The sequence below is a fragment of the Actinokineospora spheciospongiae genome (assembly GCF_000564855.1).
In the GTDB taxonomy this organism is placed as follows: domain Bacteria; phylum Actinomycetota; class Actinomycetes; order Mycobacteriales; family Pseudonocardiaceae; genus Actinokineospora; species Actinokineospora spheciospongiae.
Genome location: NZ_AYXG01000039.1, coordinates 1 through 57,671, shown reverse-complemented (window position 1 = coordinate 57,671; position 57,671 = coordinate 1). Strand labels below are relative to the sequence as shown.

36 protein-coding genes and 1 pseudogene (1 of these 37 running past the window's edge) are annotated in these 57,671 nt (G+C 75.2%); 18 read left to right on the top strand and 19 right to left on the bottom strand.

Features of this window, described 5'->3' with window-relative positions; translation table 11 throughout:
- The 3 genes in view from UO65_RS33045 to UO65_RS04805 are tightly spaced (each overlapping or abutting the next) and all read right to left on the bottom strand, a layout consistent with a single transcriptional unit that may run on beyond the window.
- Window positions 1-1,078 carry the 5' portion of a hypothetical protein gene (locus UO65_RS33045; protein ID WP_052020741.1) on the bottom strand. It extends 785 nt beyond the left edge of the window, so only the first 1,078 of its 1,863 coding nucleotides appear in the window; it begins with the start codon at window positions 1,076-1,078; the stop codon falls past the left edge of the window.
- Window positions 1,075-1,506, bottom strand: coding sequence for a hypothetical protein (locus UO65_RS04810; RefSeq protein WP_035279110.1), 432 nt, complete (start codon window positions 1,504-1,506; stop codon window positions 1,075-1,077). Before UO65_RS04810 ends, UO65_RS33045 begins: the two co-directional genes overlap by 4 nt.
- Window positions 1,503-3,083: a hypothetical protein gene (locus UO65_RS04805; RefSeq protein ID WP_200873308.1), complete on the bottom strand. Its 1,581-nt coding sequence runs from the start codon at window positions 3,081-3,083 to the stop codon at window positions 1,503-1,505. Before UO65_RS04805 ends, UO65_RS04810 begins: the two co-directional genes overlap by 4 nt.
- 178 nt (window positions 3,084-3,261) lie before the next feature.
- Between UO65_RS04805 and UO65_RS04800 the strand changes: the two genes are divergently transcribed.
- A complete protein-coding gene (locus tag UO65_RS04800) occupies window positions 3,262-4,074 on the top strand; it encodes a serine/threonine-protein kinase (RefSeq protein ID WP_052020738.1) in 813 nt (270 codons plus the stop codon).
- 7 nt (window positions 4,075-4,081) lie between these two features.
- On the opposite strand, the gene UO65_RS04795 is transcribed toward UO65_RS04800, so the two are convergent.
- The 10 genes from UO65_RS04795 to UO65_RS04750 all read right to left on the bottom strand — a co-directional run bounded on the left by UO65_RS04795 (window position 4,082) and on the right by UO65_RS04750 (window position 29,231).
- On the bottom strand, window positions 4,082-5,410 hold the full coding sequence (locus tag UO65_RS04795; RefSeq protein WP_063935884.1) for an MFS transporter: 1,329 nt from the start codon (window positions 5,408-5,410) through the stop codon (window positions 4,082-4,084).
- 83 nt (window positions 5,411-5,493) lie between these two features.
- Window positions 5,494-5,721: an MbtH family protein gene (locus tag UO65_RS04790; protein WP_052020736.1), complete on the bottom strand. Its 228-nt coding sequence runs from the start codon at window positions 5,719-5,721 to the stop codon at window positions 5,494-5,496.
- Window positions 5,722-5,746: 25 nt separating this feature from the next.
- On the bottom strand, window positions 5,747-6,901 hold the full coding sequence (locus tag UO65_RS04785; protein WP_052020734.1) for an FG-GAP repeat domain-containing protein: 1,155 nt from the start codon (window positions 6,899-6,901) through the stop codon (window positions 5,747-5,749).
- Window positions 6,898-7,608 carry a DUF6875 domain-containing protein gene (locus tag UO65_RS04780; RefSeq protein ID WP_152551982.1) on the bottom strand — a complete coding sequence of 237 codons (711 nt, stop codon included), beginning with the start codon at window positions 7,606-7,608 and terminating at the stop codon, window positions 6,898-6,900. The genes UO65_RS04785 and UO65_RS04780 overlap by 4 nt, the downstream gene beginning before the upstream one ends.
- 24 nt (window positions 7,609-7,632) lie before the next feature.
- The gene (locus tag UO65_RS04775; protein ID WP_035279107.1) at window positions 7,633-8,934 is read right to left on the bottom strand and encodes a cytochrome P450; all 1,302 of its coding nucleotides are present in this window, start codon (window positions 8,932-8,934) and stop codon (window positions 7,633-7,635) included.
- Window positions 8,931-9,962: a methyltransferase gene (locus UO65_RS04770; RefSeq protein ID WP_052020730.1), complete on the bottom strand. Its 1,032-nt coding sequence runs from the start codon at window positions 9,960-9,962 to the stop codon at window positions 8,931-8,933. The genes UO65_RS04775 and UO65_RS04770 overlap by 4 nt, the downstream gene beginning before the upstream one ends.
- Window positions 9,959-17,011: a hybrid non-ribosomal peptide synthetase/type I polyketide synthase gene (locus tag UO65_RS36575; RefSeq protein ID WP_052020728.1), complete on the bottom strand. Its 7,053-nt coding sequence runs from the start codon at window positions 17,009-17,011 to the stop codon at window positions 9,959-9,961. Before UO65_RS36575 ends, UO65_RS04770 begins: the two co-directional genes overlap by 4 nt.
- Window positions 17,008-26,328, bottom strand: coding sequence for a non-ribosomal peptide synthetase (locus UO65_RS04760; protein WP_035279105.1), 9,321 nt, complete (start codon window positions 26,326-26,328; stop codon window positions 17,008-17,010). The genes UO65_RS36575 and UO65_RS04760 overlap by 4 nt, the downstream gene beginning before the upstream one ends.
- Entirely contained in the window at window positions 26,325-27,995 is a 1,671-nt protein-coding gene (locus UO65_RS04755) for a fatty acyl-AMP ligase (RefSeq protein ID WP_084175319.1), read from the bottom strand. Before UO65_RS04755 ends, UO65_RS04760 begins: the two co-directional genes overlap by 4 nt.
- Window positions 27,996-28,010: 15 nt before the next feature.
- Window positions 28,011-29,231 carry a phytanoyl-CoA dioxygenase family protein gene (locus UO65_RS04750; protein WP_035279102.1) on the bottom strand — a complete coding sequence of 407 codons (1,221 nt, stop codon included), beginning with the start codon at window positions 29,229-29,231 and terminating at the stop codon, window positions 28,011-28,013.
- Between the two features lie 346 nt (window positions 29,232-29,577).
- Here UO65_RS04750 and UO65_RS04745 point away from each other — a divergent pair, with 346 nt between their 5' ends.
- From UO65_RS04745 to UO65_RS04735, 3 genes are read left to right on the top strand one after another with little or no spacing between them, the layout of a single operon-like run.
- On the top strand, window positions 29,578-32,589 hold the full coding sequence (locus tag UO65_RS04745; protein ID WP_084175318.1) for a helix-turn-helix transcriptional regulator: 3,012 nt from the start codon (window positions 29,578-29,580) through the stop codon (window positions 32,587-32,589).
- Window positions 32,590-32,641: 52 nt separating this feature from the next.
- Window positions 32,642-33,892, top strand: coding sequence for a cation:proton antiporter (locus UO65_RS04740; RefSeq protein WP_052020724.1), 1,251 nt, complete (start codon window positions 32,642-32,644; stop codon window positions 33,890-33,892).
- Entirely contained in the window at window positions 33,889-35,379 is a 1,491-nt protein-coding gene (locus UO65_RS04735) for a DUF885 domain-containing protein (protein ID WP_035279098.1), read from the top strand. The genes UO65_RS04740 and UO65_RS04735 overlap by 4 nt, the downstream gene beginning before the upstream one ends.
- Here UO65_RS04735 and UO65_RS04730 read toward each other — a convergent pair.
- Window positions 35,362-36,384 carry a DUF5937 family protein gene (locus UO65_RS04730; protein WP_052020722.1) on the bottom strand — a complete coding sequence of 341 codons (1,023 nt, stop codon included), beginning with the start codon at window positions 36,382-36,384 and terminating at the stop codon, window positions 35,362-35,364. The two genes, UO65_RS04735 and UO65_RS04730, sit on opposite strands and share 18 nt — an antisense overlap.
- A 66-nt stretch (window positions 36,385-36,450) precedes the next feature.
- Here UO65_RS04730 and UO65_RS04725 point away from each other — a divergent pair, with 66 nt between their 5' ends.
- Both UO65_RS04725 and UO65_RS04720 read left to right on the top strand, forming a co-directional pair.
- Window positions 36,451-37,656 (top strand): MFS transporter, encoded by a 1,206-nt coding sequence (locus UO65_RS04725; RefSeq protein ID WP_052020720.1) that lies wholly within the window; start codon window positions 36,451-36,453, stop codon window positions 37,654-37,656.
- A gap of 59 nt (window positions 37,657-37,715) precedes the next feature.
- Window positions 37,716-38,204: a DUF456 domain-containing protein gene (locus tag UO65_RS04720; RefSeq protein WP_035279096.1), complete on the top strand. Its 489-nt coding sequence runs from the start codon at window positions 37,716-37,718 to the stop codon at window positions 38,202-38,204.
- Window positions 38,205-38,209: 5 nt separating this feature from the next.
- On the opposite strand, the gene UO65_RS04715 is transcribed toward UO65_RS04720, so the two are convergent.
- On the bottom strand, window positions 38,210-38,458 hold the full coding sequence (locus UO65_RS04715) for a hypothetical protein (protein WP_035279094.1): 249 nt from the start codon (window positions 38,456-38,458) through the stop codon (window positions 38,210-38,212).
- 183 nt (window positions 38,459-38,641) lie between these two features.
- On the opposite strand from UO65_RS04715, the gene UO65_RS04710 reads away from it, so the two are divergent.
- Window positions 38,642-43,162 carry a cation-translocating P-type ATPase gene (locus tag UO65_RS04710; RefSeq protein WP_035279092.1) on the top strand — a complete coding sequence of 1,507 codons (4,521 nt, stop codon included), beginning with the start codon at window positions 38,642-38,644 and terminating at the stop codon, window positions 43,160-43,162.
- Window positions 43,163-43,212: 50 nt separating this feature from the next.
- On the opposite strand, the gene UO65_RS04705 is transcribed toward UO65_RS04710, so the two are convergent.
- Window positions 43,213-44,001, bottom strand: coding sequence for an AraC family transcriptional regulator (locus UO65_RS04705; protein ID WP_035279091.1), 789 nt, complete (start codon window positions 43,999-44,001; stop codon window positions 43,213-43,215).
- 49 nt (window positions 44,002-44,050) lie between these two features.
- Between UO65_RS04705 and UO65_RS04700 the strand changes: the two genes are divergently transcribed.
- Entirely contained in the window at window positions 44,051-44,482 is a 432-nt protein-coding gene (locus UO65_RS04700; protein WP_035279089.1) for a DUF2000 domain-containing protein, read from the top strand.
- 218 nt (window positions 44,483-44,700) lie between these two features.
- On the top strand, window positions 44,701-45,087 hold the full coding sequence (locus tag UO65_RS35510) for a bacteriophage spanin2 family protein (protein ID WP_035279088.1): 387 nt from the start codon (window positions 44,701-44,703) through the stop codon (window positions 45,085-45,087).
- 57 nt (window positions 45,088-45,144) lie between these two features.
- Here the strand turns inward: UO65_RS35510 and UO65_RS38920 are convergent.
- Window positions 45,145-45,399: pseudogene (locus UO65_RS38920) on the bottom strand (DUF6518 family protein); the annotation flags it as partial.
- A gap of 48 nt (window positions 45,400-45,447) precedes the next feature.
- Window positions 45,448-46,227 carry a GNAT family N-acetyltransferase gene (locus UO65_RS04690; protein WP_233427442.1) on the bottom strand — a complete coding sequence of 260 codons (780 nt, stop codon included), beginning with the start codon at window positions 46,225-46,227 and terminating at the stop codon, window positions 45,448-45,450.
- Between the two features lie 195 nt (window positions 46,228-46,422).
- Between UO65_RS04690 and shbA the strand changes: the two genes are divergently transcribed.
- The 4 genes from shbA to UO65_RS04670 all read left to right on the top strand — a co-directional run bounded on the left by shbA (window position 46,423) and on the right by UO65_RS04670 (window position 52,164).
- Window positions 46,423-47,025 (top strand): RNA polymerase sigma factor ShbA, encoded by a 603-nt coding sequence (gene shbA, locus UO65_RS04685; RefSeq protein WP_084175315.1) that lies wholly within the window; start codon window positions 46,423-46,425, stop codon window positions 47,023-47,025.
- Between the two features lie 51 nt (window positions 47,026-47,076).
- Window positions 47,077-48,354, top strand: coding sequence for a carboxylesterase family protein (locus tag UO65_RS04680; protein ID WP_035279086.1), 1,278 nt, complete (start codon window positions 47,077-47,079; stop codon window positions 48,352-48,354).
- Between the two features lie 33 nt (window positions 48,355-48,387).
- A complete protein-coding gene (locus UO65_RS04675) occupies window positions 48,388-51,537 on the top strand; it encodes an acetyl-CoA carboxylase family protein (RefSeq protein ID WP_035279085.1) in 3,150 nt (1,049 codons plus the stop codon).
- Window positions 51,538-51,648: 111 nt separating this feature from the next.
- Complete coding sequence (locus UO65_RS04670) at window positions 51,649-52,164, top strand: OsmC family protein (RefSeq protein ID WP_035279084.1); 516 nt, start codon at window positions 51,649-51,651, stop codon at window positions 52,162-52,164.
- Window positions 52,165-52,176: 12 nt separating this feature from the next.
- On the opposite strand, the gene UO65_RS04665 is transcribed toward UO65_RS04670, so the two are convergent.
- On the bottom strand, window positions 52,177-53,100 hold the full coding sequence (locus UO65_RS04665; protein ID WP_035279081.1) for an SDR family oxidoreductase: 924 nt from the start codon (window positions 53,098-53,100) through the stop codon (window positions 52,177-52,179).
- A 96-nt stretch (window positions 53,101-53,196) separates the two neighbouring features.
- Between UO65_RS04665 and UO65_RS04660 the strand changes: the two genes are divergently transcribed.
- From UO65_RS04660 to mhpA, 5 genes are all read left to right on the top strand, one after another.
- Complete coding sequence (locus UO65_RS04660; RefSeq protein ID WP_035279078.1) at window positions 53,197-53,868, top strand: TetR/AcrR family transcriptional regulator; 672 nt, start codon at window positions 53,197-53,199, stop codon at window positions 53,866-53,868.
- A gap of 231 nt (window positions 53,869-54,099) precedes the next feature.
- A complete protein-coding gene (locus UO65_RS04655; protein ID WP_052020719.1) occupies window positions 54,100-54,780 on the top strand; it encodes a hemerythrin domain-containing protein in 681 nt (226 codons plus the stop codon).
- Window positions 54,781-54,884: 104 nt separating this feature from the next.
- Entirely contained in the window at window positions 54,885-55,361 is a 477-nt protein-coding gene (locus UO65_RS04650; RefSeq protein WP_035279076.1) for a hypothetical protein, read from the top strand.
- A complete protein-coding gene (locus UO65_RS04645) occupies window positions 55,358-55,894 on the top strand; it encodes a hypothetical protein (protein WP_052020717.1) in 537 nt (178 codons plus the stop codon). Before UO65_RS04650 ends, UO65_RS04645 begins: the two co-directional genes overlap by 4 nt.
- A gap of 79 nt (window positions 55,895-55,973) precedes the next feature.
- Window positions 55,974-57,479: a bifunctional 3-(3-hydroxy-phenyl)propionate/3-hydroxycinnamic acid hydroxylase MhpA gene (gene mhpA / locus UO65_RS04640; protein ID WP_052020753.1), complete on the top strand. Its 1,506-nt coding sequence runs from the start codon at window positions 55,974-55,976 to the stop codon at window positions 57,477-57,479.
- Window positions 57,480-57,671 lie beyond the last annotated feature (192 nt).

The following is a 57,671-nucleotide window of genomic DNA, read 5'->3' as shown; positions in this document are numbered from 1 at the left end:
TGGCCGAGCGCCTGCGCTGGAGGGTGTCGAAGATGAAGTCCCACACCACCGCGCCGAGCACGAACAGCAGGCCCAACCCGATGAAGGTGGACAGGTAGACGTCCTCCAGCGGGGCGAAGCCGACCGGCAGCACGAACCCGAGCAGCAGGGTGGCCAGGCCGCCGACGATCGCGGTGCTGATCAGCCGGGCGCCGATCCGCGAACCGTAGGAGGGGGTGGGTGCGCCGGTGGCGGCCTCGGTGTCGGACCGGTTGCCCTGGTCGAGCCAGTCGGGGGTGCCGCCGGACCGCGTGGGCTGCGGCCGGGCGCCGGAGGTCGGGAACACCGGCGGTCCGCCGGTGAACGACGGTGCGGCGGTGTGGACCTGCCCGGTGGGCGGGGACTGCACCGGCGTCGGCCGGGTCATGGGCTGCGACATCCGGTGCGACACGGGCTGGGGAGCGGGCTGCGACCCCGACTGCGACATCGGTTGCGACATGGGTTGCGACGCCGGGGGAGCGGGCGGTGCGGCGGTCATGGTGCCGGTGCCGCCGTTGCCGCTCGCCTGGGCGTCGTGCTCGGCAGCCATCGGGGCCATCTCGGTGGGCCGGGCGGGGGGCTCGGCGCCGTCGCGGTGCAGCACCAGGCCGCCGCCGGAGACCAGGCCGTTGCGCAGCGACAGCGAGGCCGTGTCGGTGCTGATCTGCTCGCCCACCCCGCGGATCGACAGCGAGCCGATGCCGTCCGGGGCGTCGTAGCGGCGCAGGCCGCCGCCCGGCTGACCCCACACCCGCAGCTCCGCGGTCGGGCTGTCGGCGGAGACCTCCAGCGGGCCGTGCAGGTAGACGTGCACCCGCTCCCCGGTCTCCACCACGGCGGCGAACACCGAGGCGGACTCGGTCGGGCCCGGGGCGGCGAACATCGCCTCCAGCCGGGGGCCCAGCTCGGCGCCGTCGCTGAACAGGCCGATCAGCTTGTCGTGGGCGTTGGCGCCCGCGTCGGGCCGGTCGTCCCCGGCCAGCAGCAGGACCGAGGTGGGGAACCGGCCCACCAGCCCCGGGCCCGGCCGCACGGCCACCTTGAAGTCGTCGAGTTTCACAGCAGTCTCCCAGCACGGAATCGCCAGCGGACCGACACCACGCGCAACGGCCCGTGCAGGCAGAGGAACACCACGAGCCAGGTCGTGCCGAAGTGGATGAGGAACGGGGTGGCGCGCACGTCGAAACCGAGGACGTCGCGCAGCAGGAAGAAGACGACCACACCCTCCGGGATGCCCTCCAGCAGGGTGAACATCGCGGGCCAGTCCTTCTCCCAGCGGAACTGCTGCAGGAACTGGTAGAGCGGTTCCCACAGCACCAGGCCCACCGCCGCCGTCACCCCGATGGCGGCGAAGGTGCCCGCGTAGGTCTCCCGCGTGGTCGCGAACCCGACCGGCAGCAGCGGGGTGAGCAGCAGTGTCCACAGCAGACCGGCGGTGGCCAGGACGAACAGCCGCGACTGCCAGCGGCCCAGCAGCGTCGGGGTCACGGGGTCACCCCCCGCATGAAGCGCCACCACTGCGCGATCGAGCGGCCGGAGCCGATGCGCTTGCCGAAGCCCATTTCCGCGAGCTGGTCGGCGGTGCGCAGCGAGGCGTACTGCACGCCGAGCAGCGAGTCGGCCGGGGCGTAGTAGGCGCCCTCGGTGATCGCGCCCGCGGCGAACATCCGGCCCGAGCCGCTGCGCGCCGAGCGCACCTCGAAGCCCGGGCTCACGTCGAGCCTGCCCAGCACGTTGCGGTCCACCCCGGTGACCTCCACCAGGTCGTTGAGCAGCCGGTGCGAGCGCAGGTCGCCGATCAGCCCGGTCGCGTCGACCAGGAAGTCGGCGTCGAGCGAGCGCAGGCCGCCGCCCTTGGTGTCGCGGTAGACCACGCCGAGCCGCCCGTCCCCGACCCGGTCGACCCGGTCGATGACCCCGGCGACGGTGGTGTAGACGCCGTCGCGGCGGGCGGCGGCGAGCTGCTTCTGCCAGCCCTTGCGGTAGGGGGTGGTGGTGCCCTCCAGGGTCTCCCAGAGCCGCTTGCGCTCCTCGCCCTCCAGCCGCTCCATGCGCATCTTGAGCTGACCGCCCCAGGAGGCCTTCGGCCAGTTGAAGCCCTGGTGCGCCCAGCCGTTCTTGCCGCGGCGGCGCATGAACCGCGACGGGCCGTGCGGGCCCTCCACGTAGGTGCGCAGCACGTGCACGATCCTGGTCTGCGCGCCCAGCTTCTCGCGGTCGTTGAGCAGCCGGTGGATGATCGCCGAGGCCGCGATGCCGCCGCCGCGCAGCACCACCGTGCCCGGGCGGGCCACCAGGTCGTCGTAGACCTGCTCGTGCGGCTCGTAGGCGTTGACGAAGCGGTACCCGTTGCCGTGCTGGGAGCGGAACTGCTGCATGTCCGGCAGGAACCGGATGCTCGGCCAGCCGACCGCCAGGTGCACGTACGCGCTGCGGTAGATGATCCGCTGCTTGCGCGCGCCCTGGGTGGTGAACACGGTGAAGTAGCCGCCCGCCGCGCGCTTGCGGACCATCCTGGCCTGCCCGTGCGCCACGCAGTCCCAGTAGCCGATCCGGTCGGCCTCGCGGCGCATCCCCTCGAAGACCTCACCGGCCAGCGGCGTCCAGTAGTCGGTCAGCACGTTCTCGGTCAGCACGTTCCACAGTGGAGCGATGAAGCCGCTGACGCTGCGCGAGTGGAAGGCCCGCCGCGCGGCGTAGCTCGGGAAGCCCCAGAGGTTGTCCGGCATCGAGGACGCGTCCGAGCGGATGCGGTAGTGCGGCGGGAGCTGGGAGACGCCGGTGAGGTAGGCGTAGTTCTCCCAGGGGTGGCGCAGGTTCGTGAGCACCTTCACCTGGTTGGTCGGCACCCCGGCGATGCGCAGCACGTCGACCATGGTGAACGAGCCCATGCCGCCGCCGACGGTCACGAACGGCACGTCCACCACGGGGATGCCCGAGGCCGCGACGAGTTCGTCGGTCCACACCGGAGTGCGCTGGAGCTGGTCTGGCAGGTCGGGGGTCCGGTCGTCCCAAACCGGTCGCGCCGGGGGCGCGGACACCCGGGTTTCGTCTGTTGTGGACACGGTCTCACACCTTCGGCGAAGTGGTCGGCCGCCGCGCCCTTCTCGGGTCCTGCGTCGACCGGGTGGTTGTGACTGTCCCGCTCGGAATCGAGCTAACCACGGGCCCCGGATTCGGTACAGGGGCCGGGTTTCCGATGTAGGGTAGGGTGTTCTGTCAGTCGTGCGGGAGGGAGGCGCGGTGGACACGCCCCACGTTCCCGGGTACCGCGTGCACGGCGAGATCGGCGGCTCCGGCATCAGCGTGGTGTACCTGGCCGAGGACCTGCTGCTCGCCCGCCGGGTCGCGATCAAGCTGCTGCGCCCGGCCGTCGCGCACGAGGACAGGCTGCGCGCCCGCTTCCTCGGTGAGGCGCGGATGGCGGCCGGGCTGGACCACCCGCACATCACCCGGGTGCTCTCGGCCGGGGAGGCGGGCGGGTCGCTCTACGTCGTCCTGGCCTACGTGCACGGCTCGGACCTGCAGAGCCTGCTCGACGAGGAGGGGCCGTGCACCCCGGCGCGGACGGCGGAGGTGGTGGGCCAGGTCGCCTCGGCCCTCGACCACGTGCACGCCTGGGGGCTGGTGCACCGCGACGTCAAGCCGCGCAACGTCCTGGTGGCCACCCGGGCGGGCGGGCACTGCTTCCTGAGCGACTTCGGCATCGCCACCCCGGCGCGCACCCCGGGCACCGCCGCGCAGGCCCGCCCGGAGCGCTCCGCCGGGTCACCCGGCTACGGTGCCCCCGAGCAGCTCGCGGGGCTGCCCGCCGACCACCGCGCCGACGTGTACTCCCTCGGCGCGCTGGTGCTGGCCTGCGCCACCGGGGTGGAGCCGTGGCGGCTGGAGGAGGAGCCCGGGTTGCGCGAACGGGTGCACGCCGCGCTGCCCGGGGACGGCGCGGCCCTGTCGGCGGTCATCCGGCGGGCCATGGCCCCGCGCCCGGAGGACCGCTTCGCCACCTGCGGCGAACTGGCCACCGCGGTGCGCCGGTGGGCCGACGCACCGCGGTAGCCGACGATCAGCCCCTGGCCTGCTTGTCCGCCAGGGTCTCGTCGGCGGACATCGCGTCGTGCGCGACCTCGTCCGGCGCGGGGTCCTCTGGCGTCTCCGGGGCCGTGTGGCGCTTGAGCGCCCTGGGCAGCGTGACCGCCACCAGCAGGGTGAACACCACGCCGCCGCCGCCCGCGATCATCAGCGTGGTCGGGGCGTCCGTGGCGTCGAGCAGCAGACCGCCGCCGACGTAGGAGATCGCCGCCGCCACCCCGATGGCGCCGTAGAGGTTGCCGAAGACCCGGCCGAGCAGGTTCGGCGGCACCATCCGCTGCAACATCGTCGAGGACGCCACGTCCATGCCCGCGATGCCCAGGCCGCGCACCGCCTGCACGGTGAACGCCGCGGCCACCGACCAGGCCAGGCCGGTCAGGAAGTTGCCCGCGCTGCTCACCAGGAAACCGGCGACCAGCAGGGTCGGCATCGCCATGGACGAGCTGTAGCGGGTCAGCAGCGCGTACCCGACCAGCAGGCCGATGCCGACCGCGCCCAGCAGCAGGCCCACCGAGGAGTCCCCGGACATCAGGTCCTCCTTGGCCAGCAGCACCAGCGCCACGTCGTCGACGCCGTTGAACGCCACCACCGCGCAGAAGCCCAGCGAGATGATCCGGATCGCCGGGGTCCGCAGGATGTAGCCCAACCCCACCTTGGCCTGGGTCAGCAGCGTGCCCTGGTCGGCGTCGGGGTCCGGCACCGGCGGCATCGGCTTGGTGGCCAGCAGCACCACCGCCGAGAGCAGGAACGACGCCGCGTCGACCAGCAGCACGCCGCGGATGCCCAGGAACGGCAGCATCGCCGCGGCCAGCAGCGGTCCGAACGCCTCGGCGCAGTTCGAGCCGAAGCCCACCGCCGAGTTGGCCGTCTCCAGGTCGCGCTCGCCCACCATGGACGGGATGGCCGCGCGGGAGGCGGGCTGGAAGATCTGCGAGGCGATCGCCCGCAGGCCGACCAGGGTCAGCAGCAGCGGCAGCGGCGGCAGGGCCAACGCGATCATCAGCACCAGCACGCCCTGGGCGATCTCGCACATGATCATCACGCGGCGCAGGTCGAACCGGTCGCTGATCGCCCCGGTGAGCGGGCTGATCAGCGACGGCACGAAGTCGCCCACCAGCAGCAGCAGCGCCACCGCCAGGCCCTGGCCGGTCGTGTTGGCCACGTGCAGCATCAGGGCGACGAGGCTGAGCGAGTCACCGCCGTAGGACACCACCCGCGCGGTGAACAACGCGCGCAGCGGCCTGTTGGTCCGCAGCAGGCGGGTGGCGCTCGGCGTCCCCGCCTCGGTGTCGGCTGTTGGCATGTCCTAGTTCTCCCGCGCGTCTGGTTCGACCGGCTCACCGAAAGTACCGGCCCGGTTCCGGTGGGTGCACCCCTGGGGTCCGATCACGGCGCTGCCACCCGTTCGGCCCCCATCGCCCGTCGCAGGCTGAGCGGGCGCAGGTCGGTCCAGTGCGCCTCGATCCAGTCCAGGCACTCCTCCTCGGGACCGGCCACGCCCACCGGGGTCCAGCCCGCGGGCGGTTCCCGGTCGGCGGGCCAGATCGAGTACTGCTCCTCGTGGTTGACCACCACCTGCACGCGCGGCCCGGCGGTGTGTTCTCGCGTGCTCACGGCCGTTCCCCTCCCGGTGCGCGGCTCACTTGCCCGCGCGCTTGGTCTTGCCGCCGCCGCCGTTGTTGAGCAGCACCGACATGTCGCTGGAGTTGTGGTTCACCGTGACCAGGTCGGTGGCGCCGTCGCCGTCGACGTCCAGGGCGGCGATGCCCCCGCGCGGGTCGTCGCCCACGTCGGCGAGCGCGCCCTCGCTGAACCGGCCCGCGCCGTCGCCGCGCAGCACGCTCACGTCGTCGGTGGTGGAGTTGTTCGTCGCCAGGTCCAGGTACCCGTCGCCGTTGAGGTCCACCGCCAGCAGGCCCGCCGGGGCGCCGCCGTTGACCGGGTAGCGGCGGGGGTCGGCGAACTCGCCCTCGCCCTCGCCGAGGAACACCGACACGTCGTTGGAGCCGTAGTTGGCGACCGCCAGGTCCACGTGCCCGTCGTCGTCGAGGTCGGCCACCGCCAGGCCCGCCGGGTCGTCGGCGGTGGTGATCACCTCGGGGGCGCGGAAGGCGCCCTTGCCGGTCCCGTAGAGGATCGACACGTCGTGCGAACCGAAGTGCCCGATGATCAGGTCCAGCACGCCGTCCTCGTCGAGGTCGGCGGCCAGCAGCCGGATCGGGGCCGCCGGGGTGGGGGTGTTGACCGGCTCGGCGAAGGCGCCCTTGCCGTCGCCCATCAGCACCGAGATGTCACCGCCCTTGTAGTTGCTGGTGACCAGGTCCAGCGACCCGTCGTCGTCGAGGTCGACGGCCAGGATGCGGTTGGGGTCCTCACCGGTCGGGAACTGCGTCGGGTTGGCGAACTTGCCCGACCCGTCGCCGAAGACCACGGTGACCATGCCCTTGCCGTAGTTGGGGACCGTGGCGTCGAGGTTGCCGTCGCCGTCGAAGTCGCCCACGCCCACGTCGGCCGGGTTGATGCCCACCTCGGAGTTGATCGGCTCGGCGAAGCCGCCCTTGCCGTCGCCCAGCAGCACCGACACGGTCGTGCTGAGGAAGTCGCCGGTGATCACGTCGGTGATCCCGTCGTCGTTGATGTCGGCGGTGGCCGTGGAGGCCGGGCCGCCGCCGATGTCGAGGGTGGACGCCGCGGCGAAGTCCACCTCCTCGGGCAGGGCGCAGCCGACGGCGGTCAGGCCCGCGGCGCACGCGACGGCGGCCAAGCGCAGCTTGCGGCGCACGGTGGTGTTCATCGCTTCTCCAGTTCTTCTTCGGTGTTGTCTTCCCCGGCGAGGTCGGCGGTGTCGATGTCAGCGGAGGCCTCTTCGAACAGCCGGACCATCAGGGGGTCGTTGACCTTGCCCGCCGCGTACTCGGCGGCGAAGCGGCGGTGGTACTCGGCGAACCAGTCGGCCCGCTCGTGCAGGAACAGCACGTCGTGCGGGGCCATGTGCCGGATGACGAAGCAGGGCACCGGCCCGGTGGACACCTCGAACCCGGGGTTGCGCACGGCGGTCTCCGGGCAGCCCTCGTAGAACTGCCCGAGCATCGCCCCGCCCAGGACCATGTCGGTCTTCACGTCGCGGTGCACCTGGTCGAGCAGGGGGTAGTGCTCGTCGTCGATCGAGGGGAGCACGATCACCAGGCTGCGCTGCCGCCGCGCCGCCGCGGAGGCGGGCGTGGTGGCGATGAACTCGGCCAGGTAGTCGCGCAGCAGCGCGGCGATCGCGTCGGTGTCGGAGCCGTCGATCTCGTCGTGCAGCACGATCCGCACCTGGTCGGTGCGCAGCGACTGCGGGACGAACGGGCACACCGGTCCGCTGCGGCCCAGCCGGGGGTGCGGCATGGAGATGTAGTCGCGCAGCCAGTCGAGGATCGTGCTCGCGTGCCGCAGGTCGGTCAGCGACACCGGGCTCTTGGGGGCGGGTTGCGCTCCCGGTCGGGGGGCGTCGGCTCTCATCGTGGGTACCTGGTCCTTGTCGGGTCAGACGGGCATCAGCAGCGGGGTCGGCGCTGGGACGGGGGTCAGCGCGATGGCGGGCTTGGTCCCGGTCGGCTGGTTGGGCAGCGGGTCGAGGCGGAAGCGCTGGGCGACCCTGGTCAGCACCAGGTCGCCCTCCAGTTGGGCGAAGGTGTTGCCGACGCACTGGTGCGCGCCCGCGCCGAACGGGAAGTAGGCGAAGCGGTGCCGCTCCTCGCCGGAGAGCCAGCGCTCGGGGAGGAACGCGTCGGGGGTCGACCACACGTCGGGGTGGCGGTGGGTCACGTACGAGGACACGATCGTCCGCGCCCCGGCGGGCAGCACGTGCCCGCCGACGTCCAGCGGCTCGTCGAGCACCCGGCGCAGCGCCCACGCGGGCGGGTAGAGCCGCAGCGACTCGCGGACGGCGGCGCGCGGCACCCGCAGCTTCCGCAGCAGGTCCCCGGTCGGGTCCTGCTGCCCCACCACGTCGTCCACCTCGGCGCGCAGTTGCTCGGCCACCTCGCCGTTGAGGCTGAGCAGGTGCAGCGCCCAAACCAGCGCGGTGCCGGTGGTCTCGGTGCCCGCGATGAAGATGGACAGCACCTCGTCCACCAGTTCCTCGTCGGAGAACCCGGCCCGGTGCTCCAGCAGCCCGTCGAGGAACGTCGGCTCGGTGCCCGGCCGCCGGGTGCGGGCCACCAGGGCGTCGCCGATGATCCGGCGCAGCGCGGCGATGTCGGTGCGGTAGCGCCGGTTCGCGGGTGTCGGCCAGGAGCGGGGGGCGGTGGCGAAGGTGAAGAGCTGGTGGTCGACGTAGCCGAGCAGGAAGTCCAGCGCGGCCCGGGCGGCGGTGCGGTCGACGTCGGCGCCGGTGCCGAAGGTGGCCTCGACCATCATCGCCACGGTGATCCGCTTCATCTCGGTGGCCAGGTCGATCCGCTCGCCGGTGCGCCACCGGGTGTCCAGCGCCTCGTCCAGCGGACCGAGCAGCAGCGGGGTCATCGCGGCCAGTCGCTCGGCGCGGAACAGCGGGGTCAGCAGCCTGCGCCTGCGCCCCCAGTCGTCGCCGCTGGGGCTGGTGAACAGGCCCTTGCCGAGCAGTTCGCGCAGGAGCTGCCGGTGCGTGCGGCGGCCGTTCATCAGCACCCGCTTGACGCCCTCGGGGTGGAAGACCGCGTGCAGCGGCCCGGCCAGGCCGAGGTCGAGCTGCACCACGTCGCCGTGGTCGCGGCGGGCCTGGCTGAACATGCCGATGGGGTCGCGCAGGAAGCGCAGGTTCAGCCCCAGCAGCGGCGGTCCGGCGAAGACCGGGATCGCGCTCACGGCCGACCATCCACACTGGACTCCAACAGGGTCCAGAAGGTGCCCGGGACCTGTTGCACGCGGTCCAGCCGCAGGCCCGCGCAGGTCAGCAGCTCGGTGAACTGCGCGCGGGTGCGGACCGCGCCGCCGAGGTGGGCCAGGGCGTTCAGGTCGCCCTCGACGACGGACATGCCCTCCTCGATCCGGTCCGGCGCCATCATCTCGAACACCAGCAGCCTGCCGGTGGCGCCGAGGGCGGCGCGGCAGTTGGCCAGGATGCGCCCGGCCACCGGGTCCGGCCAGTTGGCCAGCACCCGCGAGAGCACGTAGACGTCGCCGCCGGGGGGCACGTGCTCGCGGAAGTCGCCGGGGACGAACCGGCACCGGTCCCCGCCCGGCACCGACGCGAGGGTCTGGGTGGCCGACGGCTCGGTCAGTGGCAGCTCGAACAGGGTCCCGGTCGCGGCCGGGGCCAGGGTGAGGATCTCCGCGAGCAGCGAACCGTTGCCGCCGCCGACGTCGACCACCTCGGTGGCGGTGGAGAAGTCGAACAGGCTGCCGATGAGCGCCGCCGACCCGGCGGGCAGGGCGATCATCCGGTGGTAGTGCTCGGCCAGCACCGGGTCGCGGTCGAGGTGGTCGTAGTAGGGCATCCCGAAGACGTGGTCGAAGGCGATCCCGCCCTCGCGCAGGGCGGTGGTCAGGCCCGAGTAGGCCCGGTAGCTGGCGCCGCCGAAGTAGACCGCCTGCCCGTGCAGCGACCCCGGGTGCGCCGGGTCCAGGTATTCGCCCGCCTCGGTCAGGCCGAACCGGCCGTCGTCGTCCTGGTCGAGCAGGCCCAGGCCGACGAGGGCGCGCAGCACCTGGGTGAGCGGTCGCTCGTGGGCGCCGACGCGGGAGGCGAGGTCGGCGGCGGTGCGCCGGGTGCCAGCCAGGTGCGCGGCCACGCCGAGTTCGGCGGCGGTGTGCACCAGGGCGCTGCGCCGGTAGCCCTCGATCATGGTGGAGACCCGCTGCCGGGGGTCGACCCCGGTCCGCGCCCCGGTCACCGCTCGTCCCGGGTGGTGAGGGCGGCCAGGCGGGCGAAGACCGCCTCCGCCAGGGGCACGGCCGCCCCGTCGATCCGCGCGTCGTACAGCATCACCAGCTCCAACCTGTGTTCGGTGTGGTGGGCCTGAAGTGCCAGCCCGAAGTCCGTCCAGTGCTCCCGTGGCGCCTCGGCGACCAGGCCGGTGCCCAGCGCGGGGGCCGGGTCGGCGAGGTCGGCCATCAGCGGCAGGTCCACGACCCGCTCCAGCGCGGTGTGCGGGAGCAGTTGCTGCCGGTGGTAGGCGGAAAGCGCCTCGGCGTGGGTGCGCCGGACCCGGTCGGCGAAGTCGCCTGCCCCGACCGGGCGCACCACGGCCAGGTTGACGAACCGGCCCACCACCCCGTCCAGCGCCGGGTCGGTGCGCCCGCTCACGGGGACCGCGATGGGCAGCGGCCCGGTGACCGCCTCGGCGCAGTCGGCCAGCACCGCCAGCAGCAGCGACCGCGCGGGCACCCCGTGCTCCCGGGCCAGTTCGGCGAACCGGGCCGTCTGCCGCTCGTCGAGGACGTGGGTGCGGACCTGCCGGGGACCGCCCGGACCAGGGGGGACGCGCAGCGCTCCGGGGACGGGGGTCGGGGCGGTGTCGGCGAGCCAGTCGCGGACCGCCGCGTCGACGACCCCGGGGGTGAGCCGGTCCTGTTCCCAGGCCGCGAAGTCCGGGTGGTGCAGCCGCAGCGGCAGCGGGTCCGGGGCGCCCGCCAGCCGGGCCCGGTAGAGGGCGGCGAGGTCGGTGGCGAGCACGCCCGCCGCGGCGCCGTCCACGGCGATCCGGTGCGCCCGCAGCACCAACCGGTGCCCCTCCTCCACAGTGGACAAATCGGCGGCCAGCAGCCTGCCGGTGTCCAGTGACAGCGGTTCGGTGTTGCCGAGCACGTCGTACGGGTCCACCGGGCGCTGCCGGTCGCCGTCGACGACCACGCGCAGCGCCTCGTGCCGGGCCACCAGGGCGGTCAGCGCCCCGGCGAGCGCGTCCTCGTCCACCCCGCCGGAGATCCGGGCCGCGACCACCAGTTCGACCTCGGCCCCGGTGCCGCCCGCGGCGGCCACGGCGGCGACCCGCCGCTGGCTCCACGACAGCGGGGCGTCCGGGGTCGTCCGGCGCCGCAGCGGCGGGGTGTCTGCCCCCGCCTCGACCGCCTCGGCGAGCCGTTCCACCGTGGCGGCGGCGAAGAAGTCGCCCAGCGCCACCGTGATGCCGAAGCGGTCGCGCACGGCGCGGATCAACCGCACCGCCACCAGCGAATCCCCACCGAGCTGGAAGAAGTCCGCGTCGGCGGCGACCTCCGGCAGGCCCAGCGCCTCGGCCCACAGCGCCGCCAGCGCCGCCTCCGTGCCCGGCTTCGGCGTCCGGGCACCGGTACCGGGATCGACCTCGGGCAGCGCCCGGACGTCGACCTTGCCGGTCGGGCTCAGCGGCAGCGCGGGAATGGCCACCACGTGCGCGGGCACGAACGCCGACGGCAGCCTGCCTGCCACGAACGGCCGCAGCGCCGCCGGGTCCAGCGGCTCGGCACCCGAGGGGGTCACGTACGCGGTGAGGGCGGGCAGGCCGCGCACCGGGCGCAGCACCGCGACCGCCTCGGCCACCGCCGGGTGCGCCCGCAGCACCCGCTCGACCTCGGCGGGCTCGATCCGCACACCGTTGACCTTGATCTGCCCGTCGACCCGGCCCGCGAACTCCAGCGTGCCGTCCGGCCGGTGCCGGGCCAGGTCACCGCTGCGGTACATCCGCGACCCCGGCTCGCCGAACGGGTCCGGCCGGAACCGGGCCGCGGTCTGCCCGCTCGCCCCGGCGTAGCCCAGGGCCAGGCCGGTGCCGCCGATCCACAGCTCGCCGACCGCGCCCGCGGGCACCGGTTCGCCGTGCGCGTCGAGCACGCGGACCCGCTTGCCCGCCACCGGCCGCCCGATCGGCACCTCGGTCTCGGCGCGGTCGCGGGGCAGGGCGTGCGAGGTGGTGTCGATGGTGGCCTCGGTCGGGCCGTACTGGTTGTGCAGGGTGGCGGTGGTGGCCGCGTGGAAGCGGGCCACCAGGTCCGCGCCGAGCCGTTCGCCGCCGCAGAACACGTGCCGCAGCGTGCGCAGCCGCCCGTCCGCGACTTCCAGCGCCCGGCCGAGCTGGGCCGGGACGAAGTCGGCGACGGTGATCCCGCGCGCGGCGACCAGTTCCACGACGGCGGTCGCGTCGGCGGTCGTCTCCTGGTCGGCCACGACGACCGCGGCCCCGGTCACCAGCGGGCCGAAGAGCTGCCACACCGACGGGTCGAAGGCGAACGACACCGTGTGCAGCAGCCGGTCACCCGGGCCGAGCCCGGTCACCGCCCGCCGCCAGTCCAGGTCCGCCGACACCCCGGTGTGCGCGACCGCCACGCCCTTGGGCGCCCCGGTCGACCCCGAGGTGTACATCAGGTACGCCAGGTCGCCCGCGCCCACCCCGGGCAGCGCCACCCCGTCCGCACCCGCCCCCGGCCGGTGCTGGTCCACCCCGGTCAGGTCGGGGTCGGAGCCGATCAGCCGGGTGGCCCCGGAGTCGGCCAGCATCCGGCGGCGCCGGTCAGCCGGGTGGGCCGGGTCCAGCGGCAGGAAGGCCGCCCCGGCGGTCAGCACCGCCAGCAGCGCCACCACCAGCTCGGCCGAGCGCGGCAGGCACACGGCCACCACTTCGCCGCGGCGCACCCCGGCCGAGACCAGCCCGCGCGCCTCGGTCAGCACCCGCCGCCACAGCTCGGCGTAGGTCAGCTCCTCGTCCCCGAAGACCACGGCGGTGGCGTCCGGGGTGCGCTCGACCTGGGCGGCGACGAGCGCGTGCACCGCCTCCGTGGTCCACGGCAGCTCGGCGTGGTCGGCGAGGGATTCCAGGACCGCCGCGCGCTCGTCCTCCGACAGCAGCGGCACCCGGTCCACGGGGACCGCGCTGTCGGGCAGGGTGTGCAGCAGGCGCTCGTAGTGCGCCAGCAGCGCCTCCACGGTCGCGCGGTCGAAGCGGGCGGTGTCGTAGTCCACCAGCACGGTCAGCCCACCGCCCTCGCGCACCAGGGACAGCGTCAGCGCGCACTGGGCGGTGCCACGGCCCAGCTCCAGCGGTTCGACGCCCAGGCCGGGCAGGTCCGGGGGCGGGGCGGGGGTGTCCTGGAGGGCGAAGAGCACGTCGTAGGGGCCGGGCAGGAACCGCTCGGCGGGCACGGCGGCGTGCTCGAAGGCCGCCGCCGCGGTGTGCCGCACCCGTTCGGCGACCTCGGCGAAGCCCGGTGCGCCGGACAGGTCGGCCACCAGCGGCACCGTGGCGAACAGCGGCCCGACGACCGACTCCAGCTCCGGCAGCCGTCGCCCGGTCACCGGCACGCCCACCACGAACCGCTCCCCGGCGCCGTAGCGGCTCAGCAGCACCTGGAAGGCGCCCAGCAGGCAGGCGAACAGCGGCGCCCCGGTCCGCGCGCGGTACGCGTCGAGCGCGCCCAGGTCGGCGGTGCGGTGGGTCAGCCGTCCGGAGTGGATGGTGCGGCCCGCCGGGCGGTCGACCGGGAGCTGCACCGCGGTGGACACGCCGTCGAGGCTCGCCCGCCAGTGCGCCTCCGCCCGCTCCTGCTCGCCGTCGGCCAGCCGGGCGCGCAGCCACCGGGCGTAGTCGGCGAACTGGAGGTCGGGTTCGGGCAGCTCGGGGCGCTCGCCGCGCGCCTCGGCGGCGTAGCAGGCGGCCAGGTCGTGCAGGAGGACCGCGTTCGAGGCGGCGTCGGTGGCGATGTGGTGCACCGACAGCATCAGGGCGTGCTCGTCGTCGGGCAGGCTCACCAGCAGCGCGCGCACCGGGGGCTCGGCGGTCAGGTCGAACGGGCGCTCGGCCTCGGCGCGGGCCAGGTCCTCCAGCTCGGCCGGGGTGCTCGCGGTGCGCGAGCGCAGCGGCAGCCCGGCGGCGGCGGGCACCACCTGGCGCAGGCCGTCCGGGGTGTCGACGAACCGGGCGCGCAGCACGGCGTGCCGGGCCGGGAGGGCGGCGCAGGCGCGCTCCAGCGCGGCCCGGTCGAGCCTGCCGCGCAGCCGGACCGCGACGAACACCGTGCCCGCCACGTCCTCGGGCACCGCCCGCTGGCGCAGCCAGAAGCGCTCCTGGGTCGGGGTCAGCGGTGCGCCGTCGACCGGTCCGGCGGTGATCGGCGGCAGGTCGGTCGCCTCCGCGCGGTCGACCGCGCCCGCCAGCTCGCCCAGGGTGGGGTGGTCGTAGAGCGCGGCCACCGGCAGCCGGACGCCGAACTTGGCGGCCAGCTCGTCGAGCACCCGCATCCCGACCAGCGAGTGCCCGCCGAGCTGGAAGAACGACTGGTCCCGGGTCACGCCCTCGACGCCCAGCAGCCGCTCCCACACCGCCGCGACGACCTGCTCGGTGCCCGTCCCCGGCTCCCGCTGCGCTGTTTCCCGGGGCGCGCTCTCCGGTGACGCCTCCTGGGGCGCTGTCTCCCGGGGCGCGCGTCGGATGACCTGTGTCGGGGCGGCGTCGCCCCGGACGGTGTGGCGGGTGCGCTGGAAGGCGTAGCCGGGCAGGCCGGTGCGGCGGCGGCGCTGACCTCGGTGCAGCCCCGACCAGTCCAGCGGAACCCCCGCGCACCACAGGGCGGCGGCGGTTTCCACGAGCGTGGCCGCGTCGTGCCGGTCGGCGCCCGCGGTCGGCAAGCTCTGTCGGGCGCCGGGGCCTGCCAGCTCGGACAGCGACCGGCCGGGGCCGACCTCCACCATCGGCAGGCCGCGCACGGGGGCCACCGCGTCGGCGAAGCGGACCGGGGCGCGCAGTTGCCGCCCCCAGTAGCCGGGGTCGACCTCGGTCATCGGCTCGCCGGTCACCGTGGAGTGCAGCGGGATGCGCGCCGGGGCGTGCGCCAGGGTGGCCGCCACCGCCGCCACCTCGGCGGCGGCGGGGGCCATGGCGGAGGTGTGGAAGGCGTGCGAGGTGCGCAGCAGCCGGGTGCGGACGCCCCGGGCGGCGCAGTCCTCGGCGAACGCGGCGACGGCGTCGGCCGGACCCGCCACGGTGGTCTGCGCGGTGGCGTTGACGGCGGCCACCTCCACCCCGGGCGGCAAGGTCCCCAGGTCGTCCGCGCCCACGGCGAGCATCGCCCCCGGCGGGCAGGCCGCGATGGCCCGGCCCCGGGCGACGACCAGGGCCAGCGCGTCCTCCCGGGTGAGCACCCCGGCGACGCAGGCGGCGACCAGCTCGCCCACGCTGTGCCCGACCACGGCCGCCGGGCGCACGCCCCAGGACTCCCACAGCCGGGCGAGCGCGTACTCCACGGCGAACAGCGCGGGCTGGGTGAACTCGGTGCGCCGCAACAGCTCCGGGTCGGCCAGCGCGGCGCTCAGGTCGGTGCCCAGGTCGGCGGCGATGCCCACGCACGCGTCGAACTCGGCGCGGAACACCGGTTCGGTCTCGCGCAGCCCGGAACCCATGCCCGGGTACTGCGACCCCTGCCCCGAGAACAGGAAGACGACCGGCGGCGCACCCTCCACAGTGGAGTGCGCAGCGGTGCGCAGCCGGTCGGCGGCCTCGGCGCCGGTGCGGGCGGCCACGGCGAGCCGGTGGCCGAAGGCCTGCCTGCCGGTTTGCAGCGTGTGCGCGGCGTCGGCGAACTCAGCGCCGGTCAGGGGGGCGAGCGCGTCGGCGAGCCGGGCCGCCGCGCCGGTCAGCGCCTCCGGGGTCCGCGCGCTGAGCGGGATTAGCTGCCACGGGCGGTGCGCGTCGGGCGCGGGGCGCGCGGGCGCCTCCTCCAGCACCACGTGCGCGTTGGTGCCGCCGATGCCGAACGAGCTGACCCCGGCCCGCCCGGACCACGGGCGCGGCTCGGCGCTGACCCGGAACCGAGTCTCGGCCAGGCCCAGTTCCGGGTTGGCGGTGCGGAAGTGCAGGGTCGCGGGCACCACCCGGGTGCGCACCGCCTGCACGGCCTTGATCAGCGAGGCGACCCCGGCGGCGGCGTCGAGGTGGCCGATGTTGGTCTTCACCGAGCCCAGCACGCAGTCGCGGCCCGGCCCCAGCGCCTCGGCCAGCGCGGCCACCTCGATCGGGTCGCCCAGCCGGGTGCCGGTGCCGTGCGCCTCGACGTACCCGACGGTCGCCGGGTCGGTGCCCGCGGCGGCGTGCGCGGCGCGGATGACCTCGACCTGACCGCCGACCGAGGGCGCGGTGTACCCGGCCTTGGCGGCGCCGTCGTTGTTGACCGCCGACCCGCGCACCAGCGCCAGCACCCGGTCGCCGTCGGCCAGCGCGTCGTCGAGCCTGCGCAGCACCACCGCGCCGACCCCGTCGCCGGAGACCATGCCGGTGGCGCCCGCGTCGAAGGCCCGGCAGCGCCCGTCCGGGGACACCATGCCATCTCCCCGGCTGGGCAGGGCGGACGCGGAACCGCCGCGCACCGACACCCCGCCCGCCACCGCCAGGTCGCACTCCCCGGCCAGCAGCGCCTGCACCGCCAGGTGCACCGCCACCAGCGACGTCGAGCACGCCGACTGCACCACGACGGCGGGGCCGCGCAGGTCGAGCCGGTGCGCGACCCGGGTGGCCAGGTAGTCCTTGTCGCAGCCGATGACCAACTGCGACTCGTCCAGGTCGGCGGTGTGCCGGGGGCTGGCCAGCACGTCGAGCAGGTAGGTGCTCAACCCGGAACCCGCGTACAGCCCGGTCACCGGCCTGCGGGCCGGGTCGCCGTGCCCGGCGTCGTCGAGGGCCGCGTGCACGCACTCCAGGAACACCCGGTGCTGCGGGTCGGTGCGCTCGGCCTCCAGCGGGCTGAAACCGAAGAACCCGGCGTCGAACAGCTCCGCGTCCGCCAGCACCCCGCGCGGCCCGGCGCCCGGGGTGTCGGTCACCGAGTCGACCCCGGCGAGCAGGTTCGCCCAGAACGCCCCGACGTCCCCGGCCCCGGGGAAGCGGCCCGCCATGCCGACCACCGCGATGGCGTCCACCGGGGCCTCCGGCGCGGGCGCGGCCTCGGTGGGGTCGGCACCGGGCAGGTGCGTGGTCACGGTGCCTCCATCGGCTCGGTCATCGGCTCGGTGCGGTCGGGCACCCGCGCGGCGCGGGCGCGGCGGCGGGTCAGCCGGGCCCGGCCGGAGCCGGGGTCGACCGCGGGGGAGTCGGTCCGCTGTGGCCCGCCGGAGAGGTAGGCGGCCAGCGTGCGGACGGTCGGGTAGCGGAACAGGTCGACCACCCGCAGGTCCGCGCGCATCGGCCGCAGCAGTTCGCACGCCTGCACCAGCAGCAGCGAGTGCGCGCCCAGCTCGAAGAAGCTGTGGTCGACGCCGATGCCCCCGGTGCCCAGTAGCTGCCGCAGCACCTCGCTCACCCGCTCCTCGGCGGGGGTGGTGGGGGCGGCGCCGGCAACGGACTCCGGGGTCGGCGCGGGCAGGGCTTGGGCGTCGACTTTGCCGTTGGGGGTCAACGGAAGGGCGGGCAGTGCGACCAGGTGCGCGGGGCGCAGCCAGTCGGGCAGGTGCCCGGCCAGGTGCGCCCGCAACTCGGCCGGGGTGGTGTCGGCGACGGTGTAGGCCACCAGTTCGGGACCGCCCGGGCCTTGGCGCACCACCGTGTGCGCGGCGGAGACGGCGGGGTGGCGCAGCAGGGTCGCGGTCACCTCGTCCGGTTCGACCCGGTAGCCGCGGATCTTGACCTGGGCGTCGACCCGGCCGCGGAAGGACAGCCGCCCGTCGGCGGCGCGGTGCGCCAGGTCGCCGGTCCGGTAGGCGCGGGTCCCGGGAGCACCGTGCGGGTCGGGGCGGAAGCGGTTCGCGGTGAGCCGCGCATTTCGCAGGTAGCCGCGGGCCAGACCGGACCCGGTCAGCCACACCTCGCCGACAACGCCGTCCGGGCAGGGCTCCAGCCGGGCGTCGAGGACGTGCGCCCCGGAGCCGGGAATCGGCGCGCCGATCGACACGGCGGTACCGGGCGACAGGCGTGCCGCCGTGCTCCAGACGGTGTTCTCGGTCGGCCCGTACTCGTTGAACAGCGCCACGTCCGGGCAGGTCCGGTGGTGCAGGTCCACCAGCGCCGGGTCGACCGGCTCACCCGCGACGGCCACCACCCGGAGCGCGCCCGGATCGCCCTCGAACCGCGCCAGCAGCAGCCGCCAGAGCGAGGGCAGGCAGACCAGGTGGCTGGCCGAGGGCTTGCGCAGCAACGACTCCAGGTGATCCAGGTCGAGCTGCGCCCCGTCTGCGGGCAGGTGCAGTTCGGCGCCCGCGGTGAGGCTCCAGAAGATCGACGCCACGGAGGTGTCGAACGCGGGGGAGGACACCAGCACGAACCCGCGCACCGGGCCGTCGTAGACGCCCGACCGAGCCGCCGTGGAGGAGGCGAGGTTCGCGTGGGTGACGGCGACACCCTTGGGGGTGCCGGTGGAACCGGAGGTGTAGATGACGTAGGCCAGGTTCCCCGGGTGCACGGTGACCGGGTCGTCGGCCGTGGGCAGCGGGAGGTCCAGCGGGACCGCGGTGACCCCGGCCAGTTCGGGCAGTGGCGCGTCGAACAGCACCACCGGCGGGCGGGCGTCGGAGACGATCGCCCGCACCCGGGCGGGCGGGTACGCCGGGTCCAGCGGCAGGTAGGCGCCGCCCGCGCGCAGGATGGCGACGATCCCGACCACCAGGCCGGTGCCGCGGTGGGCGTGCAGGCCGACCAGGGTGTCCGGGCCGACGCCGAGCCCGCGCAGGTGCGCGGCCAGGTCGCGGGAGCGGCGGTCCAGCTCGCCGTAGGTCAGCGCGCCGGAGTCGTCGCGCAGCGCGACCGCGTCCGGGGTTTCGGCGACCCGCGCGGCGAACCCGTCGAGCACGAGAACGTGCGCGTCGGGCGTGGCGTCGGTGGTGCCCGAGGCGATCGCGCGGTCGCGGGCCTCGGGTGACAGCAGGGGCAGCGCGTCGACGGCGGTCTCCGGTGCGGAGACCGCGGCGGCGGTGAGCACGGTGAAGCACTCGGCGAACCGGGCGGCGGTGGCCGCGTCGAACAGTTCCGTCGGGTACTCCCAGCGCAGTTCCAGCCCGCCCGCCGGGTCTTGGTGCACGGCCAGGGTCAGGTCGGCCTTGGCGGTGCCGGTGTCCTCGCCCACCGTGGTGATCGCGTGCCCGGCGGCGGTGCGCCCGCCGCGTTCGTGCCGCAGGGTGAGCATGGCCTGGAACAGGGGGTTGCGGGTGTGGTCGCGCGGCAGCCGCAGCTCGTCGACGATCTCCTCGAACGGCAGGTCCTGGTGCTCCTGCGCCTCGACCAGCGTGCGGTGGCAGCGGTCGAGCAGCGCCGCGAACGGGGTCGACGGCTCGACCGGGGTGCGCAGGGCCAGTGTGTTCGCCAGGAAGCCGACGACGGAGGCCAGTTCGGTCCCGGTGCGGTTGGCCACCGGGGTGCCCACGACCACATCGGACTGTCCACTGAGGCGGGTGAGCAGGACGGTGTAGGCGGCGTAGAGGGCGGCGAAGACGGTGGTGCCGTGGGCCGCCGCGAGGTCGCGTAGACCTGTGGCGACCTCGGTGGGCAGGGCGTGGGTGTGCTGCGCGCCGTGCACGGTGGGGCCGTCGGGGCGCGGGCGGTCGGTGGGCAGCAGCAGCGCCGCGGGCGGGTCGGCGAGCCGGGTCCGCCAGTAGCCCAGTTGCCGGTCGCGCTCGCCGCCCGCGAGGAGGTCGGCCTGCCACAGGGTGTGGTCGGCGCACTGCGCGGGCTCGTCGGTCGGCGGGGTGCCGTCCAGGGTGGCGACCAGCTCGTCCAGCAGCAGGTCCAGCGACCAGCCGTCGCAGGTGCTGTGGTGCAGCACGAGCAGCAGCTCGGTCGAGTCGGCGTGCTCGACGACCGCCGCCCGCACCAGCGGCCCCTCGGCGAGGTCGAACGGCGCGTCCCGCCACGCCGCCACCCGCTCCGCGTCGAGCACGGGCAGCGGGGTCGGCGCGGGTTCGGCGATGTGCTGCACCGGGCCGTCGGCGTCGTGCGGGAACGTCGTGCGCAGCGCCTCGTGCCGCGCCACCAGGCCGTCCAGCGCGGCGGCGAGCCGGGCGTGGTCGATCCGGGGGCTGATGCGGACCGAGACGGGGACCGCGTAGGCGCCGGGCGCGAGCTGTTCCAGGAACCACAGCCTGCGCTGCGCCGGGGACAGCGGCAGCCGGTCGGGTCGGGGCCGCCGGGCGGGCGTGGGGGCGGTCCCGGTGGTGTTGAGGTGCGCGGCGAGGGCACCGACCGTGGGGTGGTCGAAGACCGCGCGCAGCGGCAGCCCGAGGCGGGCGGCCAGTCGGGTGGCCAGCAGGGAGTGCCCGCCGCGGCGGAAGAAGTCGTCGGCGGTGGAGTCGACCGGGACCCCCAGCAGCTCGGCGAACAGCGCCGCGACCAGGTGTTCGGCCGCGGTCCGCGGCGGGGTGGGCGGCGCGGGGGCGGTGGTCGGGGCCGGGAGGCGGCGGGTGTCGAGCTTGCCGTTGACGGTCAGCGGGAGTTCGTCGAGCGGCAGCAGGTGGGCCGGGCGCATCCAGGCGGGCAACTGCTCGCCGAGGTGGGCGGCCAGCGCGTCGGCGGCGGGCTCACCCGCCCAGACCACATAGGACACTATGTCGCCGTCCGGGCCGAGGGTGGTGTGCGCCGAGCGGACGGCGGGGTGGCGCACCAGGACGGCGGTCACCTCGCCGAGTTCCACCCGGTAGCCGTTGACCTTGGTCTGCTGGTCGGCGCGGCCGTGGAAGTGCAGCACACCGCCCGGGTCGCGGTGGGCCAGGTCCCCGGTGTCGTACACCCGCGCGCCCGGCTCGCCGTACGGGTCGGGGCGGAACCGCTGCGCGGTGAGCCGGGGGTTGCCCAGGTAGCCGCGGCTGACCCCGGCGCCGGACAGGTGCAACCGGCCGATCACGTGGTCGGGTGCGGGCAGCAGCGACGGCTCCAGCACGACCGCGCCGGTCCCGGGCACAGCGGTGCCGATGGGAGTGGTGGTCGCGGTGGTGTCGATGGGTGCGGTGGTGGCGTAGACGGTGGCTTCGGTGGGTCCGTAGCCGTTGATGTGCCTGGTGTGGGGGAGTTGGTGCAGGAGTTCGCGCAGGGCGGGGGAGATGGCTTCACCGCCGAGCATCAGTGTGGTGAGGCCGGACAGCGCGGCGGTGTCGCGGGTGAGGAGCCTGGTGGCGTAGGACGGGGTGGTTTGCAGGTGCGTGACCCCGGGCAGGGCCGCCGACTCGTCGCCCGCGTCGGGGAGGACGACGGTCGCGCCCGTGGTCAGCGTCCAGACGAGTTCGACCACGGAGATGTCGAACGCCGGGCTGGTCAGCGCGAGCCAGGTCTGCGGTTCCGGGGTGCCCAGCAGGTCGTCCATGGCGTGCAGCAGGTTCGCCAGGTTCGCGTGCGTGACCGCCACGCCCTTGGGCACGCCGGTCGAGCCGGAGGTGTAGAGGACGTAGGCCAGCGACTCCGGGTGCGGGTCCACGCCCGGGTCGGTCGCGGCTGGTTGATCGGCCAGGTGGTCGGAGTTCAGGTCCAGCACCGGAACGCCGGTCGTCGGCGCCGGGCCTGCCGCCGGTTCGGTGAGGACGGCGACCGGGTTCGCGTCGTCGGTGATCCGGCGCAGCCGGGCGGGCGGGTGCGTGGGGTCCAGCGGCAGGTAGGCGGCGCCGGTGAGCAGGGTCGCCCACAGCCCGACCACGGTGTCCACCCCGCGCACGCTGTGCAGGCCCACCAACGACTCCGGCCCGGCGCCCTCGGCGCGCAACCGGGCGGCGAGGGCGTGCGCGCGGTCGGCCAGTTCGGTGTAGGTGAGCGTCCGGTCGCCCTGCACGAGCGCGGTCCGGTCTCCGTGGCGGGCCAGCGCCGCGCGCCAGCGGGTCAGGACGCCGGTCGTGCCCGCCGGGGCGCGGTGCCCCACCGCCGCCGCCCGCTGCACGCCGGTCAGCACCGGCAGCGCGCTCACCGGGGTGGCCGGGGCATCGGCGATCGCGGCGAGCAGGGTGCGCAGGTGACCGGCGAACCCGGCCACGGTGGCGGGGGTGAACAGCTCGGTGCGGTACTCCCAGCGCAGGCCGGGCGCGGGGCCGTCGATCCCGACGACCTCCACCGACAGGTCGAACTTCGCGGTGCCGGTGTCGACCGCGCTCGCCCGGTACTCCACGCCGTCGGCGGTGACGACCCCGGGCAGCTCCGGCCGCACCGAGAGCATGGTCTGGAACACCGGGTGCACGTCCGGTTCCGCGACCGCGCCCAGTTCCCGGACGACGTGCTCGAACGGCACGTCCTGGTGCTCGTGCGCGCCCAGCACCGCGTCCCTGGCCCGCGCCACCAGCCCGGCGGCGGTCGGGTCGTCGGACAGGTCCAGCCGCAGCGCCACGGTGTTGAGGAACAGCCCCACCAGCGGTTCCAGCGCCGGGTCCGGCCGGTGCGAGACCGGGGTGCCGATCAGCACGTCGGTGCTCCGGGACAGCCTGCCCAGCAGGGCCGCGTAGGCGGCGGCCACCACCATGAACAGGGTCGCGCCGCGCTCGGCGGCGAACGCGCGCAGCCGCTCGGTGAGGTCGGCGTCGAGGACCTGGTGGTGGTTGGCGCCGCGGCCGTCGGAGCCGACCGGGCGCGGGTGGTCGGTGGGCAGCCGCAGCGCGTCGGGCAGGTCGGCCAGCCGGGACCGCCAGTGCGCCAGGTGCGCGGCGTGGTCGTGGTCCGCCTCGGCCAGGGTGTAGTCGGCGTACTGCAACGGCAGCGGCTCGGCGGTCGACCCGGTCAGCTCGGCCAGCAGCACGCCGAGCGACCAGCCGTCGCAGACGATGTGGTGCACCGCGACGAGCAGTTCGACCCCGCTGTCGGCCGGGACCAGCGCCGCGCGCAGCAGCGGCCCGGTGCCCAGGTCGAACGGCCGGTTGATCAGCTCCCGCCGTTCCCCGGCGGTGATCACCGGCAGCGGCACCGGACCCGCGGGGTGGACCACCTGGTGGGGGCCGTCCGCGTCGTGCGGGAACACCGTGCGCAGCGCCTCGTGCCGGGCCACCAGCGCGTCCAGCCGGGCACCCAGCTCGGCCGGGTCGACCTCGCCGGTGATCCGCACCGCGCCCGCGATGACGTAGGCGTCCTTCGTGGACAACTGGGCCTGCACCCAGATGCGGCGCTGCGCCGCCGACAGCGGCAGCCGGGCGGGCCGGGGCAGCGGCAGCGACGCGGTGTCACCCCGGGGGCAGGTGTCCAGGTGCGCGGCCAGGTCGGCGATCGTGGGGTGCTCGAACACCGCCCGCACCGACAGCTTCCTGCCCAGCGCGGCGCGCACCCGGGCGGCCAGTTGCGCGGCGAGCAGCGACTGCCCGCCGGAGGCGAAGAAGTCGTCGTCGCGCCCCGGCTCGGCGGTGCCCAGCAGCTCCGCCCAGATCGAGGCCAGCACCTGCTCGGTGGCGCCCTCCGGCGCCCGGTGCACCCGCGCCGCCCGGTCGGGCAGCGGCAGCCGCGCGGTGTCGAGCTTGCCGTTGACGGTCAGCGGCAGCTCCGGCAGCGCCACCAGGTGCGCGGGGTGCATCCACGTCGGCAGCAGGCCGCGCAGGTGCGCGCGCAGGTCGGTCTCGTCCGCGTCGCCGACGAGGTAGGAGGTGATCTCCGGGCCCGGGGTCAGGGCGGTGTGCGCGGCGCGGACGGCCGGGTGGGCGGTGAGCGCGGCGGTGATGTCGCCGAGTTCGACCCGGTAGCCGTTGACCTTGGTCTGCTGGTCGGCGCGGCCGTGGAAGTGCAGCACCCCATCGGGTTCGGCGTGCGCGAGGTCGCCGGTCCGGTACACCCGCGCACCGGGTTCGCCATGCGGATCGGGGGTGAAGCGGGCGGCGGTCAGCCGTGGGTTGCCCAGGTAGCCGCGGGCCACCCCGGCACCGCCGAGGCACAGTTCACCGGTGGTGGGGGTGATGGCCAGCGCGCGGTCCAGCGGGCGGGCGGTCACCCCGGGCACGGGCAGGCCGATGGGGGTGGTCGCCGCGGTGGTGTCGATGGGTGCGGTGGTGGCGTAGACGGTGGCTTCGGTGGGTCCGTAGCCGTTGATGTGCCTGGTGTGGGGGAGTTGGTGGAGGAGTTCGCGCAGGGCGGGGGAGATGGCTTCGCCACCGAGCAAGAGCGTGTCGAGCCCGGCCAGGGCGGAGACGTCCCGGGTGAGCAGCTTCGTGGCGTAGGACGGGGTGGTTTGCAGGTGGGTGATTCCGTCGAGCTGGTCGGTGACCGGGGAGTCGTCGGGGAACACGACCGTCGCGCCGGTGGTCAGGGTCCAGATGAGTTCGACGACGGAGATGTCGAACGCCGTGCTGGTCAGCGCCAGCCAGGTCTGCTGGTCGTGCCCGGCGAGCAGTTCGTCCATGGCGACCAGCAGGTTCGCCAGGTTCGCGTGCGTGACCGCCACGCCCTTGGGCACCCCGGTCGAGCCGGAGGTGTAGAGGACGTAGGCCAGGTTCTCCGGGAGCGGGGCGGTCCGCTGGACGTCTGCGTCCACATCGGACTTTTCGGTGAGCGGAATCGTGCGCGCGGGGAGTTCGGGCAGGTCCGGCTCGGCGAGGACCACCACCGGGTCCGCCGCCGCGACGATCTGCTCCAGCCTGCGCGGCGGGTGCGTCGGGTCCAGCGGCAGGTACCCCGCCCCGGTGTGCAGGACCGCCCACAACCCCACGACGGTGTCGATGCCCCGGCCCGCGTGCAGGCCCACCAGTGCCTCCGGCCCGGCGCCCAGCGCGACCAACCGGTCCGCCAGCGCGTGCACCCGGGCGGACAGCTCCGCGTAAGTGACGGTGTCCGCCCCCGCCCGTAGGGCCGTGCGGTCGGCGAACCGGCGGGTGGCGCGGGCGAAGCGCGACAGCGCCGACGGCGCCTTGGTGACCGGGAGCCCTTCGCCCAGGTCGGCGCGGGCGGTGATCTCGGCGGCGGTCAGCAGCGGCAGGTGGTCCACCGGCCACCCCGGGCGGTCGGCGATCCCCTGGAGCAGCACGGTGAACCAGCCCGCGAACCCGGCGATCGTCGCCTCGTCGAACAGGGCCGTGCGGTACTCCCAGCGCAGCGCGAACTCCACGCCGGTGTCCTCGACGTCCAGCGACAGGTCGAACTTCGCCGTCCCGGTGTGCAGCTCGCGGGCGGTGGCCCCGGCCCGATCGATGCGGCGGCGCACAGTCAGCATGGTCTGCGCCAGCGGGGCCGCCCCCGGCGCCCGGGTGGGCACCAGGGCGTCGACCAGTTCGTCGAAGGGCAGGTCCTGGTTGCGCTGCGCGTCGAGCAGGGTGTCGCGGCAGCGGCGCAGCAGCACCCCGAACGTCGGGGCGTCGCCGAGGTCGGTGCGCAGCGCGAGGGTGTTGACGAAGAAGCCGACCAGCCGGTCCAGCGCCGGGTCGGGGCGGTTGGCGACCGGGGTGGCCACCACGACGTCGGTCTGCCCGGTGATCCGGGACAGGAAGGTGGCGTAGGCGGCGTGCAGCACGACGAACGTCGTCACGCCGTGTTCGCGGGCGACCCCGGCCAGCGCGGCCCGCACCTCGGCGGGGACGACGTGCTCGTGCACCGCGCCCGCGCCGTCGGCGGTGGTGCGCGCGTGGTCCACCGGCAGCTCCAGCGGCGCGGGGACCTCGGCGAAGCGCTCCCGCCAGTGCGCCAGTTGCCGCTCCCGCTCACCGGAGTCGAGCACCCGGTGGTGCCACAGGCTGTAGTCGGCGTACTGCACGGGCGGCGGGGCGGGGTCCTCGGCGGTCAGCTCGTCCAGCACGACGTCGAGGGACCAGCCGTCGCAGACGATGTGGTGCGCGGCCAGCACCAGGTCGCGGCCGACCACGGCGGCGCGCACCAGCGGACCCCGGGCCAGGTCGAACGGGTCGGCGGTCAGCGCCGCGACCGCGTCCGCGCCCTCGGGCAGCGTCGCCACCTCCACCCACCCGGCGGGCAGGACGTGCTGGTGCGGGCCGTCGGCGTCGGACGGGAAGACGGTGCGCAGCACCTCGTGCCGCTCGGCCACCCGCGTCAGGCGCGCGGCCAGGTCGGCGGCGTCGGGCTCCCGCGGCAGCCGGATCGCGCCCACCAGCACGTACGCGCCGGGGTCGAGCTGGTCGAGCACCCACATCCGGCGCTGCGCCGCCGACAGCGGCAGCCGGTCGGGCCGCTCCCCGGCGGTGACCGCCGCGCGGGACCCGCCCGTGGCGGACTCGGCCAGCTCGCGCAGCGTGCGCCCGGCGAGGATGTCGCCCACCGGCAGCACGACGCCCAGGGCGGTCTCCGCCTCGTGCGCCAGGCCGATCGCCAGCAGCGAGTCGAAACCCAGCTCCAGCGGCGCGGTGTCGGGGTCCAGCCCGGCGGGGTCGCACTCCAGCAGGCGCGCGGCGATGGCGGTCAGGGTCTCCAGGGCGCTCATCGGCCCGCCTCCTGGCCCGCCGGTTCGAGCAGGTCCAGCGCGCCGCCGAGGAACAGCGCCCGGCACTCCTGGCGGCGCAGCTTGCCGTTGGCGGTGCGCGGCAGGGCGCGCGCCCGGACCGCGACGACGGTGTGCACGTGCAGCCCCAGTTCCTCGGCGACGGCGCGGCGGATCGCGGCGGCGGCGTCGGCGACACCGGCCGGGTCCTTGCGCTGGAACATCTCCGCCACCACGACCAGCCGCTCGGCGTCCGGTCCGGGCACGGTGAACACCGCGCTGCCGTGCGCCCGCACCAGGTCGTGGGCGCGCTCGGCGCACGCCTCGACGTCCTGCGGGTAGTGGTTGCGGCCCCGGATGATCAGCACGTCCTTGAGCCGGCCGGTGATGTGGAGCTGCCCGTCGGCGATCACCCCGAGGTCCCCGGTGCGCAGGAACGGTTCGGCGCAACCGGGCAGCCGCAGGTCGAACCGGTCGGCGGCGACGCCGTTCCAGTAGCCCGCCGCCACGCTCGCCCCGGCCACGACGACCTCGCCCACCTCGCCGTCGGGCAGCTCGGTGTCCCCGTCCTGGCGCACCACGCGGACGTCGAGGCCCTCGGGCAGCCCGCCGCACCCGACGTGTTCGGTGACGGCCCCCGGACTGTCGTCCCCGACCACCCGGGTGACGGGCTCGACCCCCACCGGTCCGCCGCTGACGAACAGGGTCGTCTCGGCGAGGCCGTAGCAGGGGAACCACGACGACCGTCGGAAACCGCGCGGTGCGAACGCTTCGGTGAACCGGTCCAAGGTGCTCGGTCGGATCGGCTCGGACCCGCTGAACGCCACCTGCCAGCGGCTCAGGTCCAGGTCGTCGGCGTCGTCGGGGCGGTAGCGGCGGGCGCACAGCTCGTAGGCGAAGTCCGGGCCGCCGCTGACCGTGGCGCCGAACCGGGAGACCAGGCGCAGCCAGCGCATCGGCTGTTGCAGGAACTCCATCGGCGGGGTCAGCACCCCGGGGAAGCCGGAGAACAGCGGTTGCAGCACGCCGCCCACCAGGCCCATGTCGTGGTACGGCGGCAGCCAGCTCACCAGCGTCGACTCCGCGCCCAGCCGCATCCTCTCGGCGATGACGGCCGAGTTGTGCAGCAGGTTCGCGTGGCTGACCAGCACACCCTTGGGTGCGCCGGTCGACCCCGAGGTGTACTGCAGGAACGCCGGGGTGGTCGCGACCGGGTCGACCTCGGTGCCCGCGCCGGGCGCGGTGAGCGCGGCGGCGTCGACCCGGGTGAGCCGGTCGAACACCGGGTCGCCCGCGGGCAGCAGGGCCAGGACCGCGGCGTCGGCGACCACGGCCACCGGCTCGGCGTCCACGGCGATCCCGCGCAGCCGCGCCAGGTTCTTCTCGGTCACCGGCGGATAGCTCGGCACCGCGATCACACCGCAATGCAGGGCGGCGAGGAATGCGACCACGAAACGCTCACCGGGCCCCGGCATCAGCAGTACCCGGTCGCCGGGTCGGGCGTGCTCCCGAAGTGCCGCCGCGGCGGCGAGTACGCTTTGGTGGAGTCGGCGATAGGACACCGTGTCGGTGTCACCGCCTGTAATGAAATGGTAAGCGGTGCGCTCTGGCGTTTCCTCGGCCCGGCGGGTAAGGATTTCGCCGAAGAAGTCGTCGGGGAACGTTCGCATGATGGGGATACCGTCCTAGTCCCGGAACCAGTTCAACTGTTCGACGGCGAGTTCCGCGGCGCCCTCGATGCGCAACCGCCCGGACCCCAGCGCGCCCATCGGGTCCATTTTCCCGGAAACGATCTTGAGGTAGTCGGCGAACGAGGCGCTGATGGTGACCTGGCCCACAGAATCGGGCCGGGCGGCCACCGCGCATTCGCCGCCGGAAACCACGAGCTGCCAATGGTGGTCGGTGCCCTCCCCGGCGATGCGGTAGTCCACCACCGCCTCCCGGTCGCCCGCCTTGGTCGGGCGGAACGCGTCGCGCAGGTTGTTGAACAGGCCCGCCAGCACCACGTGCTCGCCCTCGGCCGGGCTCTGCTCCGGCACGGTGACGAACCGCGAGGCGGGCACCCCGGCCGCCTCGCCGCCGCTGCGCTCGACCACCCGCACCCCCTCCGGCGGGGCCACCCACGACCGGTCCGCCCAGTCCGCGCCCAGCTCGTCCCACCCGGGCAGCGCGCCCGCCAGGTGCGGGCCCAGGGCGTCGGCGGGCACCGGCGTGCTCGCCGACTGCCACCGGTAGTCGGCCGAAAGGCGCAGCCGGTCGGTCCGGTTGGGCAGTGCCCCGTGCGCGGTCAGGCAGTGGAACAGCAGCACGTCGCCCACCCGGTAGTGGGTGCTCGCCCACCGCTCGTCGTCCGGGTCGACCGCGTCGAACCTGGCCTGCACGCCCTCGTTCTGCGACCCGGTCAGGATGGCCAGCCCGCCCAGCTCCGGGGGGCAGTCGACGAACGGGACCCAGGTGGTGAACATGTCCGCCACGCCCTCGACCACGAAGTCCTGGTGCACGTAGAGCCCGGGGGTCGTGCCCAGCCCGGCGGGCCAGACCAGCCTGGCCACCTTGCGCGGGTGGCAGAAGACGTCCTCGCCGACCAGCGCGCGCAACACCGAGGTCAGCGCCGGGTCGTGCGGCAGGGCGTGCAGGTATTCGATTCTCTGGACATCGGTGTATCCGGGGACGAAGTTCGCATTCTTGAAGTCCCTGGCCGGGGGTCTCAGCGCCGCCCGCTCCGGGTCGGCGCCCCCGGCCAGCCAGCCGTCGCGCTGCAATGCCCCGAGCACGTCGCGGGCGAGCTTTCGGATCGGCGCCGGATCGAGCAGGCCGCGCAGGAACACATAGCCCCGATCGGCGATCGCGGCGCGCAGCGCGGCCGGATCGCCCGCGATCGGCGTCGAATCCACCAGTTCCCGCATGACCACTCCTGAAATCGAGGCCGCAATGGTTTCGCCGAATATTTCGACGCGTGCCGGACCGCTGTGCGTTCGAGAGGAATTCAATCGAGCCGAGCGGTTCGGGGGCTTTTCGCGGCCGGCGGCCAGTGCAGCCGTCAACCCCCTCCTGGCCGTGGTCGCCAGCTTATGCGGCCCCGGGGGTGGTCCGGCAAGTTAGGGAAATCCCTGACTTCCCCGTTCAGCCCAACAACTCCGACCCCACCACGCTACGTGTTTTAGGGATCGACCGTCCGGGTGAGTTTACTGGGGCTGCTTGCCTGGAATCGGCTGCGGCGGTAGACAAGTTTGGGACAGTTCGGGCTTGAGCATGAGGAGTTGGGGCAATGCGCCTGGGTATCATGTTCGGCGCACCATCGGGGGCCAGCTTTTCCACGGCGGCTTTCTTATTGAACCCGAAGCGATCGTGAACCGTGACAACGCGCCCACCCGTTCGATATTCGGACGCGGGGCGGAGTTGAAGCTGCTCTCCAGGGCGGTCACCGACGTGGGACGGGGGCACAGCCGCACCATCGAGGTCATCGGCGAGCCGGGCATCGGCAAGACCCGGCTGCTGCTGGAGTTGCGGCGCGACACCGCGGCCTCGCGGATGACCGTGCTCACCGGCCGCGGCGGCGAACCCGGCCGCGAGGTGCCGTTCTCGTTGTTCACCGAGGCCGTCGACGACTACCTGGCCGGTCTCGCGCAGGCCGAGCGCGCCCGGCTGCTGGCCGATCCGTTGCTGGCGCCCGCTTTCGAGCACCTGGGGTGCGTGGCACCCGGCTCCCCGGAGCGGGCGGCGTGCGCGGAGGACGTCGAGCGCAGGCGGCTGTTCAACTCCGTGCGCGAACTGCTCACCCGGATCGCGGGCGGCCACGGCCTGGCGCTGCTGCTCGACGACGTGCACTGGGCCGACCCGGACTCCGCGGACCTGCTGGGGCACCTGGTGCGCCACCCGCCCGCCGGTCCGGTCCTGCTGGCCGTGGCGCACCGGCCCAAGCAGGCGGTGGCCAGGTTGGCGGCCACCCTCAGCTCCGCCGCGCGGTACGGGCTGCTCCAGGTGCTGCACCTGGGCCCGCTGACCCCGACCGCCGCGGACGAGCTGCTGGAGGCGCTGACCCCGGCCGTCGGGCAGGCCGGTCGCGCCGCCCTCTACCGCGCCAGCGGCGGGAACCCGTTCTACCTGGAGGTCCTCGCCGACGCCCGGCGCGGCGGCAGGCCGGCCGAGGCCGAGGGCCCGTGCCCGCGGCTGACGGCCATGCTGCACGCGGAGCTGACGGCGCTGCGCCCGCAGACCCTGGCCGCGGCGCAGGCCGCGGCCGTGCTCGGCGAACCGTTCGACGTGTGCCTGGTCGCCGAGGTGGCGGGCCTGGGCACCGCCGAGGTCTTCGCCGCGATGGACGAGCTGGCCTGCCGGGACCTGGTGCGCCAGCTCGGTTCCTCGTCGCGGTTCGTCTTCCGCCACCCGGTCGTGCGGCACGTCACCTACCGGGCCATCGGCGCGGGCGGGCGGATCGCCGCGCACACCAGGGCGGTCGAGGCGCTGCGGGCCCGCGGTGGTTCGGCGGTGGCGATGGCCCCGCACGTCGAGCGCACCGCCGGGGTCGGCGACACCGACGCCACCCGGGTGCTGGCCGACGCCGCCGGGGACGCGCTGGACCGCGACCCCGCGGTGGCCGCGCAGTGGTTGCAGACCGCGCTGCGGCTGCTGCCCGACCCGCCCGAGTTCCGGCTCCGGCGCAGGGAACTGCTGCTGCGCCTGGCCGAGGCGCACGCGCGGGGCGGGCAGCTCGTGGAGAGCGAGGCGGCGCTGGTGCGGGCGATCGAGATGGTCGACGAGGACGACCGGGACACCCGCACCCGGCTCGTCGCCCAGCGCGCCGGGATCACCCGGCTGCTCGGGCGGCACGCCCAGACGGTGAGCTGCGTCGACGACGAGCTCTCCGGCGGGCAGCGCGCCGACAGCGCCGACGCCGTGGCGCTGCGGCTGGAGCGGACGGTCAACGCCGTGCTCGCGGGCACCGGCGCCTGCCGCGTCGAACCCGAGCCGGTCTGGGCCGAGCAGGCGGTGAGCGCCGCGCTGCGGCTCGGCGACCGCGGCCTGCACGTGAGCGCGCTGGCCGCCGCCGCGCTGGCCGAGGTGGTCGCGGGCGGCTTCGACGCCGCCGCGGAGCTGGTGGCGCAGGCGGGCGGGCGGGTGGACCGGCTCGCCGACGTGGACGTGGCGGTGCACCTCGACGGGGTGGTCTGGCTGAGCTGGTGCGAGGTGCACCTGGGCGAGTCGACGGCCGCGGTGCGCCACCTGGAGCACGCGCTCGTCCTGGCCCGCTCGTCCGGGCGGTCGGTGGACACCACCCGGCTGCTGGTGGTGCTGGCCGCCGCGCAGCTCGACCTCGGTGCGGTCCCCGCCTCCGCCGAGGCCGCCGAGGCCGCGGTGGAGGCCGGGATCGGCCTGCCCGGCACCGAGCTGCGCACGATGACCCTCTACGCCCACTGCCGCGCGCTCGCCCACCGCGGCGCCACCTCCGCCGCGGTGGAGGCGGGGCTGGCCGCGACCAGGGCCGCCGAACCCGGCCGCGGGCTGTGGTGGTCGCTGGCCTGGCTGGCCCTGGCCGAGGCCCGCCTGCTGCACGGCGACCCGCAGGGCGCGGTCACCGCCGTCCGCGCGGTCGTCGGCGACGGGGGACTGGCGGCGGTGCCGCCGATCGCCCGCGCCGAGGTCGCCGAACTGGTGGTGCGCGCCGAACTGGCGCTGGGCAGGCCGGAGGCCGCGTGGGGCTGGGCCGAACGGCTCGACCCGGCCGAACCGCACCGCGCCGGGTTCGCCGCGCTCGCCCGCGCCCAGGTGCTCACCGGCAGCGACCCGACCGCCGCGGCCCTGCACGGGGCGCAGGCCGAGTCGGCGTTCACCGCCGCGGGCAGGCGGCTGCTCGCGGGCCGGGCCCGGCTGGTGACGGCCTCGGCGCTGCTCGCCGCGGGCAAGCAGGCCAAGGCCGCCGCCGAGCTGTTCCGCGCCGAGCAACTGCTGCGCGAATGCGGGGCCGCCGCGCTGGTCGAGCGCGCGGTCGCCGAGCAGCGCAGGCTCGCCAAGGCCACGCAGGCCCCGCCGGAGCCCCGGGCCGGGCTGGCCACGCTCACCGCCCGCGAGCGGCAGGTGGCCGACCTGGTGACCAGCGGGCGCACCAACCGGCAGATCGCCCAGCGGCTCGGGGTCAGCGACAAGACCGTCGAGGCCCACCTGGCCCGGGTGTTCGCCAAGCTGGGCGTGGGTTCCCGGGCCGCGGTCGCCAGCGTCGTCGCCCGCTCCCGCACGGCCATCGGCCTGCTCAGCGAAGGTGCGTGACCCGCACCCGTCCTCCCCGTTCCCGTCGCGACCTGAGAATCCGGAGTTCGCCATGCTTGATTCCCTGCGCTGGCTGGGGCTGCTGCTCGGTGCCCTGGTGGTCACCCTGGCGGTGGCCAAGCTCGGCGGCCTGCTCGCCAGGGCGGTGCGCCAGCCCAGCGTCGTCGGCGAGATCGTCCTGGGCCTGCTCACCGGCCCGTTCCTGCTGTGGGTCGGCGGCGAGGGCGTGCGCACCGCCCTGCTGGGCGAGGGCAGGCTCGACGCGCTGAACACGGTGGCGCACGCGGGCCTGGTGCTGTTCCTGGTCGGCGTCGGGCACGAGCTGAAGGTGGGCGCGGGCATCCCGCGCGCCCGGTCCCTGGTCTGGACCGCGACCGGGGCCATGCTGCTGCCCGCCGCCGCGGGCCTGCTGATGGCGCTCTGGGTGGGCGGGCAGGGCACCGACCTGCGCGGCTCGGCGCCGACGACGTCGTTCGTGCTGGTCATGCTGGTGGCGCTGACCGTCACCGCGGTCCCCGTGCTGGCCCGCATCCTCGACGAGAGCGGCCGGATGGACACCCCCGCGGCCCGGCTCGCGCTCAGCGCCGCGGCGTTCATCGACCTGGTCGCCTGGGCCGTGCTCGCGGTGGCCATCACCGGCGCCACCGGCGAGGGGGACCTGCTGTCGGTCCTGGGCAGGCTGGGGATGCTGGTCGGGGTGGTGCTGGTCATCACCTCGCTCGGCAGGCTGCTGCGGATCGGGCGGGTGCGCGCCGCCGCCGCGGCGCACCGCCGGGTGACGATCGTCCTCATCGGACTGGCCGCCCTCGGCGTGGCGCTGCTGGCGAAGGCGCTGGGGATCAACGAGATCATCCTCGCGCTGGCCGTCGGCCTCGCCCTGCCGGTCGACGGCGAGCGCGGCACCTGGACCCCGGTGGCCGAGACGGTGGCCCGCGGCGGTCGGGAGCTGGTGCCGGTGTTCTTCTTCGTGACCGGCGTCGGGGTGTTCGCCGCGGAGGTCGGCTCGATCCCCTGGGCGGCGATCGGGGTGGCGCTGGTGCTGGCCGTCGTGGGCAAGGTGGGCGGCAGCTACCTCGGCGCCCGGCTCGGCGGCAGCACCCGCGGGGAGAGCCTGGAGCTGGGGGTCCTGCTCAACACCCGCGGCCTCACCGAGCTGGTCGTGCTCCAAGCCGCGTTCACCGCGGGCATCATCACCCCGGCGCTGTACCTGGCGCTGGTCGTGATGACCCTGGTGACCACGGCGATGACCGGGCCGCTGCACAAGCGGCTGACCCGCGAGCCCGCCGAGATGAGGTCCGTGTGACCACCACCCGATCCGCCGCCGACCGCTTCTTCGCCCGGCAGAGCGAGCTGGACCCGGTCCGGGCGGCGCTCTCCGGCGCACCGGTCGACCCCGGCGCCCGCCTCGACTACTCCCCGGCGAACTTCGCCGCCCGGGCCGAGCTGCTGCGCTCCACCGACCCGGGCGGCGACCCCGCGCTCGCCGAACGCCTCGCCGCCGAGACCGCCTACACCGAGGCCGGGCTGGCCACCGAGCTGAACCTGGTGACCTGCCCACCGGTGCTGCTGCGCGAACACCTGGGCCAACTGGCCAGGGACGGCGACCCGGCGGTGCTCGCCGAAGCACTGGCCGGGGTGCCCGCCGCGCTGCGCGGGTACGCCGAGACCCTGCGCGCCACCGCGCTCCCGCCCGCCCGGCGGCAGGTCGAGATGGTGCTCGGCGCCATCGGCTCCTGGGCCGCGGGCACCGAGTTCGGCGACTCCCCGCAAGCGGAGGCGGCTCGGCGGGGCTACGCCGAACTCGCCGCGGTGCTCACCGAGGAGGTCCTGCCGACCGCCCGCCCCGAAGACGGCGTCGGCGTCGACCGCTACCGCGCCGCTGCCCGGTTCCACCTCGGCGAAGACCTCGACCCGGCCCACTGCCACGAGGTCCTGGTCGCCGAACTCGACGAACTCCGCGCCGCCTCCGCGGCACTGGCCCCCCGGGGCGTCCGGGAGACCTGCGCCGAGCTGAACACCGACCCCCGCTGGACCGTCACCGGCCCCGAGGCCCTGCGCGACTGGGCGGTCGAACGCCTCGACACCGCCGCCTCGGTGGGCCGGGAGGTGCTGGTCGCACCACCGGGCCTGGGCGCGGTGCAGGTGCACGTCCCGGTCGAGCACGGCTCCCCGCGCTACCTCCCGCCCGCGGCGGACGGCTCCCGCCCGGCCCGCCTGGTCTGGCCGGTGCCCGCCACCGACCCGGTCCCGGTGTGGAACCAGACGACGATGCTGCACCACGAGGGCGTCCCCGGCCACCACCTGCAACTGGGCACGGCGGTCCTGACCGCCACCTCCGCCTGGGCCGCGCACACCGTCGTCGCGGGCAACGCCGAGGGCTGGGCGGTCTACGCCGAGGGCCTCATGCGCGACGCGGGCGCCCTGACCACCCCGCAGGAGCGCCTCGGCCACGTCCTGGGCCTGCGCCTCAACGTGGCGATGGCCCTGGTCGACCTTTCCGTCCACACCGGACTCCCCATGGGGGGCACGGGTGCTTCGTGGACCCTCGACGGCGCAGCCGCCTTCCTCGCCGCCGAATCGGCGTTCGACGCGGGATCGCTGTACTTCACCGTCCTGCGCTCGGCGGCGTGGCCCGGCCAGGCGCTGACCTACGCCTGGGGTGCGCGCGCGTGGCAGGAGTTGCGCGCGGCCTCGGACGCCGAGGGGACCGACCCGCGCGAGTTCCACCGCCGGATGCTCGCGCTGGGCCCGTGCGGCCTGTCGGTGCTGCGCTCAGCCCTGGGGGCGTAGCCGCCCGTGGCGGGCGCGGGGGGCTGACGCGCCCGCCACGAGCGCGTCCCCCAGGGGCGTGCGCCGGTAGAGGACCGAACGCCCCGCCCGCGCCCGGTCGAGCAGCCCCGCCCGCCGGAGCACCGCCAGGTGGTCACCGACGGCGCCCACGGCCAGACCCAGGCTGCGGGCCAGGTGGGTCGTGCCCGCCGGGTCCGCCAGGGCCACCAGGAGCCGCGCCCGGGACCGCCCCAGCAACGCCGCCAGCGCGTCGGGGTCGTGCCCGCGCGTGGACTCCCACAGCGCAGCCGCACCACGGGCCGGGTAGATGATCGCGGCGGGCCAGGGGGCGTCGAGGTGCACGGCCACCCTCGGCCAGACGAACACCGAGGGCACGAAGAGGAGCCCCGACCCGTCCGAGGCCCGCACCCGCCGCCCCGGCACGCCGGTGACCGCCACCGCGCCGCCGCCCCAGCGAACCCTCGGGTGCAGACCGCCGAGGGCGGCCACCCACCCACCGCCGCCCAACCTCCCGGCCCGGTGGACGACGTCCCGCTCGCAGACGGCCCTGACCTGCGGCCAATCCGCCGCCAGCAACTCGTGCCACGCGGCCGTCAGGGCGTCGGCCAGGTGCTCCACCACCGACGCCGACCCCAACAGCGCGGCCACCCGGGGATCGCCGACCGGGCGGTGCCCGGCACAGGCCGAGATCTCCTCCCGCGCCACGCCCACCGGCGTCGCCAGCACCCGCGCGACGTCCTCCTCCCAGGTCTGGGCGAGCACCGACGGCGGCGGGGTCACGAACGCGGCACCGTGCCGGGGGGACTGCAAGGCCAGCAGCGCGGCGAAACCGGGCTGCAGGCGGAGGCGATCGAACGCGGGCCGTAGGCGGGCCCGCCACGCCTGCGGCAGCCGCACCCGCGACACCCCCGCCAACGCCCGCAGCAGGCCGTCCAGCTCGAACGCGGGCGAAAGGGCGAACCGGGTCCGGAGGAGGTCTTCCCCGGTCACCTCAAGGCGCAGCACCCCACCGACGTTACGCCGCAGAACGTAAGCATGGACGGGCCCCGACCCCGCGCCGATGCTGGGCCGATGCCCCCGGACCCCCCGATCCGCTACCGCGACGTGCTGGCCGAACCCCGCTTCCGCACCGTCTTCGGCGCCCGGTCGCTCGCCACGGCGGCCGACACCCTGCGCACGGTGGCACTGTCCGTCCTGATCTTCCTCGCCACCGGTTCCGCCCTGCTGAGCGCAATCGCCCACGGCGCGTCCTTCGTGCCCCAGTTGATCGGCGGCAGCCTGCTCGGCGCGCTGACCGACCGGGCCGAACCGCGCGGGCTGATCGCGCTCGGGTACGGGGTGGAAAGCGCGGTCGCCCTGCTGCTCGCCACCGGCATCACCCCGGTCTGGCTGAGCCTGTCCCTGGTCGCCGCAATCGCTTTCGTGACACCGGTCTTCACCGGACTCACCGGCCGCGTCATCGCCGACGTGCTCCCCGGCGAGCGGTACGCGGTGGGCCGGTCGATGTCGCTCCTGGCGTCCTCGGTGGCGCAACTGGTCGGCCTGGTGGGCGGTGGGGGAGCGGTGGCGCTCCTGGGGAGTGGGCGGGCGTTGCTCGTGTCGGCCGTCCTGCACGCCCTGGCCTGCCTGTGGGTCCGCACCCGGCTCCCCGTGGGCAGGCCCGCGAGACGCGAACGGACCGGCACCGTCCGTGCCGGTTGGACGACCAACCGGCGCCTGCTCCGCGATCGCGACCTGCGGGTGCTCATCGTCGCCCAGTGGCTGCCGACCGCGGCAGCCGCGGGGGCGGAGGGCCTGTTCATCCCGTACGCCGCCGCGCGGTGGGCGGCGGAGAGCGCGAGCCTGCTGCTGGCCGGACTCCCCGCGGGCATGGTGGTCGGGACCGTCCTGGTGGGCCGGTTGGTGCCCCCGGGGAGCCGCGACCGCCTGGTCATCCCGCTCCTGGTGCTGGTCGGGGCCCCGCTCACGGCCTTCTGGTTCCCGCTGCCGTTCGCCGTCGCGCTGTTCTTGTCCACATTGTCCGGTGCCGGGCTCGCCTACGGCGTGTGTGTGCAGTCCCGGTTCCGGGACCTCGTTCCGGTGAGGGAACGGGGGCAGGCGTTCACCCTCCTGGCCACCGGCCTGATGACCGCCCAGGGACTCAGCCCGGCCGTGTTCGGCCTGGTCGCCGACCACACGACGGCGGGTGCGGCCGTGGCTGTCGCGGGTCTGCTGGCGGTGGTCCACGTGGTGTGGCGAGGACCGGACCTGATCCGGGTGTTGCGGACAACCACCTGATCGTGGCGCTTGTGGCGTTTCCGCCCGGGGTATCCGGACCAACCCACGGAGGAGGAACCATGACCACCGAGACGCACTCGACCGTCCCGACCACCCGCCAGTCCACCGACCCGACGCCGTCCGCCGGGAGGCCCGCCTCGGCCGACGAGCCGGTGCACGCGGAGCGGACTGCGGAGAGGGCCACGCAGCGGCACGCCGAACGGCACGCGGAGCCGCCGAGGAGCGCCGAGGTGCGCCGGGACCGGGAGATGTCCGGCACCACCGGGATGCCCGGCACCACGGAGATGTCCAGGAACACCGAGATGCCGAGGGACACCGACAAGGCGGAGGACGCCGACAGCGGTGGGCTGCGGATCGCCGGTGTCCGGCTGCCGGTTCCCGCGATGGCGCCCGTCGACTCCAAGCGCGCGCTGTGGTGGGGTGGGCTGGCGGCCCTCGCGGTGGTCGGGGTGCTGGAGTGGCCGGTGGCGGCGGTCGTCGGGGTGGGCAGCTTCGTGGCGGAGAAGTTGTCCCGGGAGGACGTTCGCACCGAGCCCCGGGCCAGGTAGCGCGGTCACCTCCGGTTGCGGAGGGCCTGCACCAGCAGTGCGATCGCTTCGACGGCCGCCGGGCTCGCCCCGGCGGCCGTCGCCGCTGCTCGGAGGGCGGGTTCGGCGTGGTGCAGGGCCGGGGTCAGCAGGGTCGAGGCGAGTGCGACCGGGGTCAGCAGGGGTGCCAGCGGGGCGAGGTCGACGACCAGGACCGGGCGCGTGCGGTCCCCGGTGGTCGGCTCGTGGATCAGCTCGAACATGGGCTTGTCCATTCGAGTGAGGGCGGTTCGAGCATCTCCCGCTGCCGGGCCGGGGCCAAGAAACGGTGTGTGAACCGTCGGTGCCGAAAGGACCACCTTCGGATGAATCGGGTGCGGCGGGGAGGGGTTGGCCTCCCGCCGTGGGTATGACACGCGCTCAAGCGTGCCGGACTGCGAGTGGGTGGAAGACGGTTGATGGTGTTGAAGAACGTGGTGCGGTTGCCGGAGTTGGCGGTGAGCGCACCGGGTCGCGTCCTGCGGGCGGCCGGGGAGGCGACGAGTGCGGCGCTCGACGTGGCCGACGAGGCCGTGGGCCTGGGCAGGCGGGCGGCTGCGACGGGGGTCGAGGCGGGGCGGGCGACCCTGGAGTCGACCGGGCGCCTGGTGCGCGACGCCTTCACCAAGCGGGAGCTGTGGTGGCGGGCGGGGCACCGCCTGCACCTGCCGGTGCGCCTGCCCGAGGGCGCGCCCGAGCAGGTGCGGCGGGTGCTCAAGGACGTGGTGGCCGCCGTCCTGGAACACCCCGGGGTGGTGAGCGCCTACTGGGACGGTGGGCTGGCGCGCGTGGTGGTCCGGTTCGCCGAGGACGCGGCCACCGACAGGGTGGCGGCGGAGGTGTCCGCGCTGGCGCGCGAGTACGAACCGTCGCCCGCCACCGCCGTCGAGCCCGCCGCGCACCCCGGGGACCTGCACGAGATCCGGTCCGCCGCGGTGGCCCTGGCGGTGACCGGCGCCGGTCTGGCAACCTCCCTGGCCGCCGGGGTGTTCCGGCTGCGCCGCCCGCCCCGGGTCGCCGCCGCCGCGCTGACCGTGGTGCGGGAGGACCCGCGGGTGCGGTCGCTGCTGCGGTCCCGGCTGGGTGGCGGGCCCACCGAGGTGGCGATCGCCGCCGCGACCGCCGCGGTGCACGGGTTCGGCGGTTCCCCGACGGAACTGCTGCTCGACGCCGCGCTGCGCACCGGGCAGTTGCTCGACGCCGCGGCTCGGGTGACCGCGTTCGAGCGGGTGCACGACGTGGTGTGTGTTCCCGGGCGGGAGAGCGTGGCGGGCGAACCGGTCGACAGGCCCGCGCTCGTCGACCCCGTCACCAGGTACGCGACCTCCGCCTCCACCGGCGGCCTGGTCGGGGCGCTGGTCACGGGGGTGCTCACCGGCGGTGTGCGCGAGGCGAGCGAGGCGGTCCTGGCCGGGTCGCCGAAGCCCTCCCGGTACGGCTGGACCGGCTACGCCTCCGTGCTGGGGCAGGTCCTGGCGCGCGACGGGGTGCTGGTGCGCGCCCCGGAGCGGCTGCGCTCGCTGCAAACCGTGGACACGCTGCTGGTGCACGCCGGGGCGCTGCGGCTCGACAGCCGCACCGTCACCGAGGCCCACCCGCACGCCCCCGACTGGGGCGACGGCCGCCTGTGGGAGGCCGCCGAGGCCGCGCTGGCCGCCGCCGACTCCGGGTCTGATCCGGACGCCGACCCCGACGCGGTCCGGTTGCGCCCGGTCCCCGACGCCGCGGCGGACTCCACCGGGCTGATGATCGCCTCCGCCGACGGGCGCGACGTCGGCACGGTCCTGGTCGGGCACCGGCCCGACCCGGTCGCCAGGGCGGTGCTCGACGCCGCCGGGCAGGCCGGGCTGCGCGTCGTGGTCGTCGGCGACGACGGCACCGGGGCGAACGCGGTCGGGGCGGACGAGACGGTGTGCGAGCGGTCCATGGCCGAGGTCCTGCGGTCGCTGCGGGCCGACGGCCGGGTGGTGTGCGCCCTCGCCAGGCCGCGCGGCACGACCGGGGCGGACGCCGACGTGGTCGCCGGGGTGCTGGCGGCGGACTTCGCCGTGTGCCTGGCCGACCAGGACGCCGCCGTGGTGTGGGCGGCCGACGCGCTGTGCGTCGACGGGCTGGCCGGGGTGTGGCGGTTGGTGCGCGCGATCCCGGCGGCGCGGGCGGCGGGCAAGTACGGGGCGACCTGCGCCCAGGCCGCGACCGCCCTGTCCGGGCTGCTGGTCGCCACCAGCCAGCAGCGGCGGTGGGGGCGCCTGCTCTCCCCGGTGGCCCGGCTCAGCCCGGTCGACCTCGCCGCGGGCGCGGCCCTGGTGTCCGGGTGGGCGCTGGCCGCGGGTGTGGGCACGGCGCCCACCCCGGCGCCCCGGCCGCTGGTGCCGTGGCACGCGCTGCCCGCGGAGGGGGTGCTGCACCGCCTCCGCGAGCAGTCCGGGCGCGGTCGCCAGGTCGCCGACGACCTGACCGCGCGGGCCCGGCACCTGGGCGCGCGACTGGCCGGGATGCCCGGCGCCGGGCCGCCGCGCGAGCTGCTGCGGCTGGCCGGTGCCGTGCGCACCGAGCTGGCCGACCCGCTCACCCCCGTGCTCGCCGTCGGCGCGGTCGCCTCGGCGGTCCTGGGCTCCACTGTGGACGCCCTGCTGGTCGTCGGCGTCATGGGCGTCAACGCCCTGGTGGGCGGCGGGCAGCGGTTGCGCGCCGAGCGGGCGCTGGCCGCGCTGGCGGTCACCCAGCGGCAGCGGGCGCGGGTGGTGGGCGAGCGCCGGACCGAGGTGGTCGACGCGGACGGGCTGGCACCCGGGCACGTGATCGAACTCCGGGGCGGTGACGTGGTGCCCGCTGACGCCCGGCTGCTGGAGGTCGACAGCCTGGAGGTGGACGAGTCCGCGCTCACCGGCGAATCCCTGCCGGTGACCAAGGAGTCGACCGCGACACCGGCGGCGGCCATCGCCGACCGCCGGTGCATGGTCTTCGAGGGCACGACCGTGGTCGCCGGGTGGGCCAGGGCCGTGGTGGTGGGCACCGGGGCCGACACCGAGGCCGGGCGCGCGGTGTCGCTCGCCTCGCGGACCGCGCCGCCCGCCGGGGTGCAGGCGCGGCTGCGCGAGCTGACCGGCAAGGCGCTGCCGATGACGCTGGTCGGCGGCGCCGCGGTGACCGGGTTCGCGCTGCTGCGCGGTCGCCCGGTGCGCGAGGCCATCGGCGGCGGTGTCGCCGTCGCGGTGGCGGCGGTCCCCGAGGGGCTGCCGCTGGTGGCCACCGTCGCCCAGACGGCGGCGGCTCGGCGGCTGGGCAGGCACGGCATCCTGGTCCGCACGGCCCGCACGCTGGAGGCGCTGGGCCGGGTGGACACGGTGTGCTTCGACAAGACCGGCACGCTGACCGAGAACCGGCTCCGGGTGGTCGAGGTGGCCACCGCCGACGGGGTCTTCCCGGTGGGCGCGCCAGAGGCCACCGCCGTCCTGGAGGTCGCGGCCAGGGCCTGCCCGCGGCAGCCGACCGAGTCGGGCGCGCACGAGCACGCCACCGACGAGGCCGTGCTGTCGGCGCTGCCCGAGGACGGCGGGTGGGAGCAGTCGGCGGGCCTGCCCTTCGAGGCCAGCCGCGGGTACGCGGCGGCCGTCGGGCGCACCGGGGACGACACGCTGCTGGTGGTCAAGGGCGCACCCGAGGTCGTGCTGCCGGGGTGCGCCGCGGTGCCAGCCGACACCGGCGAGCTGGTCGAGACCCTGGCCTCGGCGGGACTGCGCGTGCTCGCGGTCGCCCGCCGCCCGGTCGTGGCCGACGACGCCGACGAGGTGCTGGACGAGCCGCTGGCCGGGTTGGAGTTCCAGGGCCTGCTCGCCCTCGCCGACACCCCGCGCGACAGCGCCGAACCGCTGGTCCGGAGCCTGCGCGAGGCGGGTGTGGCCCCCGTCGTGCTCACCGGCGACCACCCGAGGACCGCGCGCGCCATCGCGGTCGGCCTCGGCTGGCCGGAGGACACCAGGGTCGTCACCGGCGGCGAACTCGCCGCCCTCGACCGCGCGGGCGGCGCCCGGCTGCTGCGCGGCGCCGGGGTGGTGGCCAGGGTCGCCCCGGAGCAGAAGTTGCAGGTGGTGGAGGCGCTGCGGGCCGCGGGCCGGGTGGTGGCGATGGTCGGCGACGGCGCCAACGACGCCGCCGCGATCCGCGCCGCCGACGTGGGCATCGGCATCGCCGCCCGCGGCTCGGCCGCCGCCCGCAACGCCGCCGACCTCGTGCTCACCGACGACGACCTGGGCGCGCTGGTCGGCGCGGTGGCCGAGGGCCGCGCGCTGTGGCGCAGCGTCGCCGACGCCATCGGCATCCTGATCGGCGGCAACGCGGGCGAGGTCGGCTTCACCGTCCTGGGCACCATGCTGTCGGGCACCTGCCCGCTGTCCACCCGCCAACTGCTCCTGGTCAACCTGCTCACCGACATGTTCCCGGCCATGGCCGTGGCGGTGACCCCGGCCAGGGACGAGGCGGGCGGCGGCGACGAGGCCCCGGTCGGCGCGGCGGTGCTCGGCGGACCGCTGATCACCCAGATCCGGCACCGGGGCATCATCACCGGCCTCGGCGCCACCACCGGGTGGCTGATCGGCAAGTGGACCCCGGGGACCGCGCGGCGCACCAGCACGATGGCCCTGTGCGGCCTGGTCGGCTCACAGCTCGTGCAGACCCTGTCCGGCAGGCGGCACAGCCCTCTGGTCCTGGCCACCACCCTGGGGTCGGCGGCGGCGCTGGTCGCGGTGGTGCAGACCCCGGGGGTGAGCCACTTCTTCGGCTGCACCCCGCTGGGCCCGGTCGCGTGGGCGGGCGTGGGCGCGGCGATGGGCACCGCGGCCGTCGGCCCGGTGCTGGTGCCACCGCTGGAAGCGGTCGTGAGCCGGGCGGCCTCCCGCCTCCCGGCCGTCCGGTTCACCTCGGGGGCCGGGCGGGGCTGACCCGGGGGATCGGGTGATCGCCGCGCGGGCGGACCCCGCCCGCGCGGCGATCACCCCCGGAACCGGGACGGCGGAACGCCGAGCATCCGCTTGAAGTGCCTGCCCAGGTGCGACTGGTCGTGGAACCCGGCCGCCGCGGCCACCTGCCCCGGCGCCATGCCGTCGAGCAGCAGCCGCCGGGCCAGGTCGACCCGGCGGCCGACGAGGTAGCGGTGCGGCGGCAGCCCGAACTCACCGCTGAACGCGCGCACCAGGTGCGTCGGGTGCGCGTGCAGCCGGGCCGCGGCCTCGTCGAGGGTGACGCCCTCGACGGTGCGCGCGTCGAGCAGGTCGCGCAACTGCCGGGCCAGACCGGGTGCGCGGACGGCGGGGGCGGTGGTCGGGCCGCCGGTCAGGTGCAGGCCGAGGCGTTCGCAGATCAGGGCCAGCCTGCTCTGCGCCTCCAGGTCCTCGTGGTGCGGGGCGAGCGCCCGGTGCAGCCGGTCCACCCGGTCGCGCAGCACCGGGTCCGGGATGCCGGGGGAGTCCACGGCGGCGCCGGTCAGGCCCGGGTCGAGCAGTTCGGGGCCGAGGTAGAGGACCCGCTTGCGGAACCCGTCCGGGGTGGCGTTGCGCCCGTCGTGCGGGACGTGCGGTGGCAGCACCGTCACCTGGGAGGTCAGCGCCCCGTGCTCGTGCCGGTCCAGGTCGTAGCGGACGACGCCCGAGTCGATGATCAGCACGGTCCAGGCGTCGTGGGTGTGCGCGGGGTAGGCGTGCTCGGCGAACCGGGCGTGCAGCACCTCGCGGACGCCGCCCAGCGACGGCCGCCACGCGGTGACCTCCGAGCGGACCGGCACGCCAAGAACGTACAAGACCCGGACCCGCCGACCGGCTGAGACTGGCCCGGTGGAACACGACACCGAACCGTCCCGCCCCGACACCAAGATCGCCGTCCTGCTGCGCGACGACCTGCTGGGCTGGCAGGCGCTCAACGTCACCGCCTTCCTGGTCAGCGGCCTCACCGCGGCCGACCCCGACCGGATCGGCGAGCCCTACCTCGACGCCGACGGCACCGAGTACCTGCCGATGCTCGGCCAACCCGTGCTGGTCCTCCAGGGCGGCAAGGAGGTCGTCACGGCCGCGCACACCCGCGCCCTCACCCGCGGCCTGCGCATCACCGTCTTCACCGCCGACCTGTTCACCACCGGCAACGACCGCGACAACCGCGCCGCCGTCCGCGCGGTCCCCCGCGACCACCTGGACCTGGTCGGACTCGGCGTCCACGGCCCCCGCAACGCCGTCGACAAGATCCTCAAGGGCGCCCGGATGCACCCGTGACCGGTGGTGGAACGGGGTGTTCCGCCAACCGCCCTTGAACCCGTGTGCGGCGGATCGCCTTGACAGGGCGCGCGCGGGTGCGGATGCTGGAGGTGCGAAGGGGAGTACCCCTCCGGCCGCAGGTCGTCAGTACGGTGGGTCAGTGCCCGCCCGGCCTCGGCGCCGCCCGGCTCGTCCGGCGGTGGGGAGACCTTCGGTCAAGGACCGGAGGCACCACCATGCGCACTTCCCTCATCGCCGTCGCCGTCGCGGGCGGTCTCGCCCTGCTCACCGGGTGCAGCGGCCTCCAGGACGCCGCCGACACCGCCGCCGCGGCCAGTCAAACCCTGTCCAACGCCCAGGTCTGCCTCGACGCCGTGGGCGCCGTCGACTTCACCCCGGACGCGCTGAACCCGCAGAACACCGTGGAGCAGAGCCGAACTGCCGCCGAGACCCTGAACGGCCTGGCGGGCAAGGCCGCCGACACCACGGTGAACGACGCCATCCGGGACCTGTCCGACACGCTCGCCGCGGTGACCCTGGACGACCTCGCCTCGCCCGTGGTCTGGGTGCAGCGCAAGACCGACCAGGCCGCTGCCCTGCTCCAGGCGTGCTCGATGCGGTGACCCCGCGCGGAGCGCCCCGCACCGGCCCACCGGTCGGTGCGGGCGGGGCACCGCCATCCCGGCGGCCCGCAGCCGCTCCCGCGCCGTGCGCCCCAACGCGAGCAGCAGCACCACGGCGGTGACCAGATCGACCGTCCCCCAACCGAAGTGGCCGAGCGCGCCGTAGCGGTGGAGCGCCGACCAGGCGTGGACCGACGCGATGAGCGCGATGCCCGACTCCGAAGCGGTCGTCCCCGGCCGGTTCCGCCACCACGTGCCCGCCACGCCGAAGACCGCGCCCGCGAGCAGTGCCCCGGTGGCGAAGGCCCACAACGCCCAGAAGGCGAGCGAGTTCGCCAACCGCGCGGCGGCCCGAATCCGCTACGCCGAGCCCACCCCACCCGCGGGCACGGTGTACTCCGTGAACCGTCCACACTCGACAAACCCCAACCGCCGGTAGACCGGCTTCCCGTCATCCGAAGCCTGGAGCACCGCGACGGACTCCCGCGCGCACCGCAGCGCGGCCTCCGTGATCGCCCCCGCGTACCCCTTGCGCCGGTGCGCGACCAGGGTCGCGACGTTGTAGATCCCGGCGACCTCGGCGTGCCGGAACACCTCCGCCGTGCAGACCGGCACACCGTCCACGTACCCCACCAGGTACGAGGACGCCGAGTCGAGGGCGTGCGGCGCGGCGTCGGCGAAGAACCGCTCGACGGTCGCGGCCGGGGGTTCCCAGTTGGCGGCGAGCACGCGGGCGAAGTCCGCCAGCTCGGCGGCGGTGTCGACCACCCGGATGTCCAGCCCGGACGGCTCCCGGTCCGGCCGCGACCGGCGCAGGTCCAGCCACATCCCGGCCTCGGACTCCGCGGCGGACAGCCCGGCGTCCACCAGGAGCTGGTCGAGTTCGGGCGAGCCCGGCCCCACCCACCAGGAGAACGGCCGCCCGGTCGCGGTCACCCGGTCCACCGTCTGCCGCACCCGCCGCCGGGGCGCCCCCGACTCGAACCGGGCCCTGGCGACGATGTTGAAGGTGTCGTCGGCGATCCCGCTGTCGGCGATGAGCAGGTCGGCGCTGTCCACCACCACCGCCCCGGGCAGCCGCCGGTGCAGGTGGGCGGCGTGTTCGGCGAGGTTGCGCTCCATGCTGTCCAGTAAGTCCACCGCCCCATCGAACCGTGTCCGGTGGCGCCGGGTCCCGGTGCACCCCGTCCGACCGGACAACGGCATGACAACTGCTTGACAAAGTCGCCCGGGGTGGTGACGCGCCCGGCGGGAGGGGCCAGGATCTGCGGCGTTGGTCCGAACGCGACGACCCGGGTGGCCCGGGCGGCGGGCGGGGGCGGGAGGAGGAGTCGCATGGTCGACGGCGGTGCGGCGGTGTCCGCGGACGGGGAGTCCGGTGGGGACCGGACCGACCGGTTGTTGCTCGGCCTGGTCGCGCGGGTGCACGCGGGGGAGCGGGCGGCGCTGGCCGAGGTGCTGGCGGTGGTGCGGCCCCCGGTGCTGCGGTACGCGCGGAACCGGCTGCGGCCCACCAGGGACGCGTTCGCGTCCGTCGAGGACGTGGTGCAGGAGACCTGCCTGGCCCTGGTGAAGGCGATCCCCACCTACCGGTGGGACGGGCGGCCGTTCATGGCCTTCGCCTACGCCATCGCCGCCAAGAAGATCGCCGACGTGTACCGGACCGGTTCGCGGGACCGGTCGAGCCCGGTGTGGGAGTTCGCCGACCGGCCCGACGGCCTGCCCGACCCGGAGCAGCGGTTCCTCGACCGCGAGCGGGGCGACCGGGCCGGGGCGCTCGTGGCCACCCTGCCGGTCGCGCAGCGGGAGGTCCTGTTCCTGCGGGTCATGGTGGGCCTGTCCGCCGCGGAGACCGCGGAGGCCCTCGGGACGACACCCGGCGCGGTGCGGGTGGCCCAGCACCGGGCGCTCACCGCGCTGCGGCGAAAGCTGCGGTGACCCCCGCCGGAGCCCTTCTGCGCAAGATCGTTCCTTTGTAGGGTGCCGCCCATGGCACAGCGTCAGCTCCGCACCCGGATGGGAACCCTGCTCGTCACCGACGACGGGGCGGTGGTGCGGGCGCGCGGCGTCCGCTACGCGACGGCGGGCCGGTTCGAGCGGCCCGAGGCGGTGCGGCCCTGGTCGGGGGTCGTGGACGCCACCCGGCGCGGACCGATCTGCCCGCAACCGCCCTCCCGGCTGGGCTTCGCCACCGGCGAGTTCACCGACGGCATGGTCCACAGCGAGGACTGCCTGGTCGTGACCGTCGCCGCGCCCGCGGGTGCCGACGGGCTGCCGGTGCTGGTGTGGATTCACGGCGGCGCCTACGTCGAGGGCACCGGGGAGTGCGCCAAGTACGACCCGGTGGCGCTGGCGGCCGAGGCCGGGGTGGTGGTGGTGAACGTCAGCTACCGCGTGGGTGTCCTCGGCTACCTCGCCCCCACCCAGGCGGGCGGCGCGGACAACCTCGGCCTGCGCGACCAGGTGCTCGCCCTGCGCTGGGTGCGCGACAACATCGCCGACTTCGGCGGCGACCCTGGCAACGTCACCGCCTTCGGCCAGTCGGCGGGCGCGGACTCGGTGCTGGCCCTGATGCTGTCGGAGGAGGCCGACGGCCTGTTCCACCGGGCGATCATGCAGAGCGCCCCGCTGAGCATCTCGCAGGAGCGGGCCCCGCTGTTCGCGGCCGTGCGCGCCCGCCTCACCCACCTCGCCCACGGGGCGAGCACGGCGGAAATCCTCGCCGCCCAGGACGAGGCGGTCGCGGTGGCGCACCGGTTCGGCGCGTTCGCGGGCATGCCCTACGGACCGGTCCTGGGCAGCGCCCCCCTGCCGTCGGTCGCGGAGGTGCCCGCCCGCCTCGCCGACGCGGCGTCCCGGGTGGAACTCCTGATCGGCCACACCAAGCACGACGCCAGCCCGTTCGTGGTGATGTCCCCCGCGGGCCGCCGCCTCACCCGGCTGGGCAGGTCGGTGACCCGCATCGTCTCGGCGGGCGCCACGAAGCAGGTCTTCGCCGACCCGGCGCACAGGCTGGCCGACACGTGGGCGTCCAACGGCGGATCGGTGGCGCGGTACCGGTTCGACCGGGCCCCCGGCTTCCTGGGGGCGGGCCACTGCGTCGAACTCCCGTACCTGCTGGGCACCCCGGACTCCTGGTCGGACTCCCCGATGATGGGCGGCAAACCCCTCGACCGCGCCCTCGCCACCAGGCTCCGCCGCACCTGGGGCGACTTCGCCCGCGGCGGCGTCGCGGCCCTGGAGTCCACGAACCTGCGGTTCGGTTGATCGCCAAGCGCGGCGCACCGGCAGGATCGGGGCATGACCACGCTCCTCATCGCCAACCGCGGCGAGATCGCCGTCCGGGTCCAGCGGGCCGCCACCGCCCTGGGCCTGCGCACCGCCGCGGTCTTCACCGCCGACGACCGCGACGCCCGGCACGTGCGGCTCGCGGCGGAGGCGCACCCGCTGACCGGTGAGCGGGGTTACCTCGACGGGGAGCAACTGGTCGCGCTCGCCGGGCGCGTCGGGGCCGCGCTCGTGCACCCCGGTTACGGCTTCCTCAGCGAGAACGCCGACTTCGCCGCCCGCTGCGCCGAGGCCGGGCTGACCTTCGTCGGTCCCGCCCCGGAGGCGTTGGCGCTGCTCGGGGACAAGGCCCGCGCCAGGGAACTGGCGGCCGGCCTGGGCATCCCGGTCCTGCCCGCCACGCCCGGCGGCGTCACGTCGGCGCAGGCGCGGGACTTCTTCGACGAGGTCGGCGCCGTGGTGGTGAAGGCCGTCGCGGGTGGCGGTGGGCGGGGCATCCGGGTGGTCACCGAGGCCGCCGACCTGGAGTTCGCCCACGAGCGGTGCCGGTCGGAGGCGGAACGGGCCTTCGGTTCCGGTGAGGTGTACCTGGAGCGGTACCTGCCCCGGGCGCGGCACGTGGAGGTGCAGGTCATCGGGGACGGGACGGCGGCCAGCCACCTGTGGGACCGGGAGTGCTCGGTGCAGCGCAGGCACCAGAAGCTGATCGAGGTGGCACCGTGCCCCGGGCTGCCCGCGCGGCGGCGGGCCGAGTTGTTCGCCGCGGCGACCCGGCTGGCGGAGGAGGTCGGGTACTCGGGTCTGGGGACGGTCGAGTTCCTGGTGGCCGACGACGGGTTCTGGTTCCTGGAGGTCAACCCGCGCGTGCAGGTCGAGCACACCGTGACCGAGGAGGTGACCGGCGTCGACCTGGTGGCCGCGCAACTGGAGGTCGCGCTCGGCCGCACGCTCGCCGACCTCGGGCTCACCCAGGACCGGGTGCCGCCGCCGCGGGGGCTGGCCGTGCAGTGCCGGGTCAACCTGGAGGAACCGCTGCCCGACGGCACCGCGCGGGCCACGTCCGGGGTGCTGACCGAGTTCGAGGTGCCCTCCGGGCCCGGGGTGCGGGTCGACACCGTCGGGTACCGCGGCCTGCGCGCGGTCTCCCGGTACGACTCGCTGCTGGCCAAGGTAGTCACGCACGTCCCGCACACCGACCTCGCCCGCGCCGCGGTGGCCGCGGAGGCCGCGCTGGGGGAGTTCCGGGTCGGCGGGCCGGGGACGAACCTGGCGTTCCTGCGGGAGGTCCTGCGGCACCCGGTGTTCCGCGCGGGGGAGTGGACCACCTCGTTCGTCGACGACCACGTGGCCGACCTGGTCACCGCCGCGCCCGAGGTGGCGCGGGCCGACCTCGCGGCGCCGTTCGCCGGGACCGTGGTCGACGTGCCCGCCGCGGTCGGGGCGCGGGTGGCGGCCGGGGCGCCGCTGGTGGTCGTCGAGGCGATGAAGATGGAGCACGTGCTGGTGGCGGCCGTGTCCGGGACCGTGGTGGAGGTGCGCGCGTCGGTCGGTGCGGTCACCGCCGACGGTGACGTGCTGGTGCGGCTGGACCCCGACGAGGCCCAGGCGGGCGCGGTGGCCACGGAGGAGGCCGTGGACCTGGCCGCGGTGCGGGCGGACCTGGCCGAAGTCCTGGAACGGCACCGGGTCGGGCTCGACGCGGCCCGGCCGGAGGCGGTGGCCAAGCGGCGGCGCCTCGGTCGGCGCACCGCCCGGGAGAACGTGGCCGACCTGTGCGACGCGGACTCGTTCGTCGAGTACGGCGCCCTGGCCGTCGCCGCGCAGCGGCAGCGGCGGTCGCTGGAGGAGTTGACCGCCAAGACCCCGGCCGACGGCATGGTCACCGGGATCGGCGGGGTGAACGGGCAGCGGTGCGCGGTGCTCGCCTACGACTACACGGTCCTGGCGGGCACCCAGGGCGTGATGAACCACCGCAAGACCGACCGGATGCTGGAGTTGGCGGCGCGGCACCGGCTGCCCGTGGTGCTGTTCGCCGAGGGCGGCGGCGGGCGGCCCGGCGACACCGACACCACGGCGGTGTCGGCCCTGGACGTCCCCACCTTCGCCACCATGGGCCGCCTCAACGGGTTGGTCCCCACCGTCGGCATCGCCTCCGGCCGGTGCTTCGCGGGCAACGCCGCCCTGCTGGGCTGCTGCGACGTCGTCATCGCCACCCCGGAGGCCACCATCGGCATGGGCGGGCCCGCGATGATCGAGGGCGGCGGGCTGGGCGTGTTCGCCCCGGAGGAGGTCGGGCCGGTGTCGGTCCAGGTGCCCAACGGCGTCATCGACGTGCTCGCGGCGGACGAGGCCGAGGCGGTGTCGGTGGCCAAGCGCTACCTGTCGTACTTCCAGGGCCCGGTCGCCGACTGGGAGTGCGCCGACCAGCGGGCGCTGCGCCACGTCGTGCCGGAGAACCGGGTGCGCGCCTACGACGTCCGCCGGGTGGTGGAACTGCTGGCCGACACCGGGTCCGTGCTCGAACTGCGCCCCGAGTTCGGCGTCGGCGTCCTCACCGCCCTGGTCCGCGTCGAGGGCAGGCCCATGGGGCTGCTGGCCAACAACCCCGCCCACCTCGGCGGCGCGATCGACACCCCCGCAGCCGACAAGGCCACCCGCTTCCTGCAACTCTGCGACGCCCACGGCCTGCCGGTGCTGTCGCTGTGCGACACCCCCGGCTTCATGGTCGGCCCCGACGCCGAGCGCACCGCCACCGTCCGCCACTTCAGCCGCCTGTTCGTCACCGGTGCGACGCTGACGGTGCCGGTCCTCGGCGTGGTCCTGCGCAAGGCCTACGGCCTCGGTGCCATGGCCGTGCTCGGCGGCAGCGTGCACGCCCCCGTCGCCACCCTCGCCTGGCCGACCGGCGAGGTCGGCGGCATGGGCCTGGAGGGCGCCGTCCGCCTCGCCTTCCGCCGCGAACTGGAGGCGATCGAGGACCCCGACAAGCGCCAGGAGACCTACGACTTCATCCTCGCCGAGGCCTACCGGCGCGGCAAGGCGGTCAACGCCGCCACCGTCCTGGAACTCGACGACGTGATCGATCCCGCCGAGACCCGCCACCGGATCGCCCGCACCCTGCCGCCCGCCACCCCGTCCGGGCGCCGTGTTGACACGTGGTGACCGTCGTGTGAACGCCTCGCCCGCTCCCGCGATGTGGGAGTCCGCTGTGGACCGCCGAAGCGGTGGGATCGTTGGGAGGACAGCACTACCCGACGATCCCCGGAGGAACGCGTGACGACCCAGGTGCGGCTCAACCAGGTGGACATCGAGGCGGTGGGCGGCCTGGTCGCCGCCGTCCAGGCCGACAGCGCCAAGGCCAAGACCACGTGGGCGGCCCACGTGACCTGGACGGGCGGTTTCCAGTCGGAGGCCAAGGTCCGCCAGTTCCCGGCGGCCAAGTCCGACGAGCCCCCCGCCCTCGGTGGCGGCGACACCGCGGCGAACCCGGTCGAGCAGCTTCTCGGCGCCCTGGGCAACTGCCTCGCCGTGGGCTACGCCGCCAACGCCACGGTTGCGGGCATCCAGCTCGACAGGCTGACCGTCGACGTCAAGGGCGACGTGGACCTGCACGTCTTCCTGGGCCTGGCCGAGGGCCACGCGGGCTTCGACGGCATCACCGCCACCGTGCGCATCGACTCACCCGCCGACCGCGCCGACCTGGAAGCCCTGCACGCCAAGGTCATCGCCAGCTCCCCGGTGGGCCACACGCTCACCGCCGCGGTCCCGGTCGAGGTCCGCCTGGCCTGACCGAGGGGCGGGTCAGACCGCCTGCGCGGCCAGGGTGACACCGGTCAGGCGCTCGGACTCGGCCCACAGGCGGGCGTTGGCAGCGGCGTCCCGCGCCCGGCGGGTGGGCCGGACGGTGGTCGTGGGACCGACCAGCCCGAACCGGCCGCCGGGCCCGTAGTAGCCGCCCGCCGTCGCGTCCGGGCTGGTGGCGGCGTGCAGCAACGGCTCGACACCGGTCCCCACCTCCTGCGAGGGCAGCGGGCCGACGCGGGTGAACCAGCTCTCGGTGGTCTTGTCGCGGCCGAGGCTGGCGCCCGCGGTCTGCAGGTTCGTCCGGGTGAAACCGGGGTGGGCGCCGGTGCTGAGCAGGTCCCACCCGCGCTCGGCGGCCAGGGCGGCGAGGTGCTGGGTGAACATCTGGTTCGCCAGCTTCGACCGCCCGTAGGCCGCCATCGGCCGGTAGCGGCGCTCCGAGTGCGGGTCGTCGTAGTCGATCCGGCCCACGGCGGCCAGGCCGCTGCTCATGGTGGCCACCCGGGGCGCGTCGGCGGCGAGCAGCAGCGGCAGCAGCCGCACGGTCAGGGCGAAGTGGCCGAGGTGGTTGCCGCCGAATTGGAGTTCGAACCCGTCGGCGGTGGTCATCCGCTTCGGCGGGGCCATCACGCCCGCGTTGTTGACCAGCAGGTCCAGCGGGGTGCCCTCGCCCAGCAGGCCGTCGGCGAACTCCCGCACCGAGGCCAGGTCGGCCAGGTCCACCCGGCGCACCTCCACCCGCGCCGCTGGGTGCGCGGCCAGGATCTCCGCCTTGGCCTGCTCGCCCTTGGCCGGTGTGCGCACGGCCAGCACGACCCGCGCCCCCACCTCGGCCAACCTGCGCGCGGCCTCCTTGCCCAGCCCACTGTTCGCACCGGTCACGACGACGAACCTGCCGGTCTGATCGGGGACGACGTACATTCGGAACTCCTTAAAGACTGACGGTCTGTTATAACTCCGACGCTAACAGACCGCCGGTCTGCTGCCAAGAGACCGTCGGTCTTCTAGGCTGCGCGCATGACGTCCTTCAAGCGCGCCCGCAGCGAGGAGCAGCGCGCGAAGCGCAGGCAGACCATCCTCGACACCGCGGCCGCGATGCTGACCGAGATGCCGGTGGCACAACTCAGCCTGAACGAGCTGAGCAGGCGCGTCTGCCTGGCCAAGTCCAACGTCCTGCGCTACTTCGAGTCCCGCGAGGAAATCCTCCTCGAACTCCTCGCCACCGCCACCCACCAGTGGCTCACCGACCTCGACACCACCCTCACCACCCCCGCCGACGCCGCACTGCCCGACCGCCTCGACGCCCTCACCACCACCACCGCGACCTCGCTGGCAGCCCGCCCGACCCTGTGCGACCTGCTCGGCAACCAGGCCGCTGTGCTGGAGCACAACGTCTCCCCGCAGATCGCCGCCGACTACAAGCGCGCCACCCTCGCGGGCGTCGCCACCCTGGCCGGGGTGGCCCGCCGGTGCGTCCCGGAACTGGGGGAGGCCGACGCCACCGGCTTCGCGGGCGCCACGGTCGTGCTGGCGGGTGCCCTGTGGGCGCACAGCCGCCCGTCGAAGGCCATGCTCGCCGCCTACGCCGCCAACCCCGACCTCGCGGCGCTCCGGCTCGACTTCACCGCCACGCTCACCGAGGCGCTGGGGGTGTTCCTGGCGGGCCTCCTGGCCCGACAAACCCGTTGACCGGTTCCGGTGCTGTTCGCCCGGTGGCGTTTTTGTCGGCGCTCCACGGTGACCTCAGTGGACGGTGCCACCGAGGACTGCCTCCAGCAGGCGATGGTGGTGCACAACGGGAAAAACGGACTTGGCCGGCGGGCAAGCCGGGAGCAGGCCGCGCTTAAGCGGGCGTCGATAGGGTGGCCGCGCACAGGACACCAGTGGTCGGGCGGCGACCGGTGGAGCGGGAGGGGAACCATGCGCATCGACCCGAACGGACCCGAGGACGAGCCCGAGGTCCGGCAGATGGTCGTCATCCACAAGGCGCTGCGCAAGCAGTTCGCCCTCCTGTCCGGGCAGGTCCGCGCCGTGGCCGACGGGGACCGCGCCCGCGCCGCCGCCGTCGCCGACCACGTGCGCAGCCTGCTGCTGTTCCTGCACGCGCACCACCACAGCGAGGACGAGGTGCTGTGGCCGCTGCTGCAGCAGCGGGCACCGCTGGAGGAGGCCCTGATCCGGGAGATGGAGGCCCAGCACGGCGCGGTCGACGCCGGCATCCGGAAGCTGACGCCCCTGGTGGCCGCCTGGGCGGAGCGCGCCGACCGCGCCACCGCGTCCGACATCGCCGTGGAGTTGGCCGCGCTCACCGCGCACCTCGACGAGCACCTGGACGCCGAGGAGGAGAAGGTGTTCCCGCTCGTGCTCGACCACCTCAGCGTCGCCGAGTGGGAGTCGGTGGTGGCGGAGGGGCCGAAGCAGATGCCGTCCAGCCCGCGCATCGGCATGGTCACCATCGGGGTCGTCCTCGACGCCGCCGACCCGGCCGAGGGGGACTGGTTCTTCCGCAACCTCCCCGCCAAGGGCAAGATCGCCTGGCGCGTGTTCGGCCGCTCGTACTACCGGCGCTACTCGGCCAGGCTCGGCACCGCGGCGGTCTGAGCCCCATTCCCCCGGATACCGATGTTGCGGAAAGCGGGGACGGCCTCAGCCGACACTGGTACTACTTCCGCATGGGAAACAGGGGGCTTTCCAAGGCGGGGATCGTGCTCGCGCTGGTTCTCGGCGGTCTTCCGCTGACGGTCCTGGGCGCGGACGCGGCGCGGCAGCCGGACAACCGGGCGCACGTCGACCGCGCGGAGACCGCCCGGGCGCAGGCCAGGGCGGTGGCGATCGCCGAGGCGCTGTTCTCCTACTCGAGCGCGGACCTGCCCGCGCAGCGCGCCGAGATCGCCGACCTCATCACCGGCGACCTGGTCACCCAGTACACCGATCTGCTCGACCAGGCGGAGAAGGGCGTGCGGGAACAGCAGGTGGCGTTCACGTCGAAGGTCACGCATTCCGGGGTCCGCCTCCTCGACCCCGGGAAGGCCGAAGTCCTGCTGTTCCTGACCCAGTCCAGCACCCGGCCGGGCGAGGCCCCGCAGTCCGCGGGCGCGCAGTTCGTCCTGACCCTGGTCCGCGGCGACAGCGGTTGGCAGCAGGCCAAGGGGTCCGCCATCGACCTGCTGGGTGCCCGGTGAACGCCCCGAACCGCAGGGCGCTCGTCGCCGTGGTCGCCCTCGTCCTGGTCGCGGCGGCCTTCGGGTTCGCTGTCCTGCTCGGGGACCGGACCACCTCGGGAACCGCCGTTCCCGTCCAGCCCACCGGGTCCCCCGCCGACCGCGAGGCCGCCACCACCCGCGACGACGTGGTCCGGGTGGGCGGTGACGGCGCGCGCGTCCTCAACACGCTGCGGGTCGCCACCTTCGACGCCGACTACGACGCCTGGGAGGCGGTCGTCACCGGCGACCTGCTCGACTCGCTGCGCACCGGGCGGACCTCGAGCCGGGAGAGGTTCCTCGCGGCCGGGACGTCCACCACCGGCCACGTCCTCGCCGCCGCGGCGGAACAGGTCGACGCCGACCGCGGCACCGCGACCGTCCTCGTCGCCCTCCGCGTCACGGCGGAGTCCGCCACCGCTCCGACGGAGACGCTGGTGCGCGTGCTCGTCACCGTGACCCGCACCGCCGACGGCTGGCGCCTCTCGGGGATCGCCCACGCCCCGGTCCGATGACGCCCGCCCGGGGGAATCCCCGGTCGTCCGGAGTCGTCCACCGGCGGGTTCAGCGGTGGCGGTCCGTACCGTGGCCGCCATGACCGTGCCTCCCGCCGAAGCGCTGCCGGTGGTCGTCGTCGGCGCCGGGCCGACCGGGCTGACCTCGGCCATCCTGCTGGCCCGGCGCGGGGTCCGCAGCGTCGTCCTGGAACGGCACCGCGACGTCTACCCGCTGCCGCGCGCGGTGCACCTCGACGACGAGGTGGTGCGCATCCTGCAACGGGTGGGCGTGGCGGAGGGGTTCCGCGCCATCAGCCGACCGGTGGCCGGGCTGCGCCTGGTCGACGGCGGGCTGCGCACGATCGTCGAGTTCCGCCGGGACAGCCTGGAGGGCGCGCACGGCTGGCCGCAGGCGAACCTGTTCGACCAGCCCGACCTGGAGCGGTTGCTGCGCGCCGCAGCGGCGGAGCACCCCGAGATCGACCTGCGCGGCGGCCACGAGGTGGTCCGCGCGCAACTCCCGGCGAACCCCCGCGACCCGGTGCGGGTGCACGTCCGCGACCTCGGCACCGGGGCGGTCGGCCACGTCGACGCCCGCGCCCTCCTCGGTTGCGACGGCGCGAACAGCCCCACCCGGGCGGCCATCGGCGCCGCGATGCGCGACCTGCGCTTCGAGGAGCGGTGGCTGGTCGTCGACGTGCTCTGCCCGACCCGGTTGGACGTGTGGAACGGGGTCCACCAGGTCTGCGACCCGCACCGCGCCGCCACCTTCATGCAGGTGGGCGCCGAGCGCTACCGCTGGGAGTTCCGCCTGCGCGAAGGCGAGACCAGCGCGGACCCGGACCTCGACGCCCTCCTGCACCCGTGGACCGGCGGCGCCGAGGTCGAGGTGCTGCGCCGGGCCGAGTACACCTTCCGGGCCCAGGTCGCCGACCGCTGGCGCCGAGGCCGCACCTTCCTCCTCGGCGACGCCGCCCACCTGACACCCCCGTTCATCGGCCAGGGCCTGGGCTCCGGCCTCCGCGACGCCGCCAACCTCACCTGGAAACTCGCCGCCGTCCTCACCGGCACCGCCGACGAGTGCCTCCTGGACACCTACGAGCCCGAACGCCGCCCCCACGCCACGACGATGATCCGCACCGCCGTCGCCGTCGGCTGGGCCATGACCGGCGGCGGCCCACTCGGCGCCACCGTCCGCAGGCGGGCGATCGCGGGCGCGGGCCGCATCCCCGGCGTCACCGACCTGGTCCTCAAGACCACCTCCCCCCGCCTGCGCCGTGGCCCCCTCGTCCGCACCGGCCCGCGCGACCGCCTGGCGGGCACCCTGTGCCCCCAACCCCGCATCCCCACCCCCACCGGCCCCCGCCGCCTCGACGACGTGCTCGGCGACGCCTTCGGGATCATCCACAGAGGACCGATCGAACCCGCCCCCGCCACCACGGCCCGCAGGCTCGGCGCGGTGGTCGTGCGCGCGGACGGGTGCCCCGAACTCCTCCGCTGGCTCGGCCGCTCCCGCGCCGCCCTCATCCGCCCGGACCGCGTCGTCGTCACCGGCTTCCCGAGCCAGGACGTGCCCACGTGCGTGGAGCTGTTCTCGGCTTAAAACCCGCCCGCCCAACGACAAGCCACTTCAAACCCCATCGGCGCAGCAACAACTGGTGACCCCCGCAACTGCCAGCCCGGCCACCAGTCACCCCGAATCTCACCGGCGCAGCGAAAACCGCCCACCCAACAAACCGCTGGCCCGACCAAGCAACTGCCCGGGTGGGTGGATGTGTTTGGCCGGGGGTGGCGA

What these genes read in the sequence shown, in the direction of transcription:
- UO65_RS04780 (WP_152551982.1), bottom strand. Translation starts at nt 7,608, where the DNA reads ATGAGAGCCGACGCCCCCCGACCGGGAGCGCAACCCGCCCCCAAGAGC.
- UO65_RS04745 (WP_084175318.1), top strand. Translation starts at nt 29,578, where the DNA reads ATGAGGAGTTGGGGCAATGCGCCTGGGTATCATGTTCGGCGCACCATC.
- UO65_RS04795 (WP_063935884.1), bottom strand. Translation starts at nt 5,410, where the DNA reads ATGCCAACAGCCGACACCGAGGCGGGGACGCCGAGCGCCACCCGCCTG.
- UO65_RS04740 (WP_052020724.1), top strand. Translation starts at nt 32,642, where the DNA reads ATGCTTGATTCCCTGCGCTGGCTGGGGCTGCTGCTCGGTGCCCTGGTG.
- UO65_RS04785 (WP_052020734.1), bottom strand. Translation starts at nt 6,901, where the DNA reads ATGAACACCACCGTGCGCCGCAAGCTGCGCTTGGCCGCCGTCGCGTGC.
- UO65_RS04660 (WP_035279078.1), top strand. Translation starts at nt 53,197, where the DNA reads ATGACGTCCTTCAAGCGCGCCCGCAGCGAGGAGCAGCGCGCGAAGCGC.
- UO65_RS04760 (WP_035279105.1), bottom strand. Translation starts at nt 26,328, where the DNA reads ATGAGCGCCCTGGAGACCCTGACCGCCATCGCCGCGCGCCTGCTGGAG.
- UO65_RS04720 (WP_035279096.1), top strand. Translation starts at nt 37,716, where the DNA reads ATGACCACCGAGACGCACTCGACCGTCCCGACCACCCGCCAGTCCACC.
- UO65_RS04710 (WP_035279092.1), top strand. Translation starts at nt 38,642, where the DNA reads ATGGTGTTGAAGAACGTGGTGCGGTTGCCGGAGTTGGCGGTGAGCGCA.
- UO65_RS04655 (WP_052020719.1), top strand. Translation starts at nt 54,100, where the DNA reads ATGCGCATCGACCCGAACGGACCCGAGGACGAGCCCGAGGTCCGGCAG.
- UO65_RS04725 (WP_052020720.1), top strand. Translation starts at nt 36,451, where the DNA reads ATGCCCCCGGACCCCCCGATCCGCTACCGCGACGTGCTGGCCGAACCC.
- UO65_RS35510 (WP_035279088.1), top strand. Translation starts at nt 44,701, where the DNA reads ATGCGCACTTCCCTCATCGCCGTCGCCGTCGCGGGCGGTCTCGCCCTG.
- UO65_RS04665 (WP_035279081.1), bottom strand. Translation starts at nt 53,100, where the DNA reads ATGTACGTCGTCCCCGATCAGACCGGCAGGTTCGTCGTCGTGACCGGT.
- UO65_RS04755 (WP_084175319.1), bottom strand. Translation starts at nt 27,995, where the DNA reads ATGCGAACGTTCCCCGACGACTTCTTCGGCGAAATCCTTACCCGCCGG.
- mhpA (WP_052020753.1), top strand. Translation starts at nt 55,974, where the DNA reads ATGACCGTGCCTCCCGCCGAAGCGCTGCCGGTGGTCGTCGTCGGCGCC.
- UO65_RS04750 (WP_035279102.1), bottom strand. Translation starts at nt 29,231, where the DNA reads ATGCGGGAACTGGTGGATTCGACGCCGATCGCGGGCGATCCGGCCGCG.
- UO65_RS04680 (WP_035279086.1), top strand. Translation starts at nt 47,077, where the DNA reads ATGGCACAGCGTCAGCTCCGCACCCGGATGGGAACCCTGCTCGTCACC.
- shbA (WP_084175315.1), top strand. Translation starts at nt 46,423, where the DNA reads ATGGTCGACGGCGGTGCGGCGGTGTCCGCGGACGGGGAGTCCGGTGGG.
- UO65_RS04715 (WP_035279094.1), bottom strand. Translation starts at nt 38,458, where the DNA reads ATGGACAAGCCCATGTTCGAGCTGATCCACGAGCCGACCACCGGGGAC.
- UO65_RS04675 (WP_035279085.1), top strand. Translation starts at nt 48,388, where the DNA reads ATGACCACGCTCCTCATCGCCAACCGCGGCGAGATCGCCGTCCGGGTC.